General features: G+C 66.3%; 49 protein-coding genes, 3 tRNA genes and 2 pseudogenes (1 of these 54 running past the window's edge). 24 read left to right on the top strand and 30 right to left on the bottom strand.

The features are described 5' to 3' along the window. Positions 1–1,969, bottom strand: the 5' portion of a protein-coding gene (locus BM287_RS15825; protein WP_090041392.1) for an ATP-dependent Clp protease ATP-binding subunit. Its footprint begins 554 nt before the window's first position; the window shows 1,969 of its 2,523 coding nt (coding positions 1–1,969); the start codon lies at positions 1,967–1,969; the stop codon falls past the left edge of the window. A 170-nt stretch (positions 1,970–2,139) separates the two neighbouring features. Further along, positions 2,140–2,562, bottom strand: a complete 423-nt coding sequence (locus BM287_RS15820; protein ID WP_090041389.1) for a hypothetical protein — start codon at positions 2,560–2,562, stop codon at positions 2,140–2,142. Between the two features lie 57 nt (positions 2,563–2,619). Between BM287_RS15820 and BM287_RS15815 the strand changes: the two genes are divergently transcribed. From BM287_RS15815 to BM287_RS15800, 4 genes are all read left to right on the top strand, one after another. Continuing rightward, entirely contained in the window at positions 2,620–3,594 is a 975-nt protein-coding gene (locus BM287_RS15815) for a pirin family protein (protein ID WP_090041387.1), read from the top strand. 144 nt (positions 3,595–3,738) lie between these two features. After that, the gene (locus BM287_RS15810) at positions 3,739–5,094 is read left to right on the top strand and encodes a collagen-binding domain-containing protein (protein ID WP_090041384.1); all 1,356 of its coding nucleotides are present in this window, start codon (positions 3,739–3,741) and stop codon (positions 5,092–5,094) included. 237 nt (positions 5,095–5,331) lie between these two features. Then, positions 5,332–5,613: a hypothetical protein gene (locus tag BM287_RS15805; protein WP_090041382.1), complete on the top strand. Its 282-nt coding sequence runs from the start codon at positions 5,332–5,334 to the stop codon at positions 5,611–5,613. Then, positions 5,610–6,023 (top strand): type II toxin-antitoxin system VapC family toxin, encoded by a 414-nt coding sequence (locus BM287_RS15800; protein WP_090041380.1) that lies wholly within the window; start codon positions 5,610–5,612, stop codon positions 6,021–6,023. Before BM287_RS15805 ends, BM287_RS15800 begins: the two co-directional genes overlap by 4 nt. Before the next feature lie 63 nt (positions 6,024–6,086). Here the strand turns inward: BM287_RS15800 and BM287_RS15795 are convergent, their stop codons facing one another. The 16 genes from BM287_RS15795 to tilS form a co-directional block, all read right to left on the bottom strand. After that, positions 6,087–7,901: an RICIN domain-containing protein gene (locus BM287_RS15795; RefSeq protein WP_090041378.1), complete on the bottom strand. Its 1,815-nt coding sequence runs from the start codon at positions 7,899–7,901 to the stop codon at positions 6,087–6,089. A gap of 153 nt (positions 7,902–8,054) precedes the next feature. Beyond that, on the bottom strand, positions 8,055–9,518 hold the full coding sequence (gene cls / locus BM287_RS15790; protein ID WP_090041375.1) for a cardiolipin synthase: 1,464 nt from the start codon (positions 9,516–9,518) through the stop codon (positions 8,055–8,057). 89 nt (positions 9,519–9,607) lie between these two features. Next, the gene (locus tag BM287_RS17915; protein WP_170857583.1) at positions 9,608–9,781 is read right to left on the bottom strand and encodes a hypothetical protein; all 174 of its coding nucleotides are present in this window, start codon (positions 9,779–9,781) and stop codon (positions 9,608–9,610) included. Positions 9,782–9,867: 86 nt separating this feature from the next. Beyond that, complete coding sequence (gene lysS / locus BM287_RS15785; protein WP_090041373.1) at positions 9,868–11,412, bottom strand: lysine--tRNA ligase; 1,545 nt, start codon at positions 11,410–11,412, stop codon at positions 9,868–9,870. An 85-nt stretch (positions 11,413–11,497) separates the two neighbouring features. Next, positions 11,498–12,376, bottom strand: a complete 879-nt coding sequence (gene panC / locus BM287_RS15780) for a pantoate--beta-alanine ligase (protein WP_090041371.1) — start codon at positions 12,374–12,376, stop codon at positions 11,498–11,500. A 31-nt stretch (positions 12,377–12,407) separates the two neighbouring features. After that, positions 12,408–13,232 (bottom strand): Rossmann-like and DUF2520 domain-containing protein, encoded by an 825-nt coding sequence (locus tag BM287_RS15775; RefSeq protein WP_090041368.1) that lies wholly within the window; start codon positions 13,230–13,232, stop codon positions 12,408–12,410. Beyond that, positions 13,232–15,019, bottom strand: coding sequence for a PH domain-containing protein (locus tag BM287_RS15770; RefSeq protein WP_090041365.1), 1,788 nt, complete (start codon positions 15,017–15,019; stop codon positions 13,232–13,234). The genes BM287_RS15775 and BM287_RS15770 overlap by 1 nt, the downstream gene beginning before the upstream one ends. After that, positions 15,016–15,501 carry a PH domain-containing protein gene (locus tag BM287_RS15765; RefSeq protein WP_090041362.1) on the bottom strand — a complete coding sequence of 162 codons (486 nt, stop codon included), beginning with the start codon at positions 15,499–15,501 and terminating at the stop codon, positions 15,016–15,018. Before BM287_RS15765 ends, BM287_RS15770 begins: the two co-directional genes overlap by 4 nt. Beyond that, positions 15,485–15,964 carry a DUF3180 domain-containing protein gene (locus tag BM287_RS15760; protein ID WP_090041360.1) on the bottom strand — a complete coding sequence of 160 codons (480 nt, stop codon included), beginning with the start codon at positions 15,962–15,964 and terminating at the stop codon, positions 15,485–15,487. The genes BM287_RS15765 and BM287_RS15760 overlap by 17 nt, the downstream gene beginning before the upstream one ends. Next, positions 15,961–16,503 (bottom strand): 2-amino-4-hydroxy-6-hydroxymethyldihydropteridine diphosphokinase, encoded by a 543-nt coding sequence (folK, locus tag BM287_RS15755; protein ID WP_090041358.1) that lies wholly within the window; start codon positions 16,501–16,503, stop codon positions 15,961–15,963. The genes BM287_RS15760 and folK overlap by 4 nt, the downstream gene beginning before the upstream one ends. After that, on the bottom strand, positions 16,500–16,883 hold the full coding sequence (gene folB, locus BM287_RS15750; RefSeq protein WP_090041353.1) for a dihydroneopterin aldolase: 384 nt from the start codon (positions 16,881–16,883) through the stop codon (positions 16,500–16,502). Before folB ends, folK begins: the two co-directional genes overlap by 4 nt. Beyond that, positions 16,876–17,679: a dihydropteroate synthase gene (folP, locus tag BM287_RS15745; RefSeq protein ID WP_090041350.1), complete on the bottom strand. Its 804-nt coding sequence runs from the start codon at positions 17,677–17,679 to the stop codon at positions 16,876–16,878. Before folP ends, folB begins: the two co-directional genes overlap by 8 nt. Further along, positions 17,676–18,254 (bottom strand): GTP cyclohydrolase I FolE, encoded by a 579-nt coding sequence (gene folE / locus BM287_RS15740; RefSeq protein ID WP_090041346.1) that lies wholly within the window; start codon positions 18,252–18,254, stop codon positions 17,676–17,678. The genes folP and folE overlap by 4 nt, the downstream gene beginning before the upstream one ends. Positions 18,255–18,267: 13 nt before the next feature. Beyond that, positions 18,268–20,271 carry an ATP-dependent zinc metalloprotease FtsH gene (gene ftsH, locus BM287_RS15735; RefSeq protein ID WP_090041343.1) on the bottom strand — a complete coding sequence of 668 codons (2,004 nt, stop codon included), beginning with the start codon at positions 20,269–20,271 and terminating at the stop codon, positions 18,268–18,270. Between the two features lie 79 nt (positions 20,272–20,350). Continuing rightward, on the bottom strand, positions 20,351–20,902 hold the full coding sequence (gene hpt / locus BM287_RS15730) for a hypoxanthine phosphoribosyltransferase (protein ID WP_090041341.1): 552 nt from the start codon (positions 20,900–20,902) through the stop codon (positions 20,351–20,353). Between the two features lie 16 nt (positions 20,903–20,918). Next, complete coding sequence (gene tilS / locus BM287_RS15725) at positions 20,919–22,001, bottom strand: tRNA lysidine(34) synthetase TilS (protein WP_090041338.1); 1,083 nt, start codon at positions 21,999–22,001, stop codon at positions 20,919–20,921. Positions 22,002–22,045: 44 nt separating this feature from the next. Here tilS and BM287_RS15720 point away from each other — a divergent pair, with 44 nt between their 5' ends. Further along, positions 22,046–22,537, top strand: a complete 492-nt coding sequence (locus BM287_RS15720; protein ID WP_090041336.1) for an inorganic diphosphatase — start codon at positions 22,046–22,048, stop codon at positions 22,535–22,537. A gap of 464 nt (positions 22,538–23,001) precedes the next feature. Here BM287_RS15720 and BM287_RS15715 read toward each other — a convergent pair whose 3' ends face one another. After that, positions 23,002–24,297 carry a C40 family peptidase gene (locus BM287_RS15715; protein WP_090041334.1) on the bottom strand — a complete coding sequence of 432 codons (1,296 nt, stop codon included), beginning with the start codon at positions 24,295–24,297 and terminating at the stop codon, positions 23,002–23,004. Next, the gene (locus BM287_RS15710; RefSeq protein WP_244528387.1) at positions 24,290–25,489 is read right to left on the bottom strand and encodes a peptidoglycan DD-metalloendopeptidase family protein; all 1,200 of its coding nucleotides are present in this window, start codon (positions 25,487–25,489) and stop codon (positions 24,290–24,292) included. The genes BM287_RS15715 and BM287_RS15710 overlap by 8 nt, the downstream gene beginning before the upstream one ends. A 427-nt stretch (positions 25,490–25,916) precedes the next feature. On the opposite strand from BM287_RS15710, the gene BM287_RS15705 reads away from it, so the two are divergent. From BM287_RS15705 to BM287_RS15670, 8 genes are all read left to right on the top strand, one after another. After that, positions 25,917–25,989: transfer RNA gene (locus BM287_RS15705), tRNA-Glu, on the top strand. Positions 25,990–26,030: 41 nt separating this feature from the next. Beyond that, positions 26,031–26,107 (top strand) — tRNA-Asp (locus BM287_RS15700). 92 nt (positions 26,108–26,199) lie between these two features. Further along, a tRNA-Phe gene (locus tag BM287_RS15695) sits at positions 26,200–26,275 on the top strand. Positions 26,276–26,507: 232 nt separating this feature from the next. Beyond that, positions 26,508–27,680, top strand: coding sequence for an integrase core domain-containing protein (locus BM287_RS15690; RefSeq protein ID WP_244528385.1), 1,173 nt, complete (start codon positions 26,508–26,510; stop codon positions 27,678–27,680). A 602-nt stretch (positions 27,681–28,282) separates the two neighbouring features. Beyond that, entirely contained in the window at positions 28,283–28,603 is a 321-nt protein-coding gene (locus BM287_RS17670) for a hypothetical protein (RefSeq protein WP_139230708.1), read from the top strand. Between the two features lie 75 nt (positions 28,604–28,678). Beyond that, complete coding sequence (locus BM287_RS15680) at positions 28,679–29,209, top strand: TetR/AcrR family transcriptional regulator (RefSeq protein WP_090041328.1); 531 nt, start codon at positions 28,679–28,681, stop codon at positions 29,207–29,209. Between the two features lie 3 nt (positions 29,210–29,212). After that, entirely contained in the window at positions 29,213–29,575 is a 363-nt protein-coding gene (locus BM287_RS15675; protein WP_090041325.1) for a DMT family transporter, read from the top strand. Then, on the top strand, positions 29,575–29,895 hold the full coding sequence (locus BM287_RS15670; RefSeq protein ID WP_090041323.1) for a DMT family transporter: 321 nt from the start codon (positions 29,575–29,577) through the stop codon (positions 29,893–29,895). The genes BM287_RS15675 and BM287_RS15670 overlap by 1 nt, the downstream gene beginning before the upstream one ends. A gap of 44 nt (positions 29,896–29,939) precedes the next feature. On the opposite strand, the pseudogene BM287_RS15665 reads toward BM287_RS15670, so the two are convergent. Beyond that, a pseudogene (locus tag BM287_RS15665) lies at positions 29,940–31,162 on the bottom strand (IS256 family transposase). A gap of 479 nt (positions 31,163–31,641) precedes the next feature. Next, positions 31,642–34,071: an RICIN domain-containing protein gene (locus BM287_RS15660; RefSeq protein ID WP_090041320.1), complete on the bottom strand. Its 2,430-nt coding sequence runs from the start codon at positions 34,069–34,071 to the stop codon at positions 31,642–31,644. A gap of 143 nt (positions 34,072–34,214) precedes the next feature. On the opposite strand from BM287_RS15660, the gene BM287_RS15655 reads away from it, so the two are divergent. The 7 genes from BM287_RS15655 to BM287_RS18155 all read left to right on the top strand — a co-directional run bounded on the left by BM287_RS15655 (position 34,215) and on the right by BM287_RS18155 (position 41,925). Next, positions 34,215–35,261 (top strand): LacI family DNA-binding transcriptional regulator, encoded by a 1,047-nt coding sequence (locus BM287_RS15655; RefSeq protein ID WP_090041317.1) that lies wholly within the window; start codon positions 34,215–34,217, stop codon positions 35,259–35,261. Between the two features lie 122 nt (positions 35,262–35,383). After that, positions 35,384–36,619 carry an ROK family transcriptional regulator gene (locus BM287_RS15650; RefSeq protein WP_170857582.1) on the top strand — a complete coding sequence of 412 codons (1,236 nt, stop codon included), beginning with the start codon at positions 35,384–35,386 and terminating at the stop codon, positions 36,617–36,619. Beyond that, positions 36,616–37,698, top strand: a complete 1,083-nt coding sequence (locus tag BM287_RS15645; RefSeq protein WP_090041312.1) for a sugar ABC transporter substrate-binding protein — start codon at positions 36,616–36,618, stop codon at positions 37,696–37,698. Before BM287_RS15650 ends, BM287_RS15645 begins: the two co-directional genes overlap by 4 nt. Before the next feature lie 5 nt (positions 37,699–37,703). After that, positions 37,704–38,474, top strand: a complete 771-nt coding sequence (locus tag BM287_RS15640; protein WP_244528383.1) for an ATP-binding cassette domain-containing protein — start codon at positions 37,704–37,706, stop codon at positions 38,472–38,474. 14 nt (positions 38,475–38,488) lie between these two features. After that, positions 38,489–39,697 carry a sugar ABC transporter permease gene (locus BM287_RS15635; protein ID WP_170857581.1) on the top strand — a complete coding sequence of 403 codons (1,209 nt, stop codon included), beginning with the start codon at positions 38,489–38,491 and terminating at the stop codon, positions 39,695–39,697. 12 nt (positions 39,698–39,709) lie between these two features. Continuing rightward, entirely contained in the window at positions 39,710–41,086 is a 1,377-nt protein-coding gene (locus BM287_RS15630) for a GH1 family beta-glucosidase (protein ID WP_090041303.1), read from the top strand. Between the two features lie 533 nt (positions 41,087–41,619). Continuing rightward, positions 41,620–41,925, top strand: a complete 306-nt coding sequence (locus BM287_RS18155) for a substrate-binding domain-containing protein (RefSeq protein WP_090041299.1) — start codon at positions 41,620–41,622, stop codon at positions 41,923–41,925. 103 nt (positions 41,926–42,028) lie between these two features. On the opposite strand, the gene BM287_RS15615 is transcribed toward BM287_RS18155, so the two are convergent. From BM287_RS15615 to BM287_RS15595, 5 genes are all read right to left on the bottom strand, one after another. Then, a complete protein-coding gene (locus tag BM287_RS15615) occupies positions 42,029–43,705 on the bottom strand; it encodes a glycoside hydrolase family 43 protein (RefSeq protein ID WP_090041296.1) in 1,677 nt (558 codons plus the stop codon). Next, positions 43,702–46,179, bottom strand: a complete 2,478-nt coding sequence (locus BM287_RS15610) for a glycoside hydrolase family 3 C-terminal domain-containing protein (protein ID WP_090041294.1) — start codon at positions 46,177–46,179, stop codon at positions 43,702–43,704. The genes BM287_RS15615 and BM287_RS15610 overlap by 4 nt, the downstream gene beginning before the upstream one ends. Further along, entirely contained in the window at positions 46,179–46,928 is a 750-nt protein-coding gene (locus BM287_RS15605) for a carbohydrate ABC transporter permease (RefSeq protein WP_348271702.1), read from the bottom strand. The genes BM287_RS15610 and BM287_RS15605 overlap by 1 nt, the downstream gene beginning before the upstream one ends. Positions 46,929–47,104: 176 nt before the next feature. Then, entirely contained in the window at positions 47,105–47,950 is an 846-nt protein-coding gene (locus BM287_RS15600) for a carbohydrate ABC transporter permease (protein WP_090041423.1), read from the bottom strand. A 64-nt stretch (positions 47,951–48,014) separates the two neighbouring features. Continuing rightward, positions 48,015–49,313, bottom strand: a complete 1,299-nt coding sequence (locus BM287_RS15595; protein ID WP_090041288.1) for an extracellular solute-binding protein — start codon at positions 49,311–49,313, stop codon at positions 48,015–48,017. A gap of 203 nt (positions 49,314–49,516) precedes the next feature. On the opposite strand from BM287_RS15595, the gene BM287_RS15590 reads away from it, so the two are divergent. Together BM287_RS15590 and BM287_RS15585 are read left to right on the top strand one after the other, a co-directional pair. Next, positions 49,517–50,551, top strand: a complete 1,035-nt coding sequence (locus BM287_RS15590) for a LacI family DNA-binding transcriptional regulator (RefSeq protein ID WP_090041285.1) — start codon at positions 49,517–49,519, stop codon at positions 50,549–50,551. A 1,156-nt stretch (positions 50,552–51,707) separates the two neighbouring features. Next, positions 51,708–54,371 (top strand): beta-glucosidase, encoded by a 2,664-nt coding sequence (locus tag BM287_RS15585; protein WP_090041283.1) that lies wholly within the window; start codon positions 51,708–51,710, stop codon positions 54,369–54,371. Positions 54,372–54,429: 58 nt separating this feature from the next. Here BM287_RS15585 and BM287_RS15580 read toward each other — a convergent pair whose 3' ends face one another. Next, positions 54,430–54,864 carry a MarR family winged helix-turn-helix transcriptional regulator gene (locus BM287_RS15580; RefSeq protein WP_090041281.1) on the bottom strand — a complete coding sequence of 145 codons (435 nt, stop codon included), beginning with the start codon at positions 54,862–54,864 and terminating at the stop codon, positions 54,430–54,432. A gap of 107 nt (positions 54,865–54,971) precedes the next feature. On the opposite strand from BM287_RS15580, the gene BM287_RS15575 reads away from it, so the two are divergent. Continuing rightward, a complete protein-coding gene (locus tag BM287_RS15575; protein ID WP_090041279.1) occupies positions 54,972–55,226 on the top strand; it encodes a hexameric tyrosine-coordinated heme protein in 255 nt (84 codons plus the stop codon). A gap of 166 nt (positions 55,227–55,392) precedes the next feature. On the opposite strand, the pseudogene BM287_RS18150 reads toward BM287_RS15575, so the two are convergent. Further along, positions 55,393–55,865, bottom strand: a pseudogene (locus BM287_RS18150) (transposase); the annotation flags it as partial. Positions 55,866–56,108: 243 nt separating this feature from the next. After that, complete coding sequence (locus tag BM287_RS15560; RefSeq protein ID WP_280140966.1) at positions 56,109–56,975, bottom strand: IS3 family transposase; 867 nt, start codon at positions 56,973–56,975, stop codon at positions 56,109–56,111. Between the two features lie 453 nt (positions 56,976–57,428). Here BM287_RS15560 and BM287_RS15550 point away from each other — a divergent pair. Beyond that, the coding region (locus BM287_RS15550) for a transposase (RefSeq protein WP_170857580.1) at positions 57,429–57,671 on the top strand (243 nt) is incomplete at its 3' end.

Genomic DNA, 57,671 nt, shown 5'->3' with positions numbered 1-57,671 from the left:
TGTTCTTGAAGTCGACGACGCGTCCCTGGCCATCCGTCAGGCGTCCCTCCTCCAGGATCTGGAGCAGCGAGTTGAAGATGTCCGGGTGCGCCTTCTCGATCTCGTCGAACAGCACGACACTGAACGGCTTGCGGCGGACCTTCTCGGTGAGCTGGCCGCCCTCCTCGAAGCCGACGAAGCCGGGAGGGGCGCCGAACAGCCGCGAGACGGTATGCTTCTCGCCGTACTCCGACATGTCGAGCGAGATCATCGCCGACTCGTCGTCGAACAGGAACTCCGCGAGCGCCTTGGCCAGCTCCGTCTTACCGACACCGGTCGGGCCGGCGAAGATGAACGAGCCGGAGGGACGCTTCGGGTCCTTCAGGCCGGCGCGGGTGCGGCGGATCGTCTTGGAGAGCGCCGAGATGGCCTCCTCCTGGCCGATGACGCGCTGGTGCAGGGCCTTCTCCATGTAGACGAGCCGTGCCGACTCCTCCTCGGTGAGCTTGAACACCGGGATGCCGGTCGCCTGCGCGAGCACCTCGGCGATCAGGCCCTCGTCGACCTCAGCCGTGGTCTTGACCTCGCCCGAACGCCACTGCTTCTCGAGGCGCAGCCGCTCGCCGAGGAGGTTCTTCTCCTCGTCGCGCAGGCTGGCGGCCTTCTCGAAGTCCTGGTCCTCGATCGCGGCTTCCTTCTGCGAGCGGACGGCGGCGATCTTGTCGTCGAACTCCCGCAGCTCCGGCGGAGCCGACAGGATCGACAGGCGCAGGCGGGCGCCGGCCTCGTCGATCAGGTCGATGGCCTTGTCCGGCAGGAAGCGGTCCTGGATGTAGCGGTCGGCGAGGTTCGCCGCGGCGACGATGGCGCCGTCGGTGATGGACACCTTGTGGTGCGCCTCGTAGCGGTCGCGCAGCCCCTTCAGGATGTTGATGGCGTGGGGCAGGGACGGCTCCGCCACCTGGATGGGCTGGAAGCGGCGCTCGAGCGCGGCATCCTTCTCGAAGTGCTTGCGGTACTCGTCGAGCGTGGTCGCGCCGATGGTCTGCAGTTCACCACGGGCCAGGAGCGGCTTGAGGATGCTGGCCGCGTCGATCGCGCCTTCAGCGGCACCGGCGCCGACGAGCGTGTGGATCTCGTCGATGAAGGTGATGATGTCGCCGCGGGTGCGGATCTCCTTGGTGACCTTCTTCAGGCGCTCCTCGAAGTCGCCGCGATACCGGGATCCGGCGATGAGGGAGCCGAGGTCGAGCGTGTAGAGCTGCTTGTCCTTCAGCGTCTCGGGGACGTCGCCCCGGACGATCGCCTGGGCGAGCCCCTCGACGACGGCCGTCTTCCCGACGCCCGGCTCGCCGATCAGCACGGGGTTGTTCTTGGAGCGGCGCGACAGGATCTGCATGACGCGCTCGATCTCCTTCTCGCGTCCGATCACCGGGTCGAGCTTGTTGTCGCGCGCGGCCTGGGTGAGATTGCGGCCGAACTGGTCGAGGATCTGGCTACCGGCCTGCGCGGTGGTCTGATCGTTGCCTCCGACCTGGACCTGCTCCTTGCCCTGGTAGCCGGAGAGGAGCTGGATGACCTGCTGGCGCACACGATTGAGGTCGGCGCCCAGCTTCACGAGCACCTGGGCTGCGACGCCCTCGCCCTCGCGGATGAGGCCGAGCAGGATGTGCTCGGTGCCGATGTAGTTGTGGCCGAGCTGGAGGGCCTCGCGCAGGCTCAGCTCCAGCACCTTCTTGGCGCGCGGAGTGAACGGGATGTGCCCGGTCGGCTGCTGCTGGCCCTGGCCGATGATGTCCTGGACCTGCTCGCGGACGGCGTCCAGCGAGATGCCGAGCGACTCGAGCGCCTTCGCGGCGACGCCCTCGCCCTCGTGGATCAGGCCGAGCAGGATGTGCTCCGTCCCGATGTAGTTGTGGTTGAGCATCTTGGCCTCTTCCTGGGCCAAGACGACGACCCGGCGGGCTCGGTCGGTGAATCTCTCGAACATGTCAACTCCTCGTTCGACACCGTTGCAGGTTCGGCGTCGATACATCGAGAGTAACCACCGGTTCCGGCTCGTGTGGGCCTGTTCGCCGTAGGCGTGACGTGTCGTCGCGGTCCGACGCCCGGGAGCCGGCTCAGCGCTGGCGGGCCGGCTCAGCGCTGCCGGGGGCGGGCTCAGCCCTGGCGGGCGGGCAGCGTGAGCGTCGCGTCCGGCAGGACGACCGAAACCTGCGCGGTCTTCGTGATCCGGCCGGGCGTCGTGAACACCGTGGTGTGCGGCACGTAGTCGCGGGTGCAGATGCCGCCCGGCGCCGGGGCGGGCGTCGCGGTGATCCTGTCGTCCCCCGTCGCGGCGATGCTCGCGATCGTCGGCGGGCAGGAGGAGCTGCCGTAGAGGACGATGGCGACTTGGGCGCCGTCCTTCAACCAGGCGGCCCAGGATGCGCCTCCCGCACTGCTCGCCGGTGGCCGGACACCCTTCGGCTCGCCGGCGTAGTCCGTGACCGGCTTGCCCGGCGCAGCGGTGCATCCGGCGAGCGCGACGACGACGGCGAGGGCGGCGACGGCGGGCAGGAGTCGGGTCACGGGGCGGGGCACGGGACCATTCTAGGAAGCACCGCTCCGAGCCGGCCGGCCCACGCCTAGGATGCCGGTATGAGCAACCTGGAGCGCGATCCCGCCGAGCTGCTGGCGTCGTCCGCCGTGCTCACGGACACGCGTGTGGAGATCCTCGAACCGAGGGATGTCCCCCTCGGCGGACCCCGGGCGATGTCCGTCCGCCGCACGCTCCCGCAGCGCCGCCGGTCGCTCATCGGCGGCTGGTGCTTCATCGACCATTACGGCCCGGACGACGTGTCGGTGACCGGCGGGATGCGCGTCCCGCCGCATCCGCACACCGGCCTGCAGACGGTCAGCTGGCTCTTCGAGGGCGAGATCGACCATCGCGACAGCGTCGGGAGTCACGCGCTGGTCCGGCCGGGCGAGCTCAACCTGATGACCGCCGGCCGCGGCATCAGCCACTCGGAGGTCTCGACGGCGGAGACGACGCGGTTGCACGGCGTCCAGCTGTGGGTCGCGCTGCCGTCCGCCTCCCGGGAGGTGGCGCCCTTCTTCGAGCACCACTCGCCTGTCCCGGGCAGCATCGGCGCGGCGACCGTGAAGACGTTCGTCGGGTCGCTGGCCGGCAGCGGTACAGCTGCGACCGTGTTCTCGCCGCTCGTCGGGGCGGAGATCCTGGTTCCTGCAAGGACGACCATCGAGCTGCCGCTGGAATTGTCGTTCGAGCACGGCATCCTGGTCGACTCCGGCGATGTGACGGTGGAGGGCACGGACGTGCCGGTGTCGCACCTCGCCTACCTCTGTCCCGGGCGGGAGTCCGTCACCGTGCACGCCGGGTCTCCGGCACGACTGGTGCTGCTCGGGGGTGAGCCGCTCGGCGAGCAGATCGTCATGTGGTGGAACTTCATCGGCCGCACGCACGACGAGATCGTCGCGTCGCGTGCGGAGTGGCAGAGCGAGGTCATCGCCGGCGCCGATCCGGCAGGGCGATTCGGCACGGTCGCCGGCTACGACGGGGCGCCGCTGCCCGCGCCCGAGCTGCCGACGGTGCGTCTCCGCCCTCGCGGCTGAAATATTTGCCAGAACTCGCGTCATAAATCGGCGGTCTGTCCGTCTCTCTGTCGGAAGCGGGACCCGAAGCCCCTTCCGGCCCAGCTTCCCGGCGTTGCCGCGCGAGGCGGAGGCCCGACATCCACCCGAAGGAAATCCCGAACAATGGCGCACGCCTCCACCCGAAAGGGCCGCGCTCTCCGCGCGGCCGCCGTCACCCTGCCCGCCCTGGCTCTCACGCTCGGAGGCGGCCTGATCGCCGCATCCCCGGCGCTCGCCGCCACATCGTCCACCGTGAACCCCCTGGCCGCTTACACCGACTGGAACGTCGTCTCGTTCGGCGACACGACCATCCACGCCGAAAGCGAAGGCCCGGTCGCCACGGCAGGAACGCTGACGTTCACCGGCACCAACGTCTCCTTCAGCGCCGCGACGCCGACCGCCCTGCTGACCGGGGGACGCGTGGACTTCGCCGCCTCCAGCGGCACGCTTCGCGTCAACAGCAGCGGCGCGATCCGGATCGGCGACCTCAGCAACGCGGACGCGCTGGACGTGGACCAGAACAACGCCATGGTCAACACGCAGGTGGTCGCCGCCGGTGCAGGCTACGGCAGCACCCCGGCGATCGCATCGAGCCACCGGCAGACGTCGTCCGTGGCCGCCCCGGGTCTGTTCGCGTCGACCTTCTCCCCGGCGAAGGCGGTCGCCGCAAGCGCCCAGGTCGCCGCCGCCGCAACGGCCGGCTGCGGTACGGGCCACGTCATCGACCCGGCGATCGCGTACGGCAGCGCGAACGTGAACCTCACTCCCGGAGTGAACTTCTGGAACCTGACGGCCGCCCAGCTGTCGTCCATCTCCTCCATCACCTTCGGCGGTTCCGTGGCGCCGAGCCCGGACAATCCGCTCATCGTGAATGTGACCGGGTCCACCCCCGTCACGCTCTCACTGACGATGGCCGGCGCGCGCGACCCGCACGGCATCCTGTTCAACCTCCCGGACGTGACCTCGATCACGCAGGGCGGCGACTCCATCGACGGCTCGATCCTCGCCCCCCACGCCCAGTACACCAAGACCAGCGCCAACCTGCAGGGCACCGCGGTCGTCGCTTCGGCCGAGCTCGGCGGGTCGGAGGAGCACTACTTCCCCTTCACCGGGCACATCGACACCTGCACGCAGGGTGACACGGTGCCCAGCGAGCCGAGCACGGGGTCGGACACGCCGAGCACGCCGACGGACCCGACGACGCCGACCACCCCGACCACGCCGACGACCCCGACCACGCCGACGACCCCGACGACCCCGGCCGGCTCCACGCTCCCGGCCTCGTCGACGACCACGCCGGTGCCGGCGGCGACGGTTTCCGGCACGACCCCCTTCGCGGCGCTCGTGAACACGGGCGGCGCCGTCGTGATGTCGAGCCCGGCCTCAGCCTGGGCGATCATCGCAGGCGCCGGTGCGCTCCTGCTCGCCGCGACGATCATTCTGGTACTGCGTCGCCGTCTCCGGAACGGTCGCGCCTGACCTCTCGGAAGGTGCCTCGCGGTCGGTGCGGCCATGCCCTGTTTTCCGGGCATGGCCGCACTTCTGCGTCGTCGACCCCGAGAACGGGACGGACTCGTTCTGCACAGTCAGCCGGCGGGACGATCTCTCCACAGATTCCCTCCGGTATCGCGCCGAGACGGTGAAGCACCGGGAGAATGGACTCACCATGCATGCAAACCGCTAGGTTTTTCATGCACTCAACGCTAGGCTGACGATATGGGAGTTACCGTGCAAGTACGAGATCTGGATCCGGCGGTCAATGACCGCCTCAAGGGGGCTGCGGCAGCCAAAGGGTTGTCCTACTCCGAATATCTGCGACGGGAGTTGACCCGTATCGCAGAGAAGCTTCGCATCGAAGAACGCTGGCGCGAGGTGACGGCAGCGCACCGGCTGCAAGCCGAGGGCCAAGCGATCACAGCAGTGTTCGATCGCCCTCGTCTCGACATCCCGATGGATGAGGTCGTGCAGGGCATTCGAGAAGATCGGGACAGCCGATGATCGCGGCGGTGATGGACTGCAGTGCTCTGGTCGAACTTCTGACGACGGACGCCATCACGGCGTTCGAGGAGGGCGGAGAACTGGCCGACAGCATCCTCGTGGCGCCCCACCTCCTCGACCCGGAATTCCTCAGCGCGATGCGTCGCCGCGCGATCCTGCACCCGGAGGAGGCGCCAGCGCTCGAGCAGGTGACGCTCGAGTTCCACCGCCTGGAGATCATGCGGATGGAACACGAACCCCTGTGGATGGAGGCGTGGCGCTGGCGAGACAATCTGAGCGCGTACGACGCGATGTACGTGGCGCTCGCTCACCTGCTGGGCCTCCCGCTGGTGACCGCCGACGAGCGCCTCGCCCGGGCGGCTGACGGCTGGTGCGAAGTTCGGAAGGTCAGCGAGCTGCAGGCCGCATGACTCGTGGCGAGGGCACGGCGGCGCCGGCACAGAATTCGGGCCGACGCCGCCGCGCAGACGCAGCTACTTGGCGACGAGCTGCCAGTCCTGTGATCCGGCCCCGTTGTCCGACGGCTGGAGGCTGAGCGTGGCTCCCGCGGTCGAACCGGTCAGATAGAGCGAGCGGTTCTGGACACTCTGGAAGTAGACGTATCCGTTGCTCTTCGTGACCATGGTGAACAACCCGGACGCGGTGTTGTCCACCCATTGGCCGATCTGCTGCCCTTGGGTTGCGTTCCCTGTCCAGATCTCCGCCGCGCGGCCGCCCGACTTGTTCAGGAGGGTGACATTGCCATCCGGCTTGGTCGTGACGTGCCACAGCTCGGTGTCGGGATTGGCTGCCGAGCCGGCCGCCTCCAGCCGGACGTCCGGAAAGTCGGCGTTGCCGATGTTCGCGTCGGTCGTGTTGTTCGTCGTCCCGATCACCTGGCCGGTCAGCTTGTTCACGATCTGGTAGTAGGTGCCGGTCGAGTGACCGAAGTCGATGTCGGCGTTGATGATGGTCGAGGTCCCCTGATTGGCGAGGATCACGACGCGACCGGTGCTGGCATCGTAGGTGAGGTTTCGGCTGTAGGCACCGGGCATGGTGGTCTGATACGCCGTCCAGGAGGCCGTGCTGCTCCCGGACGCGTTCATCCAGACGTTTCCGCTTCCTGCCGCATTGAAGAGGATCCGACCGTCGGGAAGGCGGACCAGCACGGGGCTTCCGCCGGTGGCGAGCGCCCCGGTTCCCGTGGTGACAGGAAGGGTGGTGATGCCGGTCCCTGCGGCGCCTCCGACCGAGAAGAAGTGGAGCGGGTCGCTGGCGACCTTGTAGCGGACGTTGTCGCCGCCACCCCAGTACTCGTAGGTCAGCATCCACTTGCCGTCCGAAGTCTGAACGACGTTGGCCATACCGGGACGGCCTCCACCGATCTCGGTCTTTCCGCCGGCCAGGGTGACGGTCGTGCCCGTCACGTCGACCACCGGTCCGCTCCAGCTCGCGCTCGTGCCGTCCCAGGTGCGGTGGGCGAGGATCTGACCATCGGAATCGGTGGCGGTCGCGTTGTTCGGATCGAGGGTGGGTACACCGGTGGTGGTGTTGTACCCGGTGAAGTCGTTCTCATCCGAGTAGTAGGCGACGAGCTGGCCGTTGTAGACCATGAGGTACGGCTCCCAGACCGGGTCCACCTGCTTGTAGGTGTTGGCCGCAGATACGTTGACACCGATGGCGCCGGCGCTCCCGCCCTGCCAGCTGCCGCCGGTCACGATGTTCCGGAAGGTCCAGGATGCGCCGCTGTCGGTGCTCGAGTAGAGCGCGATCGCCAGGTCCTTGCGGTCGCCGTCGTTGGTCGGCGTCCAGTTGGGGTTGGCCGCCTTCTGCTCCAGGTAGTACTCGTCGTCGCCCGAGACGACGGCCGCCAGAACCAGCGTGCCCGCGGCGAGCGCACCGACCTGCTGCGGAAGCACGTACAGGTAGGGGTTCGTCCAGGCGCTCGTGTACTTGGCGACGGACGGATCGCTCGAGAGGTACGCGGGCGCCTGCACCTGCGAGAGCAGTTGCCACGTCGTGCCGTCGTCGTCGCTCTTGTACACCGGCAAGGTCTGCCCGACCGCGCTGCCCGATGCCGGGACGGTGGACTGCTCGAACGAGGCGACGAGCCGCCCGCTGGTGAGCTGTGCCGCCTTCGGATAGATCGCGCAATTGCCACGGCCCTTCAGGCAGGCCTGGTTCGACGGCAGCTGATAGATCGTGCCCGGCGTGGGGCTGTAGCCCTGTGCCGATACAGCGGTGGCGGCGACGATGGCCAGCGCGACGATCGCGCTGGCGATGGACCGGCGTGTGGTCTCTCTCTTCATAACCTCTCCTTTGGGGTCACTCACCGGCCGGGAGGTGCTTCCGTGCTCCGAAGGCCGAACTGTTCTCGATAACAGTGTGAGATTTCCGTTCATTGTTACCGATAAAACTACGGATAGCAAGGCGCGAGCCTGCGAAGAGAGCGAATCGACCGACTACTGAAGGGCCGACGTCAGCCGCGCGAGGTTGTCGAGGACGGTCGAGCGCAGCGGCTGCTTCAGCCATTCGTCGAGGGTGAGCTCGCGGCTCTCCTTCCGGTAGCCGTCCTCGACCTTCCGCATCTCCTCGACGAAGGAGTGACCCCGCACCATGAGCGAGACCTCCATGTTGAGCTGGAAGGAGCGCATGTCCATGTTGCTCGAACCGATCACGGCGACGTCGTCGTCGATCGTGAAGTGCTTGGCGTGCAGGATGTAGGGCGCCTTGTACATCCAGATCCGCACGCCGGCGCGCAGCAGCGCCTCATAGTACGAGCGCTGCGCGTGGTAGACGAGGGCCTGGTCGCCGATCTCGGAGACGAACAGGTCGACCGAGATCCCGCGCTGCACGGCCGACGTGATCGCCATCAGCATCGACTCGTCGGGAACGAAGTACGGCGACGTGATGACGATGCGCGTCTGCGCGTAATAGAGCAGGGCGAGGAAGAGGCGGAGGTTGTTCTCCCCGGCGAATCCGGGCCCGGACGGCACGACCTGCGCATCCAGGTCGGCCGGCTCGATCTCATCGGTGATCGGCTCGGTCTCGCGGCGGAGCAACTCGTCGGTCTCGCTGTACCAGTCGGTGATGAAGATGGCGTTGAGGCCGGCGACGATCGGTCCCTCCAGCCGGACGATCAGCTCCTTCCACTTCAGGCCGCGCCGGCGGTTCGCCCGCTTGTTGTAGCTGCGGTCGATGATGTTCTGCGAGCCCATGAAGGCGACGCGCCCGTCCACGATGAGCAGCTTGCGGTGGTTGCGCAGGTCGGGCCGCTGGTACCTCCCGCGGAAGGGCTGGATGGGCAGCATCAGGCGCCACTTGGCGCCCATCGCCGTGAGCCGCTTGATGGTGCGCCGGTAGTCCGGCGTGCGCAGGGAGGCGATGTGGTCCAGCAGCACGCGGACGGTCACGCCACGCTGCACCGCCTGCTCCAGGGCGTCGAAGAGCGGAGCGGTCGCCGCATCCAGTGTGAGGATGTAGAACTCGACATGGACGTAGCGCCGAGCACCCCGGATCTCCTCCGCCATCGCGTCGAGGGACCCCTGGTAGTCGCCGTTAAGGGACGCGCGGTTGCCGCCGACCAGGGGCATCGCGCCCAGCTTGCGATTGAGCTCGACCACACCTTCCAGCCACGGCGGCCACGGATGGTCGCGGCGAACCCGCTCCATGCCCTCGGTGCTGTCGATGATGAAGCGGTTGATCTCGTCCTGTTTCTTCCGCCGGCTCTTCGGGAGCTTGTAGCTGCCGATGAGGAGGAAGAACAGGATGCCGAAGTACGGGATGAGGAAGATCGCCAGCAGCCAGGCGGTCGCCGACGTGGGCTTGCGGTTGCGCGGAACGATGATGATCGCGAGCACGCGGATCACGAAGTCGACGAGCAGGGCGACGACGATGGAGAACGAGAGCCAGAAGCCCGTGTCCATGCACCCATCCCCTCGCCTGACGCAGCGGAACGCGGGCGCGTCCCCGGCATTACCGTAGCGGACCGGCGCTCCGGCGTCTGGACATGCGGTCAGGACTTGGGCGAGAGACCTCGACGGGCGCGTTCCTCGGCCTCCAGGCGGGTGTATGCCCTCCGCTCGTCGCGGTCGGCGCGCACGATCGCGCGCATGATGGCCCAGAACAGCAGGCCGACCAGTACGGTCGGTGCGAGCGCCCAGAGGATACCGCCGATGACGTCGTTCATAGCGCCTCCATGCTAACTCCGCTGCCTGTGAAACCCGCCGGGTGCAGTGGCGACGCGGCGCCGCCCCACGCCGGTCCCAGCGGCAACTACTTCACCAGCGGGAACAGGATGGTCTCGCGGATGCCGAGACCGGTGAGGGCCATCAGCAGGCGGTCGATGCCCATCCCCATGCCGCCGGTCGGTGGCATGCCGAACTCGAGGGCGCGCAGGAACTCCTCGTCCAGCCGCATGGCCTCGTTGTCGCCTGCCGCGGCGAGCTTCGCCTGCTCGACGAACCGCTCGCGCTGGACGACCGGGTCGACGAGCTCCGAGTAGCCGGTCGCGAGCTCGAAGCCGCGCGTGTAGAGGTCCCACTTCTCGACGACGCCGTCGCGCGAGCGGTGGGCTCGCACCAGCGGGCTGGTGTCGACCGGGAAGTCCATCACGAAGGTCGGACGCACGAAGTCGGTCTTGACGTGGTGCTCCCACAGTTCCTCGACGTATTTGCCGGGCAGTGGATGCTCGATCTCGATGCCGGCGACGGCCGCCAGTTCGCGGAGGCGCTCGATCGGGGTCTCGGGCGTGATCTCCTCGCCGACCGCGTCCGACAGGCTGTCGTACATCCGGATGCGGTCCCACTGGCCGCCGAGGTCGTACTCGGTGCCGTCGGCCCAGGTGACGACGTGCGAACCGGAGACCGCGACCGCCGCATCCTGGATCAGCGTCTGCGTGAGATCGGCGATCGAGGTGTAGTCGCCGTAGGCCTGGTACGCCTCGAGCATGGCGAACTCGGGCGAGTGGGTGGAGTCGGCGCCTTCGTTGCGGAAGTTGCGGTTGATCTCGAAGACCCGGTCGATGCCGCCGACCACTGCGCGCTTGAGGTACAGCTCCGGTGCGATCCGCAGGTACAGGTCGGTGTCGAAGGCGTTCGAGTGCGTGACGAACGGACGAGCGGATGCGCCGCCGTGCATGACCTGCAGCATCGGCGTCTCGACCTCGACGAAGTCGCGCTCGGCGAAGGTGCGCCGGAGGCTGGCGACGGTCTTGGCGCGGTCGAGCACAGTCGCACGTGCCTGATCGCGGGCGATGAGGTCGAGGTACCGGGCGCGGACGCGGGTCTCCTCGCTCAGCTCGCTGTGGAGGTTCGGCAGCGGAAGCAGCGCCTTGGCCGCGATCGCCCACTCCCGGGCCATCACCGACAGCTCGCCGCGGCGGCTGGAGACCACCTCACCGGAGACGAACACGTGGTCGCCCAGGTCGACGAGCTCTTTCCAGGCGCTCAGCGACGCCTCGCCCACCTCGGCCAGCGAGACCATCACCTGGATGCGCGAGCCGTCGCCCGCCTGCAGCACGGCGAAGCACAGTTTCCCGGTGTTGCGCAGGTGCACGACGCGACCCGCGATGCCGACGACCTCGCCGGACCCCTCGTCGGGCTGCAGGTGCTCCCACTTCGCGCGGACGGCCGGGATGGTCGTGGTGACCGGAACCTGCACGGGATACGCGCCGCCGCCGGCGTTCTCGGCCTCGGCGAGCAGGCGCTCGCGCTTGCCGAGCCGGACCGCCTTCTGCTCGCTGACCTCGTCCTCGCTCAGCTGGTCGTCGCTGAGCTGGTCGTCGCCGGGTGCGGCCGCGGTGGTCTGCGCGTCGGTCATCGGTGTCTTTCCGTTCGGGGTGGCGTTCGGGGTGGCGTTCGGGCGGCCTCCACAGGGTGGCGTGGTGCCGGTACAGCTCGCGCGGTCACGTCGTGAGGCGCTGGTTGTCGATCAGCCGGGTGGTGCCGACCCGAGCGGCGATCAGCATCAGAGCGGGACCGTGGTGATCAGGCGACGCTTCGCGGAAGGTTTCCGGGTCGACGATCGCGAGATAGTCCAGCTTAACCGCTGGCTCCGCCTCGACGCGCGCCCGGGCGGCCTCGAGCGCCCCAGCGACTCCGCGTCCGGCTGCCGCCGAGCCCGCCGCGAGCGCCTGCGAGAGCGTCACGGCCGCCGCGCGGTCCTCGGCGACGAGGTAGCGGTTGCGGCTGGAACGCGCCAGGCCGTCCGGCTCGCGCACCGTATCCACCACGACGATCGACACCGGCAGGTCGAGGTCCTCGACCATCCGGCCGATCACGTGCGCCTGCTGCGCGTCCTTCTGGCCGAAGACGGCGACATCCGGCTGCACGATGTTGAAGAGCTTGCACACCACGGTCAGGACGCCGTCGAAGTGTCCGGGGCGGGAGGCTCCCTCGAAGCGCGTGCCCGACTCCCCGGCCGTGACCCGTGTCTCGGAGGGCCCCTTCGGATACATCTCCGCGGCCGTCGGCGCGAAGACGACGTCGGCGAGACCCTCCAGTGCGGCGACATCGGCGTCGAGCGTGCGCGGGTAGCGGTCCAGGTCCTCCCCCGGCCCGAACTGCAGCGGATTGACGAAGATCGACACCACGACGAGACCACCCAGATCGCGTGCCTGCGACACCAGGCGCAGGTGGCCCTCGTGAAGTGCGCCCATCGTCGGAACGAGCACCACGCGACCGGTCGGGGCATCCGCCGGGCCCTCCCGCCAGGCCTTGCGCCGCGCCTCGGCGACGCGTGCCCTCACGGCGGCGATGGTGGTGATGATCTCTGGCATGCGCATCCCTTCGGCCCTGGAACCGGCCGCGTCCAGGCTACTCGCCGCGCAGGAACCAGCCGCGCCCGTCGTCGCCGGGATCGCCGCCGTCGGGTCCGGAGCCCGGCGCCTCATCCTGCAACGCCTCGATCACGTCCTCCAGGTCCAGCCGTGCCGAGGCGCCCGCCCGGGTGAGGGCGTTGTCCACCGTGGAGCGGATGAGCGAGCTGAGGAAGGATCCCGGGTTCTCCACTCCGATGCCCTTCAGCAACCCCGTCGACTGCTCGACGATCGAGCGCGAGAACGCCGTGGCCGTCGCGATGGCCTCCGCATAGGCCGGGCGGTCGGCCTCGTCCACGACGACCGGCTCGCCGCCCATCTCCACGACCAGTGCCTGCGCGATCGGGAGGACGGCCGCCGGAGCCGTCACGGCGAAGTAGCTCTCGGCGAGGCGGGCGAGGTCGAGGCTCGTTCCCGTGAACTCCAGCGCTGGATGCACCGCAACCGGGATGGCGCCGGCGGCAGCCGCGGGACGGAGCACCTCGATCCCGTAGCCGGGCGCTGTGTGCAGGACGATCTGTCCAGGCTGCCACGTCCCGGTGGCGGCAAGGCCCGCGACCAGCCCGGGAAGCTCCGCGTCCGGGACCGCGAGGATGACCAGCTCGCTGCGCTCCACCAGCGTCGGGACGTCGAGGACCGGCACTCCGGGCAGCATCCCCTCGGCCCGTTCGCGGCTCGTCTCGGAGACGGCGGAGACGCCGACGACCGCGTGGCCGGCTCCGGCGAGCGCGAGTCCGAGGATCGGACCGACCCGGCCGGCGCCGACGATCCCGAGCCCCAGCCGGCCGGAGCGCTGCGACGGCGGACGTGCGGACGGCTGCATCAGGATTCCTCCTCGGTTCGGGCGTCCGCCAGAGGCGGGCGAGACGCGGCGGGGGCACTCGGCGCGACGGCACTCGGCGCAGCGGCGGCCGGCGCGACGGCGGTCGGCGCGACCGCGGTCGGCGCAGCGGCACTCGGCGCAGCGGCGGTCGGCGCAGCGGCGCGGCCCCACCGGTGACTCGCGTCCGCGACGGCCGCAGCCACCGCGCGCACCGATACCGCCTCGAACAACCGTATCCCGGTCGCCGCGTCGATCGCCGCCAGCCGGGGATGCACGGGACCGGAGACCGTGTGGAAGCGCGCCTTCGCGAGCGCGAGCAGCGCATCCACCGGGCCTTGAGAGAGCTCGAGGCTCTGCAGGCGCGCCAGCGGGACGATCGCGAGGCTCCGCCAGACGACGCCGCGACGCAGCAGGATCGCGTCGCCCACCAAGCGGTAGCCCGTGCGCTGCCAGGACAGCGGCCGGATCCAGGCCGCCCGCCGCGGGCTGCCGGTGAACGCGTCCCGCCCGCTGGACACCATCGCGGTCTCGATCAGCTCGCGGTGCTCGTCCGTCGCGAAGCCCGGAAGCACCAGGGAGAGCACGCGCGAGACGTCGGCCGCGTCGCCGACCGGCAGCATCGTCGTGTTCGGCTGGCCCGCCGCGCCCTTCTCGCGGGAGTGACCGGCCGTGTCGATGCGGATCTGCCACCATCCGAACGGCCGCCACAGCAGCGGCTGAAGCACCTCGACGGCATGGATGCGCCCGGGCGGCAGCGTCTCGTTGCTGGTGCTCAGCAGGCCGAATCCGACGCGCACGCCATCCGGTGTCCCCGCGATCGAGTAGCGCAGGGACTTGGTGAAGCGGTTGAGGTAGAAGCTCGCCGTGCCGAGGAGGCCCGGGAGCACCACGATGAGCAGCCAGAGCGCGCCGCTCGCGGCGCCCCAGACCAGGAAGGCGACGACGACCAGCACGAACACGGTGAAGCCGCTCAGCAGGAGGGACCCCAGCAGACGCAGCGGCGGGATCTTGACCACCGACGCAGGCGGAGCGGCGTTCGGATCCAGCTCCGGGGCCAGGAACTCGTTCACCCGGCGGCCGACGAGGTCCGTCACCGCGCCCGTTCGCGATGCTCCGGCAGCGCCGACGTCACGACCGCCGGCGTGCCCGTCGGCGGCAGCGGCCTCGGCCGCCTCGGCCGCCTCGGCCTCCGCAGCCTCCGCCGCCTGCACGCCCGACGCGAGCCGCAGCACGTCCGCCCGGAGCCCGTCCGCCAGCGACGAGCCGAGGTACGCGAGCTGCACGTTCGCGTCGTGCCCGGCGACGGACACGTCGAGCTTCGCCGCCCCGAAGATCCGCGCGAGCACCGGTCGCACGACGTTGATTCCCTGGATGCGGTCGAGCCGCGCCTTGCGCTGGGTCCGGAACAGGATGCCGCTGCGCACCTCCACCGCGTCGCCGGTGATCCGGAAGGTGTGCATCCGCCACGAGAGGTAGAACGCGCCGAAGCAGAGCAGCAGCACCACCGCGACGCCGAGAAGCGCCCATCCCTCCCAGCCGTGGTTGTAGATCGCGTCCAGGGGGTCGCCGCCGTAGTCGGGAGCGCCGACGAAGAAGCCGATCAGCCGCTCCCGCAGATTGGAGAGCACGAATCCGGTCAGGGCGATGAAGACGATCCCGCCGCGCAGCAACGGCGTCGCCGGATGCAGCCGGTGCCACTCGCCGTCCGTGTACCGCTCGGCCGCGCGCTGGGCCGGCGAGAGCGGCGCACCGGCGCCTGCCTGCGCCCGGCCCTCCGGCGCGCTCACAGCCCCGCCCGCCTGCTCTCCGCCAGCTCGACGAGCCGGTCGCGCAGCTCGGCGGCGTCCGGCTCCGGCAGCCCCGGCACCATCACCCCGGTGGATGCTGCTGCCGTCACGAACTTGAGATCGGCCAGCCCGAGCATCCGGCTGACCGGCCCGCGGTTGATGTCGATCAGCTGCATCCGGCCGTAGGGGACGGACACGAAGCGCTGGAACATGATCCCGCGCCGGAACAGCAGGTCGTCGTCGCGCAGCCGGTAGCCGATCGAGCGCGCACGGCGCGGGGCGATGATGAGCGCGACGATGGTGATCACCACCACGACGGCCAACAGCAGCCAGCCGAGGCTCCAGCGGCCGGCCAGCCACAGGAACAGGGAGCCGGCCGACAGCACCAGCCCGGAGATCACGGTACTGGCGATGACGACGAGCACGTATTTCGGCGAGACCCGGCGCCACTCGCCGACATTCAGGTCAATCCGATCGGGCATGCACGTTCTCCGTACGGTCGTCGTCATCGCCGGGAGGCAAGGTGCAGAACAGCTCGGCCACCAGACCCGCTATGAGCAGGATCACCGCACCGGCGGTGGCCAGCGCGGCGAGGAGGATGGCGTTGCCGGCGGGCAGCACATCGCGCGTCAGGAGATACGAGACGACGCCGACGCCCATCCCGGTCAGCAGGCCGCCGCTCAGTCCGCAGGCCTTGGCGAGGACGACGATCCGGGTCGCCTGGAACGGATCGATGCGGCGGATGGTGTGGCCCCGCACGGCGCGGCGGATCGGTATCGCGAACGCGATCACGATGATCGCGACGGCGACGAGCGTGATCGGCAGCGTGAGCGGCGGGATGAACACCGCCACGCCCATCGAGGAGGCCGCCAGCTCCGCGAGGAACCCGATGACGAGCCCGGCGACGCCGAGACCGATCAGGGAGCTGGCCCGGGTGCGCTTCACGAGCGTTCCTCCCACAGCCGCACGGGATCGCCGGCGCGCGCCGCCAGCTCGGCGACCGGACCGGACCCGGCGAGGTGCGCCTGCGGATCCACGTCGAGCCAGGGGACGAGGACGAACGCGCGCTCGCGGGCGCGCGGATGCGGCAGCACGATGCGGGGATCGTCGTCGGAGACGAGCCCGTCGTAGTCCACGATGTCGATGTCGATCGTCCGGTCGCCCCAGCGCTCCGCGCGGACGCGGCCGAGCCGATCCTCGACGGCGTTCACCGCGGCCAGCAGGTCGAGCGGCTCCAGCAGGGTGCGGACGAGCGCGACAGCGTTCAGGTAGGCGGGCGCGGCGTCGTCGATGCCGTCCGGCTTCAGCGCCGGCGTCTCGTATAGTCGCGAGACCGCCTGCACGTCGATGCCCGCATCCTCCCCCAGTGCGTCGACGGCGGCATGGATGGTGGCGGCGCGGTCGCCGAGGTTGCTCCCGAACGCGAGCACGGCGGGCACCCCGACCCGCATCCGGACCGGCTTCCCCAGCGGCGCGGCGCTCACGCCCGGCTCCTCACGATGCGCACCGCGACATCCCCGAACGGCACGGTGATCGGCGCTTGCGGCTTGTGGACGGTGACCTCGACCGCATCCACCGGGTCATGCGCCAGCACGGTCGCCGCCACGCGCTCCGCGACCGTCTCGATGAGGTCGACCGGGTCGCGCTCGACGGCGGCCACCACCTCCTCGGCCAGCTCGCCGTAGTGGACGGTGGAGCCGAGGTCGTCGCCGGCGGCGGCGACGGACAGGTCGAGCCAGGCCGTCACATCGACGACGAAGTCCTGGCCGTCGGCCCGCTCGAAGTCGAAGACGCCGTGGTTCGCCCGCACGCGGAGGCCGGTCAGCACGATCGAGTCGGTCGGTCGCGAGTGGATGCTACTCATCGCGTCCAGCTTCCCATGCCCGCACGACGTCGAGGGCCATCCGGGTCGACGGCACGTCGTGGACGCGGACCGCCCACGCCCCCGCCTGGGCGGCGAGGGCCGAGATCACCGCCGTCGGCGCGTCGCGGTCCTCGGCGGGCGCGCCCTCCGGCAGCAGGGCGCCGAGGAACCGCTTGCGCGACGCCCCGATCAGCACGGGGTAACCGAGGGTCTCGATCTCGTGCAGTCCGGCGAGCACCTGCCAGTTGTGGCGACCGTTCTTGGAGAAGCCGAGCCCGGGATCCAGGATCAGCTTGGCCGGGTCGACGCCCAGCCGCAGCAGCTCGGTGACCCGCGCCGACAGCTCGGCTCGCACCTCGGGGACGGTGTGCCGGTACACGGCGCGGGAGTCGGCGGCGTCGAGGCGCCCGCGCCAGTGCATCACGACGTACTGCGCTTCGGTCTCGAGCACGACCTCCGGCATCCGCTCATCCGCCAGGCCGCCGGAGACATCGTTGATGACCGAGGCGCCCGCCTCCACCGCTGCGCGCGCCGTGGACGCGTTGAGCGTGTCGGCGCTGACCGTGACACCGTGCGCGACCAGCTCGCGGATCACCGGGATGACGCGCTTCCGCTCCTCCTCGGGGTCGACCCGCAGCGCACCGGGCCGAGTGGACTCGCCGCCCACGTCGACCAGGTCGGCGCCCTGCGCCACCAGCTCCAGGCCGTGCTCGACCGCGGCATCCGGCTCCAGCCAGAGTCCGCCATCGCTGAACGAGTCCGGCGTCACATTGAGGACGCCCATGATGAGGGTCACTCGGCGCCACGTCCGATCAGAGCCATCAGTTCGGCTCGCGCGGCGGGCTCCGTGTAAGCGCCCCGCGCGGTGACCGTCACGGTGGTGCTGCCCGTCTGGCGGGCGCCGCGCGTGGTCACGCAGGTGTGCGCCGCGTCGAGCACCACGAGGACTCCGCGTGCGTCGGCGCCGCGCTCGATCGCGTCCGCGATCTGCTCGGTCAGGCGCTCCTGCACCTGCGGGCGCGCCGCGAGCGTCTCGATCACCTGAGGGATGCGGCCGAGCCCGATGACCCGGTCGCCCGGGAGATAGGCGACATGCGCGACGCCCAGGAACGGCAGGAGGTGGTGCTCGCAGACCGACCGGAACCGGATGTCGCGCAGCAGCACCGTCTCGGCGGTCCGCCCGTCCTCCAGCGGAACCGGGTCGCCCAGGTCGTCCACGGCGTCGTGGCCCACGCCGGCGAAGAACTCGGCGTAGGCGTCCGCCACGCGTGCGGGCGTGCTCCGAAGTCCCGGACGCGACGGATCCTCGCCGATGGCGGCGAGGATCTCGGCGATGGCCGCTTCGATGCGCGGACGATCGAAACCGGTCATGTCCGCGGCGGCTCTAGGCGGTCGCCGGGCGCGGCTTGATCGCCGGCGAGCGCTTGGGCTTGGCGGCCGGCGGCTCGGAGTCGACTCCGCCATCCACAGCACCCGCATCGATCGGAGCCTTCGGGAACGGGATGGGCGGCAGGTCCGAGATCGGGCGCTTGTCGCTGGAGAGCCACTGCGGGCGCTCCGGGAGCTTCTTCACATCGGCGAAGATCTCCGCGATCTGGTTGTGGTCGAGCGTCTCGTGCTCGAGGAGGGATGCGGCCAGACGGTCGAGCACGGCCCGGTTGTCGTTCAGCACCTCCCACGCCTCGTCGTGCGCCTTCTCGATGAGCGCGCGCACCTCGGCGTCCACGCGCTCGGCGATCCGCTCGGAGTAGTCGCGCTGGTGGCCCATGTCGCGCCCGAGGAACATCTCGCCGTTCGCCTGACCGAGCTTGACCGAGCCGATGTCGGCGCTCATGCCGTACTCGGTGACCATCTTCCGGGCGATGGAGGTCGCCTTCTCGATGTCGTTCGAGGCGCCGGTGGTGGGGTCGTGGAACACGATCTCTTCGGCCACGCGACCGCCCATGGCGTATGCGAGCTGATCGAGCAGCTCGTTCCGGGTGATCGAGTACTTGTCCTCGAGCGGCATCACCATCGTGTAGCCGAGGGCGCGGCCGCGCGGCAGGATGGTGATCTTCGTCACAGGGTCGGTGTGGCGCATCGCCGCGGCGGCGAGGGCGTGCCCGCCCTCGTGATACGCGGTGATCAGCTTCTCCTGGTCCTTCATCACGCGGGTGCGCTTCTGCGGGCCCGCGATCACGCGGTCCACGGCCTCGTCGAGGGCGCGGTTGTCGATCAGCTGCGCGTTGGAGCGCGCGGTGAGCAGCGCGGCCTCGTTGAGGACGTTCGCCAGGTCGGCTCCGGTGAAGCCCGGCGTCTTGCGGGCCAGCACCTCGAGGTCGACCGAGGCCGCCAGCGGCTTGCCGCGGCCGTGCACCTCGAGGATCTTCTTGCGGCCGAGGAGGTCGGGCGCATCCACGCCGATCTGACGGTCGAAGCGTCCGGGACGCAGCAGAGCCGGGTCGAGGATGTCCGGACGGTTGGTCGCCGCGATCAGGATGACGTTGGTCTTCGGGTCGAAGCCGTCCATCTCCACGAGGAGCTGGTTCAGCGTCTGCTCGCGCTCGTCGTGGCCACCGCCGAGGCCGGCGCCGCGGTGACGGCCCACCGCATCGATCTCGTCGATGAAGATGATGGCCGGCGAGTTCTCCTTGGCCTGCTGGAACAGGTCGCGGACGCGGCTCGCGCCGACGCCGACGAACATCTCGACGAAGTCGGAACCCGAGATGGAGTAGAACGGCACGCCCGCCTCACCCGCGACGGCGCGGGCCAGCAGGGTCTTGCCCGTTCCCGGAGGGCCGTACAGCAGCACGCCCTTGGGGATGCGGGCGCCGACCGCCTGGAACTTGGCCGGCTCCTTCAGGAAGTCCTTGATCTCCTGCAGCTCCTCGATGGCCTCGTCGGACCCGGCGACGTCGTCGAAGGTGACCTTCGGCGTCTCCTTCGTGACGAGCTTCGCCCGCGACTTGCCGAACTGCATGACCTTGTTGCCGCCGCCCTGCATGCCGGAGATCATGATCCAGAAGAACACGCCGATCAGCAGCGCCGGGATGAGGAAGCCGAGGATGTTGACGAACCAGTTCGGCTGGGGAACCTCGTCGTCGTAGCCCTTGGGGAGGTTCGCGTCGTCGATCGCCTTGACGACATCCTGACCGCGCGGCGTCACGTAGTAGAACTGCACCTGGTTGCCGAGGGTGCCGTCCGGCTCCTTCAGCGTGAGGTCGACACGGTTCTCACCGTCGACGATCTTCGCGGTGGACACCTTGTCTTGCGAGAGGAGCTCCAGGCCCTGCTGGGTGGTGACGCTCTTGAAGCCGGACATCGTGATCAGGCTCGAGGCCACCCACACGAGGACGATCGCAAGCGCGACGTACAGGATGGGGCCGCGGAAGATCTTCTTGACGTTCATGGTGCGACCACAGTACCGCCTGGGCGCTGGGGGTCGGCTGCGTGTTCGCTCTGGGCGGTCTGCGCGCGCCCAGTGGGCCTCAGCTGTAGACCGCGGGGGCCAGGATGCCCACTCCGCGGAGGGTCCGGTAGCGCTCGTCGTAGTCGAGGCCGTAGCCGACGACGAACTGATTCGGGATGTCGAATCCGATGTACTTCACGTCGATCTCGACGCGTGCCGCCTCCGGCTTGCGCAGCAGCGTGAAGATCTCGATCGACGCGGGCCCCCGGCTGCGCAGATTCGAGAGCAGCCACGAGAGCGTGAGGCCCGAGTCGATGATGTCCTCGACGATGAGCACGGTCCTGCCGCTGAGGTCGGTGTCGAGGTCCTTCAGGATGCGGACGACCCCGCTGGACTGCGTCCCGCTGCCGTAGGAGCTGACGGCCATCCAGTCCATCGTGACGGGGATGCGCAGCTCGCGCGACAGGTCCGCCATCACCATCACGGCGCCCTTGAGCACGCCGATCAGGAGCACGTCCGTGCCCGCGTAATCGCGCTCCACGTCTCGGGCCAGCTCGGCGATACGGGAGCGGATCTGCTCCTCGGTGATCAGAATCTCGGTCAGGTCGTCGTGGGCGTCCGTGAGGTCCATGGGGGAGGCGCTGTCCTTACGTGGTGGGGTGGAACGTGAGCAGCCCGTTCTGCCTGACAACTCTAACGCCTGGCAGATCGACGGGTCCCTGGCCGTGCCAGTCGGTGATCAGTGCCGCGACGGCCAGCGTGTGGGTGCGCGTCAGGGAGACGCCGAACTCGGCGGAGACGACGAGACGGATGATGCGCTGGCGGAGGGCCGCGGGGTCTGCTGCGAGTCCGCGGACGTCCAGTGCGACCGCTCCGTCCTCCGTCTGGCTGACCAGTTCCTGCGCCCATTCGAGGGCGAGCCCGTCGAGCGCTTCGGCGTCCTCGCGCAGCTGCCCTGCCGTGCGTGCGAGCGCCTCGGCGACGCCGGGACCGAGCTCGCGCTCCAGGATCGGGAGGACCACGGATCGCGCGCGCACGCGCGTGTACGAGAGGTCGTCGTTGTGCGGGTCCTCCCACGGGTCGAGGCGGCTGTCGGTGCAGAACGCGCGCGTCTGCTCCCTGCGGAGGCCGAGGAAGGGGCGGAGCAGGCGCCCGGTGTCCGGCAGCATCCCCTGCAGGCTGGACGGGCCGGAGCCGCGGGCGAGGCCGAGCAGCACCGTCTCGGCCTGGTCGTCCAAGGTGTGGGCGAGGAGGATGCGCTCGGCGCCGGTCTGGGCGAGCGCGCGGTCGAAGGCGGCGTGCCGGGCGGCGCGGGCGGCGGCCTCCGGACCGCCGTGCACGTCGACCTGGACGCGCTCCACGAGGACCGGGTCGAGCCCGAGGCCGGCGGCCTGTTCCGCGGCACGCTTCGCGACCGCGTCGGACCCCGATTGGAGGGCGTGGTCGACGATCACGGCGCCGGCGCGGTAGCCGCTCCTCGGCGCCTCGAACGCCGTGGCGGCGGCCAGGGCGAGGGAGTCCGCTCCCCCGCTCAGGCCGACGAGGACCAGGGCGCCCGGTGCGAGCTGTGTTGGATGCGCGGGACGCGCGGGATCGTGGTGATCGTGCGGGTCCACGGGCGGGAGCGCGGCAGCAGTCGCGAGCGACGTGCGGACCGCGCGACGCGCATCCGCAATGGGCGGGGTGAGCCGTGGACGGCGCTGCTCGGGCGGGGAACCGTGAGGGGGCACCTAGTAACGTTAGTGCGGAATCCCGACCACAAAGGAGCACCGGCATGGCCGAATACGACGTCGTCATCGAGATCCCCAAGGGGAGCCGCAACAAGTACGAGGTGGACCACGAGACTGGTCGCGTGTACCTCGACCGCGTCCTGTTCACGAGCTTCGTGTACCCGACCGACTACGGCTTCTTCGAGAACACGCTCGGCGACGACGGCGACCCGCTGGACGTGCTCGTCCTGCTCGAGTATCCGGTGTTCCCGGGCGTCGGCGTCAAGGTCCGCCCGGTCGGGGTGCTCAACATGAACGACGAGGCCGGTGGCGACGCCAAGATCATCGCGGTCCAGTACAAGGACCCGCGCTGGCAGCACATCCAGGACGTCGACGACATCCCGGAGCAAACCCGCAAGGAGATCGAGCACTTCTTCGCCCGCTACAAGGACCTCGAGCCGGGCAAGTTCGTCAACATCGAGGGCTGGGGCGACGCCGCCGAGGCCGAGGGTCTCATCCAGAAGGCCATCGCGAAGCTGGCCGACGAGGGTCACTGACGCGGGCTGCGTGCGCGCAGTTTCGTCACGAATGTTGCCCTCAGCGCTGCTGGAGGCGACATTCGTGACGAATGTTGCCCCAACGCGAGCGGAGCGCGACATTCGTCACGAATGTTGCCCCAACGCGAGCGGAGCGCGACATTCGTCACGAATGTTGCCCCAACGCGAGCGGAAGGCGACATTCGTCACGAATGTTGCCCCAACGCGGGTGAAAGGCGACATTCGTTACGAATGTTCCCCCAACGCGAGTGGAGGGCGACATTCGTCACGAATGTTCCCCCAACGCGAGCGGAAGGCGACATTCGTCACGAATGATGCCCCAACACGAGCGGAAGGCGACATTCGTCACGAATGTTCCCCCAACACGAGTGGAGGGCGACATTCGTCACGAATGTTCCCCCAACGCGAGTGGAAGGCGACACTCGTGACGAATGTGGGAGTGATTCCCGGCGATCAGGTCGGCGTCAGGCGCTGGGGCGCGCGACCATGCCCCAGGGAGAGCCCCAGACGGACTGGGTCTTGACCACGTCGCCCTCGGTGGGCGCAGCGATCATGCGGCCGTCGCCGATGTAGATGCCGACGTGGTAGAAGTCGCCGGGAGCATCGCCCCAGAAGATCAGGTCTCCCGGCTGCTTGGCACCGTAGGGCACCAGCTGGCCACGGTTCGCCGCCGTGAAGTACTGGTCGTTCACCGAGTGCGAGCCGATGTAGACGCCGGCATAGGCGTACGACTTCATCGTGAGCCCCGAGCAGTCGTAGCCGACCGGGCCCTCTCCGCCGAAGATGTACGGCTTGCCGAGCTGGGCGTACGCGTACGAGAGCGCCGTCTCGACGATGTTGCCGTTCGGAGCAGCGGGTGCGGCACCCCCGCCTCCACCGCCGGTCGGCGCCGAGCCGCCGGAGGATGCCGGCGGATGTGCCGCCGCTGCCGCCGCTGCTGCCGCGGCCGCCGCCGCTTCGGCAGCCTTCCGCGCCGCCTCCTGCTGAGCCTTGATCTGCTCACCCTGGAGGTAGGCGGCCTCGGTCTGCGCCGACGTGTTCTTGAGCGTTGCGAGCTGGGCGACGAGCTCGGTGGACTTCTGCTGCTGGGTGGCGAGGGCCGCCTGCGCCTGCCCCTGCGCATCCTGAGCCGCCTTGAGCGCCTTGTCGGCCGCTGCCGACAGGGTCTCGCGCTCGGTCTTGGCGACCTTCGCCTGCGCCGTCAGCGCATCCGCCGTGTTCTTGTCCTTGGTCGCCTGGTCGTACACGGCCTTGGACTGCTCCGTCAGCTTGCTCATCGTGCCGAGCTGGAACAGCAGCTTGTCCGCGGCGGAGCCGGAGCCGCCGCCCTTCAGCATGAGGTCGGTGGTGACGTCTCCCCCACCGGACTTGGCGAGATGCGACGCCAGGAGCCCGGCACGCATCTTGGAGGTCTTCGCCTTCTCGGCGGCGGCGCCGGCCTGCTTCTGGAGGTCGTCCGCCTTCGCCGACGCGGCCGCGAGCGCGTTCTTGGCCTGGAAGTACGCCTCGGCTGCCTTTTCGGAGGCGATGCGGGCAGCATCCACGTTGGACTGCAGGTTGCCGATGAGCGTGGTGATGTTGTCGATCATCGCCTGCTGGTTGGCGACGTTGTTCTTCGCCTGCTGCACGTCGTTCCACGACGGATAGTCGACCGCCTGCGCCGGAGCGACGATGCCGATGGATGCGGTGACCGCTCCCATGACGCCCGCGCCGATGGCGAGGCCCGGGCGGACGCGGGTCTTCTCGTTCTCGTTAGCCAAGGGGAGCCTGCCTGTCTCTCATGAACGGAATGCCGTCGATCTTGACGCCGTTGATGCGCACCTCGAAATGGAGGTGGCAGCCGGTGGAGGCGCCGGTCGTCCCGACGCGCGCGATCGGCTGGCCCGCGCCGACGTGCTGGCCGATGCCGACCATGATGCCGCCGTCGCGGATGTGGGCGTAGCCGGTGTCGATCCCGCCGCCGTTGTCGAGGAGCACGAAGTTGCCGTAGCTGCCGTTCGGGCCGGCGTAGATGACCGTGCCGTCGTGGGCCGCGTAGATGGGGGAGTTGCACGCGGCGCCGATGTCGATGCCCAGGTGGTAGGTGCTTCCGATGCCGCCGCCCGGCGACGGCCGAGGTCCGAAGCCGTCGGTGATCGGCCCGGTTGCGGGAACCGCCCAGCCCTGCGGGCCGACCGTTCCGCCGGGGAGACCGCCGGAGCCGCGAGCCGCAGCCGCGGCCGCAGCGGCGGCCACGCCCGCCTCGTAGCCGGCCACCGTCTTCGCGGTGCTGTCCTTGAGCGCGGCGAGTTGCGCCTGCATCACGACGATCTGCTTCTGCTGCTCGGCGAGCTTGTCCTGCGCCGCCTTCGCGGCCTGGATCGCGGCTTGCATCGCAGCTTCGGCGGCGACCCGGAGGCGGTCGCGCTCGGCCTTGGCGACGTCCGCCTGGGCGGAGAGCCCCTTCGCCGTGTTCTGCGCGGTCGTCGCCTCGGTGTAGACCTTGTCGGACTGCTCCACGAGCTTCGACATGCTGCCGAGGTTCGCCAGGAGCTTGTCGGGACTGGTCGAGGTGGCGTTGTTGCCGCTCAGGAACAGGTTCGCGCTCAGGTTGCTGCCACCCGTGCGATACAGCTGAGCGGCCAGCCGGCCCGCCTGAGCGGTCGCATCGTCGGCCTTCTTCTTGCTGGCCGCCGCCTGTGACTCCAGATCGGCGGCCTTGATCGTCGCGTCGTCGAGAGCTGCCTGGGCGGCCTCCAACTCCTGACCGCGCTTCACCGCTGCGGCCTGGGTGTCCGCGACCTCCTGCTTGACCTGAGCGATGAGGCCGTTGATGCGGTCCACCTGCGCACTGGCCGCCGCCTCGTTGGCCTTCGCGTTCTGGACGTCCTGCCAGGAGGGATAGCTGTCTGCGTAGGCCGGGGCGGCCACGGCGCCGACGGCCGTCACCAGGGCCACCGCCGCGATCGCCAAGGCACCGCGGAGGGTCAGACGCCGAGAACCACCCCGTGTCGTCGGGAGAGCCGCTCGGCTGCTCGTATCGCGTCTCATGGTGTTCTCGGCCCGCTCGCTTCCGCATCCACAGGGGTCACGCTGGTCACACGGGCCCCTTCGTCAACAGGGCTTACTGTACCAACGTGCCTTCCGAGCACCCCTTCGGGATGGCCGGAATTGCGTCGGGGGCGGCGTGCGAACCGGACGATCGGGGGATCGCCTTCTCCGCACACTATGCGCACGCATCCCGGCCATCGCGGATTTCCCCAGGGCGTTGCGCGAACCGAACGGGCCTGCGCGACGCGCGACCCGCCCGGGATCCGGACCCGATTGGCATTCCCGGCAGCTCTTCCGTATGCTTGTGCGTCGGTGGTCATCGGAGAGCGAAAGCAATTCGGGACGATCCGGCCCCATCGTTTAGCGGCCTAGGACGCCGCCCTTTCACGGCGGTAGCACGGGTTCGAATCCCGTTGGGGTCACGTCCAACGGCGTCCACTACAATTCAAGAGCAACACACTAAGGCCCTGTAGCGCAGTTGGTTAGCGTGCCGCCCTGTCACGGCGGAGGTCGCGGGTTCAAGTCCCGTCAGGGTCGCCACGGCGAGAAGCCCTTCCACACGGAAGGGCTTCCGTCTATGGCAGCGGTTCGCCGCCGCCAGCCGCCTCGGCGGCACGCCGCTCCGGCGGCACGGCTCTGTAGCTCAGTTGGTAGAGCGTTCGACTGAAAATCGAAAGGTCACCGGATCGATGCCGGTCGGAGCCACCAGAGAAAACCCCCGGTCCCATAAGGAATCCGGGGGGTTTTTGTTGGCTCCTAGAGGCAGTGTTATGTCTCAGGACATCTCTGACAGTTGTGAATCAATAGATCTCTGACACTTCCGCGGTGTTTGGTCCTGACACTTCTCCTCGATGTTTGAGGGATGAGTCGTGTTGAGCCCGTTGATCCTCGTGTCCGTCTCGCGATCGTTCAGTGGCCGCCGGATGCGCCGCGGGGAGCGGTGAGCACGTTCTGTGCGGAGCACGGGATCTCGCGGGAGACGTTCTACGCGATCCGGAGACGGGCCGCGACGGATGGGCCGGCGGCGGCGTTGGAGCCGCGCTCACGGCGCCCGAACACCAGCCCGTCGAGGGTCACGGATGAGGTGGTCCAGCAAGCGCTCGGTGTGCGGGCCGCGTTGGAGGCGTCCGGGCTGGATCACGGCCCGATCAGCGTGCACGACAAGATGCGCGCCCTCGGGATGTCGCCGGTGCCGGCCATCGCGTCGTTGGCGCGGATCTTCCGTCAGCAGGGTGTTGCCCGCCTGGAGCCGAAGAAGAAACCGCGCGCGGCGTATCGCCGGTTCGTCTATCCGGCGCCGAACGCGTGCTGGCAGCTGGACGCCACCGAATACGTCCTCAGCGGTGGGCGCAAGTGTGTGATCTTCCAGCTCGTGGACGACCACTCGCGGCTCGCGGTCGCCTCTCACGTGTCCTGGGGTGAGACCTCCGAAGGCGCGATCGCCGTGGTCAGCAAAGGCATCGCAGCACACGGTGTCCCGCAACGGCTGCTCAGTGACAACGGGGCCGCGTTGAACCCGTCCCGGCGCGGAATGCTGGGCCAGCTGGTCGCCTACGTGCGCTCGCTCGGTGTCGACCCGATCACCGGCAAGCCCGGCAAGCCGACCACACAAGGCAAGAATGAGCGGTTCCACCAGACCCTGTTCCGGTTCCTAGACAAGCAACCACTGGCCGAGACCCTGGAGCAGCTGCAGACCCAGGTCGACGCGTTCGATGTCATCTATAACACCGAGCGGCCGCACCAAGGCTTGCCCGGTCGGGTCACCCCGGCGTCGGCCTGGGCGGCGACACCAGTGGTCGAGCCGCCCAGGCCCCTCCCGCAGCCGGCATCCCCGGTCGAGGACGAGGGTGTCCGAATGACCCGGATCCACGACAACGGCACCGTCTATGCCCGCGGCACCAAGTTCCAGGTCAGCCGAACCCTCGCCGGAAGCACCGCCTATCGGGTCGAGGAAGACGACCGACTGCTGATCTTCGACGCCGATGGGACGCTCCTGGCCGAGTATCCCTGGCCCGAGCCGGGCACCAAATACGTCGGCAGCGGCAACCCTCGAGGACCGCGTGGGCCTCGCAAGATCCCCCCAGTGTCAGATCGATTATTGGCGTGCGTCTAGGCGACTGAGCAGTCGGTCTCCACGATTACCCCGGGGCTGCAGCAAACCGGGGCATCGGCACTGCAGCCCAGCTCAACTGGAGCGCGCACTCGAGACCCGACGGCCAGGCACACTTGAGGGGAATGCCGGCGCGAGTCATCCCACCACCGCCAGGTAGCAGCCGAGCGCGTAGGTGCCGGCGGTGTACGGCCAACCCCGTCCGCCTCAGGTGTCGCCTCTCGCGATCAGCTCAGATAGCGAACGAGGTCGATATTGTTGCCCTTGGGCTTCTCGAGCTCGGCGTCACAACGTTGATCGAATCGGGATCTGGGCCCCGAATTGCGCCGAATGGGTATTCGTCCAATATGCGACAGCGCGCATCGGCGCCATCCTCTTAAACATTAACCCCTGCTATCGTTCGCACGAACTTGCTTTCGTCCTACAGCAGTCGGGACTGCGAACCATGGTCGCCGTCCCGGAGTTCAAGGGAACGAGCTACTCCGACATGATCGAGTCGGTGCGAAGCGAGTGCCCGGCGCTCGAAGACGTCGTCTTCATTAGCGAAGGGTCTTGGCGCAGCCCTGTCGCAGCTGGCCGGTCCAAGGGACACTGGGATTCTCGACGTGATCGGTGAAGCGCTATCCAGCACTGATGCCATCAACGTCAACTACACGGAGGAGGACCGAATCTGCCTTCCGCGAGGCGAAACGCCCCTCGCCACGCTTCGCGACTTGATTCTGGAACGCTCAACAGAAATGACCGACCTTCCCTGCGTTCGACGTCATCCGCGCAACTGGGAGGCCGAACCGATCCGCTACATCGGGTCTGCTGCGATCTTCACCGGTCGACGAATCGACGAGTGGAATGAGACGCGAACTCAACACCGCTCCCGCCTCCTGAGCCTTTCCACCCGGCTAGCCGGTTTCACCGGCCACCTCGGCTGACGGGCTGTGCGGCATGGCCTGAGAGTCGGCATCATGAAACCGCGTTTTTTACCTTCCGGATGGTAAAGTCGTCATGTGAAGTCAGAGACGCGAACGCGAATACTCGACTGCGCGCTGGCGCTCCTGCGGGCCGGCGAAGCGATCTCGCTTGAATCCGCGGCCCGCCGGGCCGGGCTTACGAAGCCGGGATTGATGTACTACTTCCCAACTAAACAAGAGTTGATGCTTGCGCTCGTCGATCACGTCGTCGAAGGCTGGGCGCGTTGCCTCGAGGGCCAGCTGGGCCGACCCGTCGAGGATGCCAGCGTTCAGGATCGCATGCTCGCCTACCTCGAGTTCGCACTGACCACTGACTTCGATGAGACCGACATTGTGATGCTCTCCGACCCTCGTTTGCGTGAACCGTTGTCGCGGCGATGGGCAAGCCGCATGGCACCCTGGGTGGCGTTGCCCGAGAGCATGTCGCCATCCGAACGGGGCCGCACACTTGCCGCACGCCTGCTGGCCGACGGCGCATGGTTCGCCAGCGCGACTAACGTCTTCACCCCTGACCGAACGGATCGCCAACGCGTATTGCGCGTCGCCAAAGGGCTGCTGAAAGGCTGACGAATGAACAAATGGATCATGCTGGGAGCCGCAATTGCCAGCGAAGTGATGGCATCACTCTCTCTGAAGGGGGCATTGACACAGCCACTTTGGTACGCACTCGTCGTCGCTGGCTATCTTGCGGCCTTCACATTCATCTCGTTGTCCCTGCGTGGCGGCATGGGGCTGGGCGTGGCATACGGAATCTGGGGCGCGCTCGGTGTGGCTCTGACGGCGTTGCTCGCTGCGGCGATCTTCCACGAACCGATCACACCCGTCATGATGACCGGCCTGGCGCTCATCATTGGCGGTGTTTTGATCGTGGAACTCGGCGCGCAGCGTGCGCAGCCGGGTCGGAAAGGGACCGGCGAAGGAGAGGCGCAGTGATGGCATGGCTGTTCCTGGTCGGCGCCATCGCTACCGAGGTCGGTGCGACCATCTCGCTGCGTGCCGCTATCAGCGCCAACTGGAAGTGGTACATTCCGGTCACCGTCGGCTATCTCGCCGCATTCGCACTGCTCTCATCCGCACTCTCGCACGGCATCGGCATCGGCATCGCGTATGGCATCTGGGCCGCATCGGGCGTCGCGATCACATCCGTGTTGAGCAGACTGATCTTCAAGGAACCTCTTACGTTAATTATGAGCGCCGGCATCGTCTTGATCATGGGTGGCGTGCTGCTTGTCGAATTGGGCAGCGTGCGCTAGCTGGGGGTCTCTCAGATTAACGGTGGCTCTGGCCTGGCGCATGGTTAGTTGATTCGGCCTTCGAAGGTGATCGCGAAGGCGTTCAGGGCGCGCTTCCACCTCGTCACCCAGCGTGCCCGGGCGCGCCCCGGTGGGGTCAAGCGAGCGCGTCACCAAGTACAAGCACTTCAGGGCTGGGCGGCGTCGTTCGGGAAGTGCCCGCGCGCTCGCACCGCGCGCCGGTATCGGGCGTTGAGTGACTCGATCGCGTTGGTCGAGCGGATGATGCGTCTGATCTCGACGTCGTGGTCCAGGAACGGGATGAACTCGTTCCACGCGTTCTCCCACAGCTTCCCGATCGTGGTGGGATACATGTTCGCCCGCTTTCAGCGAACTCCTGAAATCTGGCACGGGCGGCCGCCTCGGTCGGTGCCGTATAGACCGGTTTTAGGTCGCGGGCGATCTGATCCCAGTGCTTCCGGGACGCGAACTTGAACGTGTAGCGCATCACATGGATGACGCAGGTCTGCACGATCGCGTACTCCCACACCGTGGTGATCGACTCCGGCAAGCCCTTGAACCCGTCGCAGACGAGAATGCACAGGTCTTCGACACCACGGTTCTTGATCTCGGAGCATGCCGAGCCAGAACTTCGCCCCTTCACCGCCGTCGCCGGCCCAGATCCCGAGGATGTCGCGTTCGCCTGCGGTGGTGACGCCGAAGGTGCCCGTCACGCACCTTGAGCACGATCGCGTCGATGAAGATCACCGGATACACGCGATCCAGCGGTCGATTGGACCATTCCGTCATTTCCTCGATCACCTTGTCGGTGATCTTCGAGACGGTGTCCTTGGAGACATCGGCACCATAGACCTCGCCGAAGTGCCGCAGCTACTTCTCCGGTGGTCAGGCCGCGGGCAGTCAGCGACAGCACGATCTCATCGATCCCGTCCAATCGGCGCTGCCGCTTCTTCACGATCTGCGGCTGGAAGGAACCATCCCGGTCCCAGGGAACATCGATCTGCACCGGACCGACCTGGGCGAGCACCGTCTTCGACCTGGTCCCGTTACGGGCGTTCTCTCCATCGCTGGCCTGATGCTTCTCATAGCAGGTGCTCCGTGAGCTCTGCTCGATCGGGGTCTCCAGCACCGTCTTCGTCAGCCCACCCAACAGGCCTTGCAGGCCGACCAAGCTCACGCCCTGCTCCTTCGCCTGCGCCAGCAGCTGCTCGGCGATCTTCTGCTGATCGATGATCTCTCCCGTCACAGGATCGATCATCTCGGTCATTTCAGTCACTGCCTTACCTCTCGGTCACGCCAGAACCAGATCCACCGTTTATCCGACAGTCCCGTCCCAGACCAACCGGTCTCATTTGGGCTTTTTGTTTGCCTTCCGGCGGAGAGATCGAGAGCGAGTAGAAGGGCCGCAGTGCCGGGACCGTGGAATACCGGACCGGGCGAAACGATGGAGGTATGCCGCGAAAGCCCGGCACGGAGAACCGGGAACGAGCTACGATCGGCCGGCGGAAAGACAAACAAGACGCGCAAACACAGCGCCGCCAAAGGCGGCTTCGCGACATAGCGCTGGAAGGTCGAATATCGCCAGATCCATGGCGCACAAGGGCGTCGACCATTTGGTCGCGGGGGTGGGCACCGCAACCCGGCCACCAGTTGAGTTGCCACCACGACTCAGGGCGGAACCGCGATTGCGCAAACGACTGAGGGAGCGAGATCCTTCGGCCCCTCCCCCTCAATCGTAGCCGTGCGCTAACCCGCCGGTGCGAACACGAATTGCTGGTTCGCGTCACCGCCAGTAGTCGCCCATTGCTGGATCACGGTTCCGTCGTCCGTGTTGCCGGCCATGAGGTCGAGCGACTTCCCGCTCGCCCGGTTGGTGATGGTGTAACCGCCCCCCGCCGCCGTGATCGTCCACTGCTGGTTGGCGTTTCCAGTGCCGGTGATCGCGTACTGGGTCATGCCCGTCCCGTTCGCGGTCGAGCCGCCAGGATTGTCGAGAGCTTTCCCGCTGTTGAGGTTCACGAGGTTGACGTAACCGCTGCCAGCGTCGATGACTGTCCAGACCTGGTCAGTCGCCGCGTCATCAGCCCACTGTATGACCGCCGCACCATCGCTCGTCGACGCGCCATCCACCGCGACCGGCTTGCCCGAGACAACACTCTCGATCCGGTACCGCTGCCCGACCGCCGGGCTCGTTGGCTGAACCGTGCGCGGCACCGCGATCAACTGCCACTGCTGGTTCGGGTTTCCGCTGCCTCCCGCCCACTGCTGGACGGGCGTTCCGTCGCCCAGTCCGCCGTTCTGAAGGTCCAGTACAAGCCCGCTCGCCTGGTTTGTCAGGGTGTAGTAGCCGGCGCCGGCGGAAGTGATTGCCCACAGCTGATTCGCTGTACCTCCAGCTGACCACTGCTGAAGCTGAGTTCCGTTCGAAGTGGAGCTGCCGGGATCGTCGAGGACCTTGCCGCTGTTCGTGTTGGTTAGCACGTACGCGCTGCCTGAGGCTGTGAGCGTCCACTGCTGGTCTGGACTGTTGTCATCGGTGTAGCTGACGGCAAGTGCACCATTGGAGCTCGACGCTCCGGAGATGCCGAGCACCTTGCCACTCGTACGCGACACCAGAAGGTACGTCTGGCCGGACACCGGGGTGCTTCGAAGCGCGGGCGCCGCCGGGACGTTACCGGTGAACGTGACGGTTGCACCTGCAGGCAACGTGTAGGAGAAGCTGCCCTGACCGTTCCACGTTGTCGTGAACGACGTGGATGAGGAGTTCGGGTTGGTCGCGACAACGACTTCCGAACCATCCGGATTCTTATACGCCGAAGCGACGATTCCACCCGCGTTCGCAGTGGCTGCGATCCGCGTGGCTCCGACGTTGACGAAGTGGCTGAACTGGCCGAGCTGGTAGAAGTTGTTGTGCATCGTGTAACTGGCCGACGTCACCGTTCCGCTGCCGTTGACGGTCGCATTGATCTGCACCACTGGCACGGCCGGCGCTGCAAGGTTGCAGCCCAGGCACGGTCCGCCGGTCGAATCCAGCGCGAAGTTCCACAAGATGGACCCCTTCGCCCAGTTCTGAGCGGAGAGCGTGGCCATCTGCGCCGTGGTGTAGGCGATGATGTTGTTCGGGTGGGAATCCGAGGAGCATTCCGTCTCGTACTGGTCATAGCCGTACACGTTGTGGAGGTTGGTCATCATCGCAGGCTCGGCCGTGTAGTCGTAACAGTGCCACGCCACCCCGGAATAGTCCGACGCCGCGGATCCCGAGATAAGGGACGTCGGATAGGCCAGATTCTCCCAGTTGAAGTCGTACCCCAGAATCGGCTGGTTCAGCCCGGCCGCAACGAGGTCCGGCTTGAGGTAGTTGTGCACCCAGGAAGCCATCGTCGGCTCATCCCAACTCATTCCGGGATACGTCGTGGGGCAGTACTGCGGCTCGTTCTGCGGAGTGATCGCCCAGATGGGGACGCCCTGCGCCTGGTAGGCCTGAATCCACTTGACGTAGTAATCGGCCCAGGCCTGGTAGTACTGCGGCAGCAGCGTTGCCGGCCCGCTCCCCGTATTGCAGATCATCGACCGGTTCGACTTCATCCATGCGGGGGCGCTCCACGCGCTGGCCACAAGCTTCAGGTCGGGGTTGATCGCGAGAGCGTCTTTGATGGTCGGGATGATCCGCGCCGTGTCGTACGTCGTCAGGGCGAAGTTCTGCAGCGGATTGGTGGAGGGCCCCTGGGTGTCCGCATCCGTCCACATGACAGGAGCAGCGTTGAAGTCGCTCGCCCCCATCGGCACACGCCAGAAGCTGAGCGCGTCCCCCGAACTGGAGAAGACCTGGTTCATCATGCTCGAGTACTGCGTCGAGCTGTACGACTTCAGCGCCTGAGCGAGGTACGCGGACGAATCTGTGAAAGCGGCGCCATAGCCGACCATCGTCTGGTACGTACGGTTGTCGCTGACCGAGATGTTGAGACTGCCCTGAGTTACCGGCCCGAATGTCACATCGCTCTGCCGTTGCAGATTCGTGGTGCCATCGGTCGTGGTAAGCCAGGCCTGGACAGTCGGCAGGGCTGCGTTCGCCGGCGCGACAGCTGCAGTTCCGATAGCGGCGCTGGCGGCGATCGAAGCGATCGCCAGACTGGACGCGAAAAGCGCCCGGCGCCGACGTGGACGCGGTCGATGCATCTTTCCTCCTCATTGAGGTTCCGGAGCGACGGCGACGCACCGTCCGCCCGGTAGTGGGTGAATTCCCGCCACTGTTACAGGCGACGCAAACTATCGCAACAGGTCGAAATGTTTCGGAACGGGGTCAGTGGCACTATAAGGGCATGGAATCGAGGGGACGCCCGACGTTGCGCAGCATCGCTGACGCGGCCGGCGTCTCTGTCGCGACCGTCTCGAAAGTGGTCAATCAACGTTCCGACGTCTCGGCAGCGACCCGTGCGCGAGTGGAGCGACTTCTCGCCGAAAGGGATTACCCGTATCGCTCGATGGGGCGGCCCCCGTCAAGCCGACGCGTCATCGAGCTTGCCTTTGACGCACTAACGTCGCCAAACATCGTCGACATCATCCGCGGAGCGGTGGAGCTGGCTGACACTCATGGCTTCGAGGTGGTGATCGCCGAGGTTCCCGATGATGCCCTAGGGATCGCATGGGCTAGACGCCTCACATCCCTCGAATGCGCTGGCGTGATCCTCGTTACCGCCACGCTCACCACCCAGCAGCGCCGGCAGCTCGCCCGCTTGCGCATCCCGATCGTGGGAATAGACACTGGGCCGCTGGCCTCGCCTGCGACGTTGGTGACGTCAGACAACGAGAAGGGCGCATACGAAGTGACGCGACACCTCGTGGGACTCGGCCACCAACACATCTGCTTGATCGCCGGGCCTGATTCATCCCCGGTCAGTATGCCGCGGCAGCGGGGGTTCGAGTCTGCACTGTCTGACGCGGGGTTGGCCATCGATGGCGATGGAATCCGTGAATCCCTGTTCACCGTTGACGGTGGTTTTGCAGCCGCCTCCTACCTACTCGCCCGCGAGCCGCGGCCCACTGCGATCGTCGCTTCGAACGATCTCCAGGCTCTGGGCGCCCTCCAGGCGGCGCGCAGGTGGCAGATTCCCGTTCCGGACTCGCTCAGCATTTCGGGCTTCGACGACACCGCAACGGCGAAGTGGTGCGATCCACCATTGACTACCGTGCGACAGCAGTTCAGCGAAATGGGGCGCGAGGCCGTCCGCCGCGTGTCGACATCGGCTTCGCACAGCGGCGCCCCCACTGCTGAGCGCCCGATGCCGGTGGAGTTGGTGGTTCGCGCGTCGACCGCGCCTCCAGGTGATCGCCCCGGCAATCGTTCCGAAACTGTTTCGGATAACTGACTCGGGGCCGTTGTGTCCTGTGGATGAAGCGACTCGCGCCCCCGATGGCAAGAAACTAGAAACGGGACTTGCGTCCAACTAATTTCGACTCATAAACTTAGCCCCGAACTAAGGAGACGATGATGTCATCGAAGGCCAGCGTCAAGGATGTGCGGCGAAACAACCGCGCGATCCTTCTGCGACACCTTTTGCTCGCCGGGCGTAGCTCGCGAAGCGAAGCGGGCGCGGCGACCGCGCTTTCCCCTGCGACGGTTACCAGCGTCATCGCTGAGCTCATCGACGAGGGCGTGATCCTGGAGACCGGCTCGATCGAGTCGGATGGCGGGCGGCCCCGGACACTGCTCGAGCTCAATGACGATGCTGCGTACGTCTTCGGGGCGGACGTCGGCGAGTTCTCCGTCACGGTAGGACTGTTCACTCTGCGTCTCGAGCGAGTCGCAGAGCGGGTGGTGCCCTTCCCTCAATCGCCAGTTCGGCCCGAAGACGTCACCGAGGCGATCGAGGCCGCCATCGAGGACCTGCGCGGCCACGTGCCGCCTGGCGTGCCGATTCTCGGATTGGGGCTCGGCGTGCCCGGCATCGTCCAGAAGGTCAGGAGCGAATCCGGAACAGTATCCAGAGTTGTTCACGCCCAAGTCATCGGTTGGGAATCGGTCTCCTTCGACTCTCTCTCGTCGCGCATCGGAATGCGGGTCTACGTCGACAACGGAGCCAAGAGCACGACTCAGGCCGAACTGTGGTTCGGCGCCGCCCGCGGTGTGGAGGAAGCAGCCGTGGTGCTCATCGGCAACGGCGCTGGCGCCGGCATCGTATCCGCCGGGGCGCTCACCCGAGGATCGAACAGCAGCGCCGGCGAGTGGGGTCACACCAAGATCAGCCTCGACGGTCAGACCTGCCTGTGCGGGTCCCGCGGGTGCGTGATGACCTTCGTGGGCGCCGACGCCGTGCTCGAGCGCTGGCGCGGCGTGGGCGTGCGAGAACCGGGAAGAGAGCTGGTCGAGCTGGCCGCCCTCTTCGATCGGTGGCGCGCTGGTGACTCGCACGCAGCCTCAGTCGTCGACACCTTGGTCCATCACCTGGGCGTCGCGCTTTCGAACCTCGTGAACTTGTACAACCCGCAGATGATCGTCATCAGCGGATGGTTCGGCGACGTGATCGCCGACAACCTGCTTGAGGAGGTCGAACGCAGCGTTCGAGCCTTCTCTCTTGAGCAACCCGGCCAGGATGTGCTGCTTGAACGGTCCCGTCTGCGTAGGGACGCCGTAGCACTAGGCGCGGCGACCCTGCCGCTCGACCAGTTCATCACCACGGGTTGGCCCCACCACACAAACCCCCTTTTTGAAAGGACCCCGCAATGAAGCGAATCACAGCACTCGCGGCGACAGCTGCCGCCGCGATGCTCCTCCTGGCCGGCTGCAGCGCCGGAAACCCGGCCGCGCCCACTTCGAACTCGGCCAAGACGATCGCGTTCCTGATGCCGTGTTCGACCTGCGCCGACCGATTCGAGTCCAAGGATAAGCCGTACTTCATCGAAGCCGTCCACAAGCTCGACCCGAGCATCAGGGTGATCGCGAACAATGCCCAGGGCAACCAGGCGACACAGATCACACAGGCGGAGTCGGCCCTGACGAACGGTGCAAGCGTCATCGTCACCAGTCCCTTCACCGCCCAGGCCGGCGCGACCATCGTGGAGAAGGCCAAGGCCAATAACGCCTCCGTCATCGCCTACGACGGGATGATCGACGGCGCGAGCCCGGACGCCTACGTCTCCTTCGAGAACGAGAAGGTCGGCGAGATGCAGGGCCAGTACCTCCTCGATCATCTCAAGCCCGGAGCGACTGTCGTGGAGATCAACGGCGACATCACCTCTGCGCCGGGTCTGGCCTTCAAGCAGGGAGCCCACAAGGTGCTCGACCCTGCGTTCGCCAGCGGCAAGCTCAAGCTCGGCTACGAGAGCGACACCGCCGGATGGGACGGCGCCAAGGCGCAGGCTTCCATGGAGCAGGCCCTCACCACACTGGGCAACAAGGTCGACGGCGTCCTCGCCCCGAACGATGGACTCGCAACCCCGATCATCGCCGCCCTCACCGCCCAGGGGCTGAACGGCAAAGTCCTTGTCACCGGCCAGGACGCCACCGACCCGGGACTGACGAACATTCTCGCCGGCAACCAGTCGATGACGGTCTACAAGTCGATCCACGACGAGGCCAACGCGGCAGCGAAGCTGGCGGTCGCGCTCGCACACGGTGACAAGAATGCGATCAAGTCCCTCACGACCACCGCAGTGAAGAACGACGCCGGCTCCGTTCCGGCGATCATTCTCACCCCGGTGTCGGTCGACAAGTCCAACATCGCCGACACGGTGATCAAGGACGGTTTCACCACCTGGACCAAGATCTGCGTCGGAGCGGCGGCATCGGCATGCCCTTCGAAGTAACAAACGTGGAGCGCCGGCGAGACGCAGCCGCCGGCGCTCCACCCCTCCTGGAGCTGCGCAACGTCAGCAAGGCCTACGGCCACGTCTCGGCGCTCAGCGGCGTCGACATCACCGTCGGGGCCGGCGAAGTCGTCGCCCTCGTCGGCGACAACGGGGCCGGTAAGTCGACACTGCTCAAGGCCATCGCCGGCGTCCATCAGATCACCTCGGGCGAGATCCTCCTCGACGGCGAGCGCGTCGAGATGGCGAGCCCGACCGACGCGGCCCGCCTCGGAATCGAGACTGTCTACCAGGACCTCGCGCTCTGCGACAACCTCGACGTCACCGCGAACCTGTACCTCGGACGTGAGCTCCGGGTGCGCCGGATCCCGTTCCTGGACCGGGTTCGCATGGAGCGAGAAGCAGCCAAGGTGATCTCCGAACTCGCCTCCACCGTCCCCAACCTCCAGAAGCCGGTCTCCGCTCTCTCCGGCGGTCAACGCCAGGCGATCGCGGTCGCCCGGGCCGCGCTCTGGGGGTCCAAGGTCGTCCTGCTCGACGAGCCGACAGCCGCACTCGGGGTCGCACAGACGCGCATGGTGTACGAGCTGGTCGCCAAGATGCGCGACCGCGGGCTGGGCGTGATCGTGGTCACGCACAACATGGCCGACGCCTTCGCGACGGCCGACAGAATCGTCGTGCTCCGCCTGGGCCGCAATGCCGGCGAGTTCACACCTCAATCGAACACACCGGACCAGGTCGTCGCAGCCATCACGGGAAGCGACACGATCCGATGACGAAAGGCATTGATATGGCTACCGCCCGCGCCGGAAAGGCGTACGGCATTTCAGGCGAACATGCCGGCCTGAAGTCCCGCATCCCGTTCCCTCGCGACATCGCGCCCTATGCGGTGTTCATCGGCCTCGCGCTGGTGTGGGGCACGTTCCAGGTCCTCAACGAGAATTTCCTCTCTCCGAGGAATCTCTCGAACCTGACCCTTCAGACGGCGGTGCTCGGAACGATCTCCGTCGGGATGGTCATGGTTCTCATCCTGGGGGAGATCGATCTCTCTGTCGGCGCCATCGCCGGCGTCAGCGCGGGAGTGCTCGCGCTGACGTCGACGAACTTCGGCGCTCCGGCGTGGGTCGCCATTCTGGCGGCGATCGCGGTGGGCGCCGTCATCGGGCTGATCCAGTCCGCGGCGATCACCGGGATCGGCATCCCGTCCTTCATCGCGACTCTCGCTGGGCTCTTGGTCTGGCAGGGCGTCCAGCTGATCATCGTGGGTTCCAATGGGCAGATCGCTTTGACCGACCCGTTCCTGAAGGCGATCGCCTCCACTTACCTGAGCCCGATCGCCGGGTGGACACTCGCTGTGGCCGGGATCGCGGTGATGGTCGGCTGGAGGCTTGCCTCCCGTGCGTCGCGCGTTCGCGGTGGGCTGACGGTGCGTTCCGCGGGAAGCGAGACGGCGATCATCGCGGCGGCTTCAGTCTTGGTCCTGGTGGCAACCTGGTTGCTCAACGGCTACTTCGGTATTCCGGTGGTCCTGGTTCTCCTGATCGGTCTGGTCGCGATCATGAGCTTCGTGATGACGATGACGCCGTTCGGCCGGCATGTGTACGCCATCGGAGGCAATCGGGAGGCTGCTCGTCGGGCTGGCATTCGCGTGCCTCTCGTCACGATCTCGGTCTTCGTCACGATCGCCGTGATCGCTGCCGGCGCCGGAATCGTCGAGGCTTCGCGCGAGTTCTCGGCATCCAGCGCTCTCGGTGGCGGAACGTTGCAGCTGAACGCGATCGCCGCAGCCGTCATCGGTGGCACATCCCTGTTCGGAGGCCGCGGAAAGATCTATCACGCTCTGATTGGTGCGCTGGTCGTGGGGAGCGTGGAGAACGGCCTGGACCTGCTCGGGCAGCCCGCGGCCATCCAAAGCATCACCACAGGAATCATTCTCGCGTTGGCGGTCTCCGTCGACGCGATCAGCCGCCGACGCTCCGCTGCGCGCGGCGGACGCTGAGCAAGGAGAGAAATGACGGAAGAGATCATGTATGCATCGCAGTTCCCGCCGGAATTCCTCTGGGGCACTGCCACGGCGGCGTACCAGATCGAAGGATCACCGCGCGCTGACGGCAAGGGCGAATCCATCTGGGACCGCTTCACCCACGAACGTGGAATCGTCCTCCGCGGGGACACAGGCGATATCGCGTGCGATCACTACAACCGCTGGCCGGAGGACATCGAGCTCCTCAGCGACCTCGGAGTGAACTCGTACCGCTACTCCATCGCATGGACACGCGTGGATCCTGCCGGCGACGGCCGCATCAACAAGGCCGGGCTCGACTTCTACGAACGCATCACCGATCGTCTGCTCGAGCGCAACATCTCGCCGCTGGTCACCCTCTACCATTGGGACCTGCCCCAAGCCCTTCAGGACAAAGGCGGCTGGTTGAACCGCGAGACGGCGGAACGTTTCGCCGACTTCACCTCGGCCGTCGCGGAGCGACTCGGCGACCGTGTCCCGCGATGGCTCACACTCAACGAGCCGTACTGTTCAGCCTTCGTCGGCCACCTCCAGGGAGTGCACGCACCCGGCATTCAAGACGAAGCGTCGGCGGTACGAGCCGCCCACCACCTCCTGCTAGCCCACGGGCGCGGCCTTGAGGCACTTCGAGCTGCCGACATCGCCGGACAGGCGGGCATCACGCTCAATCTGACCTCCGTGATTCCCGGATCGATCTCCAAAGCCGACAGGGCAGCGGCCGCGCGCGTCGATCTCGTCGAGAATCGCCTCTTCCTCGATCCGATCTTTCGCGGCCGGTACCCGGAAGACGCCGCATCGTTCTACCGCGGAGTGACCGGGTTCGATTTCGTCGAAGACGGAGATCTCGACCTGATCAGCGGCCCGATCGACTTCTTCGGTATCAACTACTACGAGCGGCACACGGTTGTGGCGGACCCCGCTGATCCGCAGCGCGGTTCGAGGAAGCTGGCGGCGAAGCGGCAGACACTCACGGGCACAGCCATCAACCCGCGCGGGCTCGAGGAAGTCCTCAAGCGAGTGTCGCGCGAGTACACCCCCCTGCCCCTGATCGTCACCGAGACCGGGGTGGCCCTGACCGACTACGTCGACCCGGAGGATCGCATCCGCGACGCTGAGCGCATCGTGTTCTTCCAGGAACACATCGCAGCAGCCGCCTCCGTGATGAAGGCGGGAGTGCGTCTCGTCGGTTTCTACCCCTGGTCCTTCATGGATAACTTCGAATGGCAGTGGGGCTACGGACACCGTTACGGAATGTACTACGTCGACTATGCGACTCAGCGGCGGATTCCGAAGGACAGCGCCCTCTGGTACGCCGACTTCCTCGAAGGGGCACGGCGCGACCAGGCGCAGGTGGCGGCGTCCTGACGTCACCTCACGACGCTGAGCGATCGGACAGCCGCGGACGACAGATGACCGAGCAACGCCGGACCGTTGCTGCACCTCCCCATCCGAGCCGGCCTCAAGAGAGGTCCCTCTCTGCGCGCCATCGAGTTGATAATGGAATCGCGCCGAGCCCCGCATGAGTGGGATGTGCTGAAGGCTGCCCTCGACGCATGCGAACGCTAGGACGCTTTCTTGCTCCCACGAACGCCCACGCCCCCGGACAGCGCAGACGAAATCGCGTGGGGTGAACAGGCCGGCCGGGCAGGGCGGCTGGGGGTGGTCGAACTCGCAAATGCGGACTCCCTAGCGCGGGGACGCCTTCTTGAAGGCGTGGCCATCGCGCGAGTCCTGGTCGACCCTACAGGAATCGTCGGTCCTGAGGTGCAGAGAATCGGCGCGACGAACTGGCGCGGCGGGTACGACGCGGCTCACCACCTCCTTGACCTTGGTCACACCAGAGTCGCCTACCTCGGCGGAGATGACGATTCGAAACCGCACCTGCTCGTGCGTCTGGCGTGACAACGGGCGCGGGAACTCGTGCCACAGTGATCGTCGCCGGCTGCATCCCGGATTCCTTCGAGCGCGCTCTCCCAGAGGCCGATCGTCTGATCTCAGATCCCGGACTGACCGCCATCGTGGCGGGCAGCGACATTGTCGCAATGGCGGTTATCACGGCAGCGCGCGGGAGGGGATTGCGTGTTCCGGAAGACCTCAGCGTGGTCGGATTCGACGGCTCACGCCTCGCCCAAGAGTGCCACCCGCACTCACCCGCGTCCACGTTCCAGTCGGTGGCATGGTGGCGCACGCGATCGACCGACTGATCGACTTGGCGTCCGGCCGGCCCGTGGCGGCAGCGAGGGTCGAGGTGGCGACGCACCTCGATATGCGCGGGACCACGTCGAAGGCTCGCCTTCGCTGAGTCCGTCAGCCGGGAAGGTGAACCAGGGAGAACTCGCGGAAGACAGCGGATTGCTTCTTGCCGACGCCGTCCGTCGCAGCAAGTCCGACGAACGTGCCCGTGAAGCCTCCAGCACGCTCATCAGAGAGGTGGGAGATATCGACCTCGGAAAGCTCCTGCCACGCCTCGTCGTCAGACGAGAAGGCAAACTGGACACGTCCGTGTCGCAGCTGAGCTCGCAGTCCGACAGGCCCGTAATCATCGATCGGCCGCTCGGCCAGCGGCAATTCAATCTTCTGTCCGCCGCGGGCTACAGTGACGCCGATCGTACGGCTGCGATATGCCTCGTCCCAGGTCACGCGCGCATACACGAAATTCTTGTTGTCGTAGTAAATGACCAGCCCGGCCGACTGCGAGAAGTGGACCGGATCGAAGACCAGTGTGGTCATCGCATCGGCGTCGAATTCCTCTAGGCGAGTCGCTACGAGCGACACGTCGAACACGGAGAAAAGCGAGTCCCTGCCCACCAGCTCCAGCCCGCCGAGTCCCGTGCGCAACCATCCCGGCGCAGCCGGCCCGCGCAAGGTTGCGAACCGGTTGTCGAGGCCTGCAGCGAAGTCCGTCGAGACCACCCGTTGAGTTGCATCCTGTCTGCGTCCGACGGTGACGAACTCGTCCTTCGCAAGATTCGATCCGTCGCTCAGGCGAAGCCAGCCGTCGGTATTCCATTCCACGTTCTGCACAGAGGTCTCCCGTCCGAGGACGGAGAGCTGGGTTCCAGGGAGAGTTCTCGCCGACAGATGTGCGACGTACCAACGCCCATCCGGCGTGTCCACCAGACTCCCGTGCCCGGCCTTCTGCAGGCCGGTGGCGGGGTTGAAGTACTCCTCGCGAAGGTACGCTCTGTTGTTGCGACCGAAGTACGGTCGCGGCCAGCTGGTGATGATCGGGTTCTGCGGGTCAGCTTGATACGGTCCCTCGATCTGAGCAGACCGGGCGAGGCAGACTCCGTGCCCGAAGCCCGTGCCGCCTTCGGCGGTCATGAGGTAGTAGAGACCGTCCCGCTTGTACAGATGCGGACCCTCGGCGGCGCCGCGATCTGAGCTGCCGTGGCTGATACGGATGGGTTCGCCGACGTGACCCGTCGCGGGGTCGAAAGATTGGATGACGATCCAGCCCGGATGCTCTCTGCCGTCCCGCGTCTCCCATTCCAAGGTCACAACCCATTTACTGCCATCTCCATCGTGGAAAAGTGACGCGTCGAAACCGACGCTGGTGAGATACAAAGGCTGTGACCAGGGTCCTTCGATGTCATCGGCCCAGACGACGTAGTTGTCAACGTCGAAGGCCTCTGCCACCTGACTCTTCATGATCGAGAACACGAGATAGAAGCGACCCGTCTGCGGGTCGACACTGAGGCAAGGCGCCCAGACGCCTCCCGACGCGGGGACCCCGCGCAGGTCGATGCGCTCGTCCGTGATGACATGACCAGCCAATTCCCAGTCCGCCAGGTTGACCGAGCGGTGGATCTGAACGGCAGGGAACCACTCGAAGGTGGACGTCGCGATGTAGTAATTGCTGCCGCGTCGCGCGATGGACGGGTCGGGGTTGAATCCTCGGAGGATCGGATTGGCGACACGCACGGCCCCAGGGCCGACCAGTTCTTCGTCGCGTCGGAGATTCACCTCATCGACTGTGCTCATCCTGCGGTTACCCCTTCTTGTCGCAGCTCTGCGGTCAAACGTGTGTCGGTATGCGATTCGCCGACGCGGTAGTGCCTCGCGTTATCCGGGCGCGACCACCCCTTGTCCGTCCAACGGCGGAGCCGATCGCCGCGGACCTGGATCTGCACTCTTCGCTCTTGGCCCGGGTCGAGCGTGACCCGATCGAAACCGACGAGGACGTACGGTTCCGAGTGGGGCGCGTCGGCGGCGGGGCCGGCGTAGACCTGTGGTGCGGCGGTACCGACCCGATCGCCGGTGTTGCGAATGGTCAGTTCGACTCTCGCACCGCCGTCCGCCGCGCTCGTTATCTGAACGTCGTCGTAGTCGAATGTGGTGTATTCGAGGCCGTGACCGAAGTCGAACTGAGGCTGTGTTCTGGAGCGTTCGTACCAGCGGTAGCCGACGTCGCCGCTCTCGCTGTAGACCAATCGGCCGACGGCCTCTTCCGGCGCCCGCACAGCTACGAGCCCGTGGGCTTCGGTGAGCGGGAAGGTGACCGGGAGCCGCCCGAGACTCGTGACCGCCCCGAAGAGGACATCGGCGATGGCCTCCCCGAACATTTCGCCGGGATACCAGGCCACCACGACAGCTGCGACCCGATCGAGCCAGGGCATCAGAATTGCGCCGCCAGCGTTGACGACGACGACGGTGTTCCGGTTCGCGGCGGCCACAGCATCGATCAGCCTGTCCTGGTCGAGCGGGAGGGCGAGGCTCGTTCTGTCCATGCCCTCCGAGGCGACGACGTTGACGGTCACGACCGCGATATCGGCCTCTGCTGCCGCCCGGGCGGCAGCGGCGATGAGCGAGTCGCTGGGTCTGACCCACCCGAGCGCGATCGACGGCGTGTGGAATCCGGCCGCATCTGTCGAGTACTCGATGACAACGGAAACGGGTACGCCTGCGATGAGCTCATGGCTGGCGATGATGGGCAGTTCAGGGCCGGCGAGGAAGACGACCTCTTCCCGGCCGTCGTGCGCGACCTCGACGCCGTCGATCGTCACTCGGACTCGGCCGCTGAGCGGCAGCGTGAAGTAGTGGGTCCCGCTTTCGGAGGGCGTGATCGTGGTCGTCCAGCGGGCGGAGAAGTCGTCGGCGATCCCGTCGGGGCGCCCGTCTGCGAACAGATCGGGCTCGATCCGTTGCATCACAGGTGGCCCAGCAGGTTCGAGCGTCGCCCAATACTCCGCCGCCCATCCCGGTGCACTCGCGTCTACCGCGGTTTGGGCAAGCGGGATCTTGTTGGTGCTCATTCGGTCCCCGGTGGTTCCCTGGCGGAGGGTCAGGGACGCGCTTCCGATCCGACGGGCGATCGCAGCCGCCGGAGTGCTCAGGGCGGTGGCGGGGACGTCGACCGCCGCCGAGCCGCCGACTGTATACACCGCGTCCGTCCCGTTCGGTCCGATGAGCGCGATTCGCGGGGAGCGGCTTGGGCTGATCGGGAGGACGCCGTCATTCTTCAGCAGCACCATGCCTTCGGACGCGATCCTCGTGGCCAGTCCTCGGTGCGCATCGCTGGTGACGACTTCGGCGGCATCAGCTGGTAGGGGGTGGTCGAAGAGACCGGAGTTGAAGACCATGGTCAGGATTCGGCGGACGCTGTCGTCGAGGCGCTCATCGGTGACATGGTTGTCGTCGAAGACAGCGGGTGTGCGTCCGCCGTTGCCCTGATCGAACTGGGGGATGTCGATCCCGGCGACCGTCGCCGCGACCTGGTCTCGCACGGCCCACATGAAATCGGGGGTCACAACGCCGTCCCAGCTCGACTTGATGATGTCGATCAGCGGCTTGTTCTCGCACGCGGGCGTCCCGTTGAAACGGTTGTACGACGCCATCACGGAGTCGGCGCCACCGTCACGCGTGAGTTCCACGAAGGGAGCGACATAGATCTCTCGGAGAGCTCGATCATCGACGTGGACATCGATAGCAGCCGTGCGGCCGCCTGCGCCGTCGCGGTAGCCGATGCGCTCGCTCTCCTGGTTGTTCACCACGAAATGCTTGACCGACTGAATGGTGTGGGTCGCCTTCGCACCGAGAACCGCTGCGCGACCCATCGAGCCGGCTAGAACGGGATCTTCACCGAAGGACTCCGTTTGCCGCCCCGCATAGGGCGAGCGGGTGATGTCGACGGCGGGGCCCAGCCACACCGCGCGGGCTTTGCCTCGCAACTCGGCACCGATCGCCTCCCCGAACTCATGAGCCAGTTCGGGGTTGAACGTCGACGCGAGCGAGTACCCGGACGGGAAGGCAGTCGTCCCAGGCAAGGACAGCCCGTTCGGTCCGTCCTTCGACATCAATACCGGAACCCCATACCGCGCCAGCCCGGAGAGATCCCCGCATGCTGCGCTGACCTTCTCCTCACGCGACAGCACTGCAAGAAGGTCTTCCGCACGCTGCTTGGCACGCAACGCCGGATTGCGCCAGCTGCCCTCCACGTACTCCGTCGTGACCTCCATCACTTTCCGAATCCCGCGGTGAGGCCGGCGACCAGATACCGGCGCCCGAAGATGTAAGCGGCAAGCATCGGCAACGCGGAAAGCACGACGGCAGCGAGAATCGCGGGGACGTTGACCGAGAACTGGCCCTGGAAAGTCCACAGCGAAAGCGGCAGAACACGGTTCTGCGGGCTCTGCGTGAGGATCAGCGGGAAGAGGAACCCGTTCCAAACACCGAGCGCGTTGTAGATCCCGACCGTCACCAATGCCGGCTGCACCAGCGGCAGCACCAACGATCGGAGGATTCGCCAGTCACCGGCGCCGTCCATGCGCATTGATTCGAAGAGCTCCGCCGGAATATCCCGCATGAAGTTCACGATGATGAGCACGCTGATCGGAATCGCGAACGCGGCCGCGGGCAAGATGATCGCCCACAACGTGTCGTAGAGTCCCATCTTCGTGATCAGAAGGTACACGGGGATGATGGTTGCCTGAAGCGGGATCGCCAGACCGAGCAGGTAGATCGACATCGTCCCGCGCGCGAACGATCCTCTGCTGCGCACGATGGGGTAGGCGGCCAGGACGGAGACGGCGAGCGCCAGCGCCGTGGCCACAAGAGTAACGATCACGCTGTTGAGGAAATACTGGAAGAAGTCGTTCTGCAAGACCAGGACGTAGTTGTCCAAGGTCGGCTTGGCGGGCAACGCGAGCGGCCCGTCCGCGTAGACATCGGCTTGCGTCTTCAAGCTTGTGACGATGATGTAGTACACCGGTGCGATGATCACGATGAGCCACACGAAACCGCCCAAACCGCCCGGGATGTTGGGGCGCTCGCGCCCACGCCCCTTCCGGCGGGGCAGCGGACGCGCGCTGTCCGCTCGCCGCGCGGGCTCAGCGACGGACTTGGAAGTGGAGGTGGAGGTGGAGGTGGAGGTGGAGGTTGCCATCATGCACCCTCTCTCTGGCTGGTCATACGGTTGGAACCGCTGAGGCGGGTGAGGAGCAGCGCCAGCGCGACACCCACCACTGCGAGGATGACGGCGATCACGCTCGCCACGCCCATGTTGTACGAGCGGAACCCGGTCAGGTACATGTCGAGAGCGAGCACCCGCGTCGCGGTTCCGGGGCCGCCCTGGGTGAGGACGAAGATCAGGTCGAAGTACGTTAGCGACCCGATCAGAATCAGTGTGGTCGAGGTGATCACGGTGTATTTCAACTGAGGCAGCGTAATGTACCAGAACTGCTTGATCCGTCCGGCACCGTCGAGCATTGAAGCTTCATACATCGTGGCCGGGATCTGTCGCACCCCCGCCGCGTATAGCAGCGTGTGAAACGGGATGAACTGCCAGCCGATGACGAAGATCACGGTGATCAGAGCCAGGGTGGGGTCGCCGAGCCAGTTCTGCGACAGGATTCCGAGTCCTTTGATGGATCCCAGCCCGAAGGTCGGATCCAGGAGCGCCTTGAATGCGATAGCGATCGCGGCCGAAGAGAGCAGCAGCGGCACGAAGTAGAGCACGGACAGGAATGTCCGGTACTTCTGCTGACCTGCGGTGAAGACGCCGAGCAGCAGAGCGATCGGGGTCTGGAAGATCCAGCTGGAAACCATGACCACGAGGGTCAGCCAGATCGCGTTCCACGTGAGCGGGTCGGAAAACGCCTTCGGCCAATTGCCGAAGCCGATCCATTGCGGCGTGCCGAGGCCGTCCCAAGACGTGAGGCTGAGAAAGATCACGCCGACGAGCGGAACGATCCCGAACAGGCTGAACAGCACAAGAGCGGGCAAAGCCATGATGAGGGTGGAACCGGTGCGGCGGCGAGCCGCACCGGTCCCGAGTGTTGCGGTAGTCACGAGCTCAAGATCCCAGCGTCGTGTTCATGGCGTCCACGAACCCCTGGGGCGTCATCTGCCCGAGGAACACCTGGTCGAGGTTGGTCAGAAGCGCCTGGCCCTGTGCAGCTGGAAGTGCCTGGTCCCACGAGAGCTGGAAGCTGGGCGCGTCGACTGCTCGCTTGTAGACCCAGCCGAGGTAGTCGGCGTCGTCGAGCTTCGCGATCTTGCTTTCGATTCCCGTGATCGGAGGGACGGCCCCGCCCTTCAACAGCGTGTCCACGTAGGTGTCGTCAAGCACTGCCTTGTTCAGGTAGGACTCCGCCGACTTCTGCGCGTCCGCGCTCGAGGAGGAAGACACGGACCAGAAGTTGGCCGGGTTGCCGACGATGTTCGCCGGGTCGCCCTTGCCACCGGAGACTGCCGGGAAGGTGACATAGCCGACGTTGCCCGCTGCGAAGAAGTCCTTCGCATTGTTCTTGAAGTTCGGGTAGACCCACGAACCCTGCAGAATCATCGCCGCCTTGCCGGTGTAGAAGGCAGCGATATCCGCATTCGCGTCCGCGGTGATCGACTCGTAACCCTTGATGAATCCATTGGCCTTCACCAGCTGCTGGATCTTCTCGAGGGACTGCTTGAATGCCGGGTTCGACCAAGCATTCTTCTTTCCGTCGAGAACGGCCTTGAAGGCCTCCGGGCCACCGATCCGGTCGGCGAGGTATTCGAGCCACATCAGCTCCGGCCACTTGCTCGCACCCGCCATCGAGAACGGAGCGATGCCCTTCCCGTTGAAGGTGTCGACGAGCTTCATCAGGTCGTCCCACGTCTTCGGCGGCTCCACGCCCTCCTGCTTGAACAGCCCCTTGTTGTACCAAAGGACGACCGACTGCATCGAGTTATTCGGAACAGCGTACGTCTTGCCGCCGATGACGCCGTTCGCCGCGACCGAGGGAATGAGACGCGAGGTCAGATCCTTCGATTGCTCGGTGATGTCGACCACGTTCTTGTTCTTGACGTAATCCGCCAGCGTCCCACCGGCCCAGGAATAGATCAGAGCCGGCGCGTTGCCCGACCCGACCGCCGAACGGATCTTCTCCTTATAGGCATCGTTGGCGAAGAACTGGGAGTCGATCTTCTGGTCTGGGTTGGCCTTGTTCCACTCGGTGAACGAGCTGCGGAACGTCTGCTCGTCGCCGCCGGTGAGCGCCCAAGCCGACGCGGTCTTGGATCCGCTGGATCCACCGGTCGAGCATGCGGTCAGGCTCAGTGCCGCAGCGATCACGACTGCCACGACTGCGCGGCCCCGTTTCGATGTGAGCTTCATCGCTTCATCCTTTTCTGTGTGATTTGACACCATTGGCCGCCGGTGCGAAATAATTTCGAAACGATCCGCAATTTTGGCGCCCACAAGATAGGCGAAATGAGGGCCGGAGTCAACAACTATTTGGATTTGCGGCTAGCATCGATGCTGCACCAACGAAACTATTGCGACAGCGAGTCGCCATAGAACGATCAGGAGAGTCGTCGATGAGGACAACGCAGAGGGTCACGCTCAATGAGATCGCCAAGCAGGCGGGCGTCTCTGTCGGCACCGTGTCGAAGGTCATGAACCGCAGGCCCGACGTCTCCGAGGAGACCCGCCAGAGAGTGATGGAGACGGCGAAGGTCCTCGACTATGCGCCGACAACGTTCCGGGTCAACACCGAGGATCCGGTGGTGGACGTCGTCTTCGACAGTTTGGACAATCCCTACTCGACTCAAGTCATGGAAGGAATCGTCCACGCCGGCGCCGAGGCCGGAGTGGACGTCGTCGTCAGGATCATTCCGAAGGACAACGGCAATGACGTGGCCTGGGGGCGGGAAGTGCGCGCGAAAGGCCGCACAGGCATCATCGTCGTCACCTCGCAAATGACCAGTGAGCACCTTCGCGCCCTCGCGCGCGCTTCCGTGCCATTGGTGGTCGTCGACCCGATCAACCTCGGCCGCCCCGATGTCGCCAGTGTCGGCGCTACCAACTGGGCCGGCGGCTTGGAAGCAGGCCGGCACCTTATCGATCTCGGCCACGAGAGAATCGGGTTCATCGGCGGCCCGCGAGGATCCGGTTCCAATCAGGAGCGCTACCACGGTTTCCGGGCAGCCTTGGAGAACGCCGGCCTTGATGTCGACCCGTTGATCACATCTTTCGGCCTGTTCACCTACGAATCAGGACGTGACCTTGCGCTGGTCCAGCTCGCTCTCCCCGACCCACCGACCGCGATCTTCGCCGGCTCGGACACTATCGCACTCGGCGTGATCGAAGCGGCACGTTCTCGGGGCCTCACCGTGCCCGATCAGTTGAGTGTCGTCGGCTTCGACGACACCCGGGTCGCCCGATGGTCATCACCGCAACTGACGACGGTCAGGCAACCGCTGGAAACCATGGGTCGCATGGCGCTGCGAGTCATCCTTCAACTACAAGGGCACGAAACTCTTGACTCGCAGCATGTGCAATTGTCGACCTCTCTGGTGGTGCGGAACTCGACTGCGCCTCGCACCCAGATCCGCAGGCCCATCGCGAGGTAGCGGTTCTGAACCTCTTGACATCGGGCGACTGAGTCCTTGCCGTCTCGCGCCCGAATGACGGTCCGATTCGAAATTCTTTCGAATCTCGCAGAGTGGACCAAAAGCAATCTTTCCGGCGAGCCGTGGGGTGCGCTATGAGGCCCTTTCACGTCTCTGTGCACTGGCCGGAGCAGTTCAAGGGAGAACATGAATGAAATCGATTGAACGAGGTCGGCCGAGACACGGCCGCCTTGCAGTCATCGCAGCGTTCAGCACGACTGCAGTTTCGGGACCGCGTTCGCTCCGACAGCCGTCGCTGGGGCCACAGAGCAGTGGCAACCGTAAGCGGGGACGGACATCACCACGTTATCCGCCCAATGCCTCGCCGACTGCCGAACCGCTCCTTGGATGCGTCCTACTCGTGGTTCAGCATCGACAAGTTGCACACGAACGCGGCCAACAGTGCCGATGACGGAACATCCACGTGATATTCAACGTCACCAACAGGTAAAGTCGCCGGCAGCGAGGTCACCTTCATCGTCGGCGTCGGAGCTTCCGACGCGGATATTCGGGCAACCGACAGCGTGACTCTTCGCTGAGGCCGAAGCGTGGCTCCCGATACTGAATCGCCCGCTCACCGCACCGGTGGGCGAGCGGTTCCTATTTCCACCGAAACGGATCGGAGGCTTGACACCCGTTCGAGGGCCCCACTACTCTCTAGCAGCTCAAAACGGGCACAACGCCGAAATCTTTCGAAAGCCTCTGAAGCGGAGAGCGTCAGATTGACCGAGGAGGACCCGATGACCTCACTATCCGACACCCTCAGCGGCAAGCGCCGTCGACGGCAACTCCATACCTGCCCTCGTAAGTAAGACCGGGCTGCTTCGATCACCGCACGATCAGAAGCAGACACCCGACCTTCCGCTGCAGCGTCTGCGTCACGCGTGCATGTCCATCCGTACTCCCTTGAGGAGTCCGAACGCGCCCAAACGCTGGAGTTCGTCATGCCATCGCGCTCTTTCCCGTCTCACCAGATCGATACAGGTTTCGCCTCGAAAGAGCGTGGACCACCGCAGGGGTCACGGCACCTCGATCCCATGATCGAGGCCGGACCACGCAAGCCGAGCAACGCTCGGCCTCCCCGCACATGCCACCCCCCGCATGAAATGAGACTCGCATGAAACTCTTGACCAGGCGACCAAAGCGCGTCGCCCTCGGTTTGGCGATCGGGTTGACAGCGGCCACCGCTCTGACGGTCGCCGCTCAGCCAGCCATCGCCGCCAACCCGCCGTACCCCTGGTTCGACACCTCCAAGACGCCGTCCCAACGGGCCGACCTCCTGCTCGGCGCACTCACCTTTGATCAGAAGATCGATTTCGCGCTGTGGTTGCAGTACCCGTACCCGCCGCCCGACAGCGCACGGCCATCGTTCGCAGCGCAATACGGGATTCCAGACCCGCGCCCGCACGACAGCCCCAATGGGGTCTTCTATACAATCGGCGTCACCCAATTCCCCGCAGAGCAGACACTCGCCGCCTCCTTCGATCCGACCCTGGCCAAGACCTACGGTCAAGCGGTCGCTCAAGAGCTTCGAGGGAAGGGATACAACGGCTGGCTCGGCCCTGGGCTCGACCTTGCCAGGAACCCCCTCTCCGGTCGGCTCGCCGGCAACCCCGGGGAGGACCCGGAACTCGCCGGACAGATCACGACCAACATGGTCGAAGGAGCGCAAAGCCAAAACATCACCACGGTGCTCAAACACTACGTCGGCAACCTGCAGGAAACCGGCCGATTCGGCTCCCCTGCCGTCCTCAGCGGACCGGGGAACCCGTCTTACAACGACGTGATCGACGAGCGCACTCTGCGCGAGCTCTACATGGAACCGTTCCGGCAGGCCATCCAGAATGGCGGCGCTACGACCATCATGTGCTCGTACCAGAAGATCAACGGCACGAACACCTGTGACAACTCGGCCATCCTCTCCGTCCCCAAGAACGAATGGGGATTCCAGGGGAACATCGTCCCGGACTTCGTCGGCGCCTACCATGACGCCCTCACCGCAGTCAACGCGGGCGTGGACGTCACGGGCGACCCGCCTCCCGGAGTCCCGCCGGCCCTGACAAGAGACGACTTCACCAGCGGTCGCGTTTCCGCAGCACGACTGGACGACATGCTCCGCCGCACGCTCTACAGCTACTTCGCTTCAGGCCTGTTCGACCACCCGGTCGGCGCAGCCCAAGATGATGTGAGCACACCCGAACACGTCGCGCTGGCCAAAACTATCGCCCAGGACGGGACTGTGCTGCTGAAGAACGACGGAGGCAAGAAGAGCGCGTCGATCCTCCCCCTCAAGCAGGGCCAGTCCATCGGAGTGATCGGCCGCGCCCAAGGCGATGCCGTCACGATCGAAGGCGGTTCCGACTTCGTACTGCCGAACGGCCCCACCACGACCGCCCTGCAGGCGATTACCGCCCGAGCTAATGGATCACCCGTGAGCTTCAGCCAGGGCACGGTAGGCGATAGCCCTCTCCCGCCGATCCCGGCCAACGTACTCACTCCGAGTTCCGGAACCGGGAACGGCTTGACCGCCACCTACTACCCGAATCACGACTGGACCGGAACACCGGCGGCCGTCCGCAACGAGACAACCTTCGACTTCACCGGCTCACCCGTTGCGAACCTCGGGAACCAGTGGTCGGTGAAGTACACCGGGACGATCACGCCGACGGAATCCGGACGATTCGACTTCTCGCTGAATCCCCAGGGAACCGGGCGGCTGTACATCGACGGCAAACTGGTCACCCAGGGAGTCGACGAGGCTCAGGTCTTCCTGGGCGGTCAACCTTACGTCTACACTGGCAACGTCCAACTCCAGGCCGGCCACCCGGTGTCGATCGAGGCGGACTACTCGGTAGGCGAGAGCTTGTTCGGACCTGCGTTCAAGATGGGGTGGCAGCCGCCATCCCAGTCGAAGATCGCTGCCGCCGTCGCCCTCGCGAAGACCGTGGATGTTCCGGTGGTGTTCGTAGGTCAAGGCTCCGGCGAGGGCATGGATCGCAGCACCCTCGCGCTCGGCGGAGACCAGGATGCCCTGATTTCCGCCGTCGCGCAGGCGAATCCGAACACGGTCGTCGTTCTGAGCACCCCGGGGCCTGTCCTGATGCCGTGGCTGGACAACGTCGCTGGCGTGATCCAGGCGGGCTATCAGGGCCAGCAGTTCGGGCCGGCGATCGCAAGCGTCCTCTACGGTGACATCAACCCGGGTGGCCACCTCGTGATGACGTACCCGAAGGATGCGACCCAGGGACAGGCGACACAGCCGAACGAGTTCCCCGGCACGATCACCAAGGTAGTGACCGATGTGACACCGAGCGGCGCGTACGAGTACCAGTCACAGTTCTCCGAAGGGATTTACATGGGGTACAAGTTCTACGACAAGTACAACCAGACCCCGCTGTTCCCGTTCGGATACGGTCTCTCGTACACGAGCTTCCGCTACGGCAAGCTGCAGACGGTCGCGACCTCGCCGGGCAAGCCGAGCTCCGTGCAGGTCCAGGTGACAAACACGGGTTCCCGTGCCGGCGACACGGTGGTGCAGGTCTACACGGGACTTTCGCCGCAGACGAAGGCGGACACGCCAGCGAAACGGCTCGCGGGGTTCCAGCGGGTTTCGCTTGAACCCGGGCAGACCAAAACGGTGACGATCGCGCTCGACTCGTCGAGCTGGTCGTACTGGGACACTGCCGCGCACACATGGGTGACCCCCACCGGCCCAGTCAAGGTCTACGCCGGCTCGTCCGAACGTGACGTCGAAGCCCAGGCCGTCATGCAAGTCAGATAGGTGGTTCCGCGACGCGCTGAGGGGCTCATCCCCCTAGACCGGGCCCCTCAGCGCCCCCTCAAGCGAACCGATCGCGCAACACGAAAAGGCTCTCACGTAACGCAGCAAATGCCTCGGCATCCAACCCCGTGGACGACTCGATCTCCTCACGGACCGGAGTGACGGCAGCCTCCAACAACCAGCCACGCGGCGTCACCGTGAGAAGGGTCACTCGCTCGTCGTCGCGTGAACGACGGCGTGAAACCAGGGTCAGAGCCTCGAGGCGTTTCAACATAGGCGACAAAGTGGACGATTCGAGACGAAGCGCCGACCCCAGCTCCGCCACAGAACAGCCATCCCGCTCCCAAAGCGCCAACATCGCGAGGTACTGCGGGTACGTCAGACCATGCTGCTTCAGCATTGCCCGGTATGCACCGGACACCGCCAATGATGCCGAATACAGCGCAAAGCACAGTTGGTCATCGATTCGGGCATGCTCAGCTTCCTTGCGCATCAAGCTCCTCCCCCAGCAGCTTAACAGGCGCTCGAATTTACATCGTGGCGCTATTTAATCGTGCACGATATGATCGCGTGATACGTACCAAATTTGAAGGAGACGCCATGTCACACCCCCTCCCGGCCGAAGAGCTCACCGGCGTTCCCGGCGGCACCCTGATTACCGAGACGCCAGAGGAAGGCCGCAGGCTTGCTGTGGCCATCGCGCGCCACAGCATTCACCAGATCCAGCCGGACCTCGATGCCCTCAAGGCCGGCCGTCCGGTGTACGCCACAAACCCGGACAGCCTGATCGCAGCAGCACAGATCGTCGCAATCGAATTCCAGACCATCGCCGCGGCGAACGACTACTGGCGATGACCCGCAGGCGGCGAGCCCCGCGCGCGACGAGGAAGCTGGAGGCGTGATGGCTTCTCCAGAATCAGTGCCACGCGTCATCGAATTCGCAGGAAGCTTGGTCGATGTTGTCGGCGCAGTCGTTATCGCTGGAGCAGTCATCTCCGCTTCGGCCTGGGCTATCATCCGGGCCGAAGGTGCCGCGGGACGCGACGTGAACCTCGCGGATCAGGCCCGTCAACCATTGCCGGCGCAGCTCGGACTGCGTCATCGGCTTCCGCTTGACCCGGTAGTAGTGCTGCCTGGCAACGCCGAGGACGCGGCAGCAGCGGTCGATTGGGATCCCGGCGTCGGCGAGACGGTCGATCACCGGGAAGAGTCTTTTGGGCGGGGACGCTCCTCGCCGAGGAACTTCGCGGCCTGACGGACGATGAGTAGTTCGGTCTCGAGATCACGAATCCGCCGGCGGGCCTCGCGCAGCTCCGCAGACTCCGAGGTCGGGACTCCGGGTCGGCGACCGTTGTCGATGTCGTCCTGGCGGATCCAGTTCGACAATGTGACGGGATGAATACCAAGCTCGACCGCGGTCTGTTTGGCTTGCTTACCGGCACGCACGAGCGCCACGGCGCGAGCACGAAATTCCGGCGGATAAGGACGGGGCATGGTGATGAGCCTTCCGGATCAGGCCACCTGTTAGCCACCCAAACTGGAACCTATTCCGTGGGGCAGGTCAAGATGTCACCTATCCGTGCAGCAGACCCTTGGCCTGATCGTGCCGGATTGCTTGAGCGGAGAGATGACCTTGCGAGCAACAAGGAACAGGTGGCTAGAAGGAAATACGAGAGTAGAGATCCAACAGGGGATAATGATCTTCCCCCGGTTCCTCGGACAGTTTGATGTGTCGTTTCAGGCAGCCAGGGTGACTGTCGTTGGGACGATTTTCTCGTAGTCCGCCGGGGAGTGGTAGCCCAGCGAGGAGTGCCGGCGGCGGGGGTTGTACCAGGCTTCAATCCAGGAGAACATCGCCGTCCCCAGCTCCCGCCTGGACTGCCAGGGCCGGCTGTCGAGCAGTTCGATCTGCATGCCAGACCAGAACGATTCCATCATCGCGTTGTCGTAGCAGTCGCCGACCGAGCCCATGGAAGCGATTAGGCCGGCTTCGTGGACGCGGGAGGTGAAAGCCCAGGAGGTGTATTGGGAACCGTGGTCGGAGTGCATGATCGCCCCGCGGACCCCGAACCGTCGCCAGCGGGCCATCTGCAGCGCGTCGACGACGAGGTCTGCGGTCATCCGGGAGCCGATCGACCAGCCAATCGCCAGCCGTGAATAGGCGTCCAGGACGACGGCGCAGTAGACCTTGCCCTCAGCAGTGTGGTGTTCGGTGATGTCACCGAGCCAGAGCCGGTTCGGGCCGGGAACGTGGAAGTTGCGGTTGACCTTGTCTTCGCTGGTGGCGGGGTTGGTGCGGAACCGGAACTTGCGTTTGACGGCGCCGGCCCAGCCGCGCTCGCGCATGATCCGCTCCACCCGTTTCCGGCCAATGGCAAACCCGTGGCCCATCCGCAGTTCGGCGTGCATCCGCGGGGACCCGTAGGTGTGGAAGAACGCCCCCTTCTCGGATCGGAGCCGGGCGATGACCGCGGCGATCTCATCATCCCGCGCCCGCCTGGCAGAGATGCGGTGCTTGGCCCAGGTGTAGTAGCCGGAGCGGGAGACCCCCAACAACCGGCTGACCGTCGCGACCTTGAACCGGTGAGGGTTCTCAGTCGTCAGCTGCTCGATCAGTCGGAAAGATGTTTTGGGAGCACGTTCTCCTTCGCGAAATACGCCGCCGCGCGTTTCAGGATCTCGTTCTCCGTCTCCAACCGGCGCACTTCTCTGCGGAGTCGGACCAGTTCCGCCTGCTCATCCGCGTCCAAGATCGGGACCACCCCAGAGGCTTTCTGCCTGCTCTTTGGCGAAGTCATCCTCCGCCACCCATCTCGAGAGCGCACTGTTGGAGACGCCGAGCTCGCGGGCGACCTGGGACAAGGGTCGGTCGCTGATCCGAACTAACTCGATCGCACGAACACGGAACTCCCGAGGGAAACGTCTAGCCATAAAGACCAAAGTAGTGCCCCGTAATGTGGTGTAGCGCGGTGGCTGGCTCGTCGTTTCGGACGTGGGCGCGGTCACCGTGTGATCCTTCGAGAAGTCTCTTACCTCCACTCGAAAGGCATCATCACGATGACCGCACTTCACATTGTCGACCCTGCGAGCGTGCTCGCTGAAGCCTTGACCGACGCGTCGCCGGATCTGATGCGCAGCCTGTTGCAGACCACGATCAACGCGCTCCTCTCCGCGGACGCCGACGCCGTCGTCGGCGCGGAATGGGGCAAGCCCAGCCCCGACCGCACCGCGCAACGCAATGGCTACCGACACCGCGACCTCGACACCCGCGTTGGCACGATCGATGTTCAGATCCCGAAG

This window comes from Leifsonia sp. CL147 (assembly GCF_900114565.1).
GTDB lineage: Bacteria > Actinomycetota > Actinomycetes > Actinomycetales > Microbacteriaceae > Leifsonia.
Note: the sequence above shows the minus strand (reverse complement) of the source record. Positions and strands in the feature narration are given on the sequence as shown.

Excerpts from the sequence above, each read along its gene's own strand:
- BM287_RS15815 (WP_090041387.1), top strand. The coding sequence starts at position 2,620 with ATGAGCAACCTGGAGCGCGATCCCGCCGAGCTGCTGGCGTCGTCCGCC.
- BM287_RS15810 (WP_090041384.1), top strand. The coding sequence starts at position 3,739 with ATGGCGCACGCCTCCACCCGAAAGGGCCGCGCTCTCCGCGCGGCCGCC.
- BM287_RS15805 (WP_090041382.1), top strand. The coding sequence starts at position 5,332 with ATGGGAGTTACCGTGCAAGTACGAGATCTGGATCCGGCGGTCAATGAC.
- BM287_RS15800 (WP_090041380.1), top strand. The coding sequence starts at position 5,610 with ATGATCGCGGCGGTGATGGACTGCAGTGCTCTGGTCGAACTTCTGACG.
- BM287_RS15795 (WP_090041378.1), bottom strand. The coding sequence starts at position 7,901 with ATGAAGAGAGAGACCACACGCCGGTCCATCGCCAGCGCGATCGTCGCG.
- cls (WP_090041375.1), bottom strand. The coding sequence starts at position 9,518 with ATGGACACGGGCTTCTGGCTCTCGTTCTCCATCGTCGTCGCCCTGCTC.
- BM287_RS17915 (WP_170857583.1), bottom strand. The coding sequence starts at position 9,781 with ATGAACGACGTCATCGGCGGTATCCTCTGGGCGCTCGCACCGACCGTA.
- lysS (WP_090041373.1), bottom strand. The coding sequence starts at position 11,412 with ATGACCGACGCGCAGACCACCGCGGCCGCACCCGGCGACGACCAGCTC.
- panC (WP_090041371.1), bottom strand. The coding sequence starts at position 12,376 with ATGCGCATGCCAGAGATCATCACCACCATCGCCGCCGTGAGGGCACGC.
- BM287_RS15775 (WP_090041368.1), bottom strand. The coding sequence starts at position 13,232 with ATGCAGCCGTCCGCACGTCCGCCGTCGCAGCGCTCCGGCCGGCTGGGG.
- BM287_RS15765 (WP_090041362.1), bottom strand. The coding sequence starts at position 15,501 with ATGCCCGATCGGATTGACCTGAATGTCGGCGAGTGGCGCCGGGTCTCG.
- folB (WP_090041353.1), bottom strand. The coding sequence starts at position 16,883 with ATGAGTAGCATCCACTCGCGACCGACCGACTCGATCGTGCTGACCGGC.
- folE (WP_090041346.1), bottom strand. The coding sequence starts at position 18,254 with ATGACCGGTTTCGATCGTCCGCGCATCGAAGCGGCCATCGCCGAGATC.
- ftsH (WP_090041343.1), bottom strand. The coding sequence starts at position 20,271 with ATGAACGTCAAGAAGATCTTCCGCGGCCCCATCCTGTACGTCGCGCTT.
- hpt (WP_090041341.1), bottom strand. The coding sequence starts at position 20,902 with ATGGACCTCACGGACGCCCACGACGACCTGACCGAGATTCTGATCACC.
- BM287_RS15720 (WP_090041336.1), top strand. The coding sequence starts at position 22,046 with ATGGCCGAATACGACGTCGTCATCGAGATCCCCAAGGGGAGCCGCAAC.
- BM287_RS15675 (WP_090041325.1), top strand. The coding sequence starts at position 29,213 with ATGAACAAATGGATCATGCTGGGAGCCGCAATTGCCAGCGAAGTGATG.
- BM287_RS15670 (WP_090041323.1), top strand. The coding sequence starts at position 29,575 with ATGGCATGGCTGTTCCTGGTCGGCGCCATCGCTACCGAGGTCGGTGCG.
- BM287_RS15660 (WP_090041320.1), bottom strand. The coding sequence starts at position 34,071 with ATGCATCGACCGCGTCCACGTCGGCGCCGGGCGCTTTTCGCGTCCAGT.
- BM287_RS15655 (WP_090041317.1), top strand. The coding sequence starts at position 34,215 with ATGGAATCGAGGGGACGCCCGACGTTGCGCAGCATCGCTGACGCGGCC.
- BM287_RS15650 (WP_170857582.1), top strand. The coding sequence starts at position 35,384 with ATGTCATCGAAGGCCAGCGTCAAGGATGTGCGGCGAAACAACCGCGCG.
- BM287_RS15645 (WP_090041312.1), top strand. The coding sequence starts at position 36,616 with ATGAAGCGAATCACAGCACTCGCGGCGACAGCTGCCGCCGCGATGCTC.
- BM287_RS15635 (WP_170857581.1), top strand. The coding sequence starts at position 38,489 with ATGGCTACCGCCCGCGCCGGAAAGGCGTACGGCATTTCAGGCGAACAT.
- BM287_RS15630 (WP_090041303.1), top strand. The coding sequence starts at position 39,710 with ATGACGGAAGAGATCATGTATGCATCGCAGTTCCCGCCGGAATTCCTC.
- BM287_RS15615 (WP_090041296.1), bottom strand. The coding sequence starts at position 43,705 with ATGAGCACAGTCGATGAGGTGAATCTCCGACGCGACGAAGAACTGGTC.
- BM287_RS15610 (WP_090041294.1), bottom strand. The coding sequence starts at position 46,179 with ATGGAGGTCACGACGGAGTACGTGGAGGGCAGCTGGCGCAATCCGGCG.
- BM287_RS15600 (WP_090041423.1), bottom strand. The coding sequence starts at position 47,950 with ATGGCTTTGCCCGCTCTTGTGCTGTTCAGCCTGTTCGGGATCGTTCCG.
- BM287_RS15595 (WP_090041288.1), bottom strand. The coding sequence starts at position 49,313 with ATGAAGCTCACATCGAAACGGGGCCGCGCAGTCGTGGCAGTCGTGATC.
- BM287_RS15590 (WP_090041285.1), top strand. The coding sequence starts at position 49,517 with ATGAGGACAACGCAGAGGGTCACGCTCAATGAGATCGCCAAGCAGGCG.
- BM287_RS15585 (WP_090041283.1), top strand. The coding sequence starts at position 51,708 with ATGAAACTCTTGACCAGGCGACCAAAGCGCGTCGCCCTCGGTTTGGCG.
- BM287_RS15580 (WP_090041281.1), bottom strand. The coding sequence starts at position 54,864 with ATGCGCAAGGAAGCTGAGCATGCCCGAATCGATGACCAACTGTGCTTT.
- BM287_RS15575 (WP_090041279.1), top strand. The coding sequence starts at position 54,972 with ATGTCACACCCCCTCCCGGCCGAAGAGCTCACCGGCGTTCCCGGCGGC.